Origin of the sequence: Streptomyces decoyicus (genome assembly GCF_019880305.1) — a bacterium.
In the GTDB taxonomy this organism is placed as follows: Bacteria; Actinomycetota; Actinomycetes; order Streptomycetales; family Streptomycetaceae; genus Streptomyces; species Streptomyces decoyicus.
In genome coordinates this window covers 5,034,329-5,091,999 of record NZ_CP082301.1, presented here as the reverse complement: position 1 = coordinate 5,091,999, position 57,671 = coordinate 5,034,329, and the positions used below count along the sequence as shown (strand labels likewise).

The following is a 57,671-nucleotide window of genomic DNA, read 5'->3' as shown; positions in this document are numbered from 1 at the left end:
GACGACCGGGCCCTCCCCGAGCACGACCTGCCAGACGTCCTCCGGCAGCCCGGCCTCGATGAGCTGCTCACGGGCCCACAGCGCGGTCAGCGCGGTCTCCGTGTCGGGCTTCATGACGACGGCGTTGCCCGCGACGAAGGCCGGCAGGGCGTCGCCCACGGACAGTTCGAAGGGGTAGTTCCAGGGGGCGATCTGCCCGACGACGCCCCGGGGCTGGCGGAGTTCGGTGACCTTGGTGAGGGTCGGTACGACGCCGGTGCGGGCCTTGGGCTTGAGGTAGGCGTGGGCCTTGCGGCCGTAGTGGCGGGCGGTGACGGTGACCGCCTGCACCTCCTCATGGGCGTGCAGCCGCGCCTTGCCGGTCTCCAGCTGGATCAGGTCGAGCACCTCGGCCTGGCGGCGCAGCACCAGGTCGTGGAAGCGGAGCAGGACCGCGGCGCGCTGCTTGACCGGGACCTTGGCCCAGCGCTCCTGGGCGGCACGGGCCCGCTCGAAGGCGGTGGCGACGTCCTCGGGGGTGGACTCCGGCAGGTCGGCCAGCTTCTCCCCGGTGAACGGGGTGTGGTTGGCGGTGCGGCCGCTGCCCACCACGCCGCGGGTGAGCCGGGCGGCGACCTCGGGGGTGACCACGTCCGCCGCCGTACGGGCGCCTGCCGGGGCGGGGGCGACCGGGTTGCCCTCGAGGGGCGCGCCGGGGGCCTCGTCGGTGGCGGTTGCTGCGGGGGCTGCGGGAGCCTCGGCGGGGGCCTCGTCGGCGGCGGTGGGCGCTGTTCCGGTGTCCTGCGAGTCCGTCATGTCGGCGAGCGTATTCCTCCCCGGACGCTTTGTGTACCCGGGAGTAATGAGTTTTCACGCCGTACGCACAATCGTGCCAGCGTTCGCTGGCCGCAAGGGTGCCGGCCTGGGACGACCGGGAGGCCGGGGTCAGGCCCCGGGCAGCCGGAACGCGTCGAGCGCGGTGTCGAAGTGCCGCTCGGCCTCGGTGCGCGAGCCGACCGGGGAGGAGATCCACACGTCGATCATCCTGCCGCCCTCGTCCCAGCTGAGGTCGTAGGTGTACCGGGGGCCCCCGTCCTGGGCACCGCCGTCCCAGACGAACTCCCAGCGCCCGGCCCGGAGTCCGTTGTGGGTGGTCTCGGTGACCTGCCCCTGACGGTAGCCGGGGTAGTGGACGGGCCCCTCCGCGTCCGCCGTACGCATCGCGCCCAGCGGCCCCTCCGGCACCCGCTTCTGCAGCTGGATGCCGATGCGGAACCGCTCGCCCTGGGAGGAGTAGTAGACGCGCTCGTTCTCGTACGAGCGCGTGAAGCCCTCCGGTACGGCGAGCACGAAGCCGGCCGGGTCGCTCACGAGGCGGTAGCCGGCCGGGACCTTGCCGGTGGCACCGGGGGACGGCGACGAGGTGGCCGGGGCGGTGGGCTTCGCCGTGCCGGGGCCGGTGGGCCGCGTGGGCCCGGCGTCCGAGGCCTGCTGGGAGCGGCTGGGCCGGCCACGCCCGTCGGGACCGTCGCCGGTCCCGCCCCCGTTCATCAGCAGGACGGCGATGCCCGCGCCCGCGCCGCCGATCAGCACCGCCGCGAGCGCCACCAGCAGGACGGTGCGGGTGCGGCCGGTGTGCGGGCGGGCGGCCGCGGCCAGCGCCCGGTCGTCGAGCGCCGCACGGATCGGCGCGGCCGGGCCGCGGCCACCCGCCCGTCTTCCCGGGTGCCCGGCGCCGCCTCCGTCGGACGCCCGAGCCGGGCCGGCGGGGAAAGGCGGCGTATCCGCGGTGAGGGGGCCCTCCCCGGGCGGGTGCTCGCCGGGCGGGTGTTCATGGGACGGGTGATGGTCGGGACGGTGTTCGTGGTGCGAGTGCTGGTCGGGGCGGGGTTCGTGGTGCGGGTGCTCGTTGGGCGGCTGCTCGCCGGGCAGGCCGCCGCCGGGTCCGTCGTACGGGGAGGCATGGGCGCCGGACCCGGGGTGGGGCGGAGCCGCCGGGTCGCCGGGGCGGGGCCCGCCCGGTGCCGGGGAGCCGCCCGGTGCCGGGGAGCCGCCCGGTGCCGGGGAGCCGCCCGGTGCCGGGGAGCCGCCCGGTGCCGGCGATTCGCCTGCTCCCGGCGGTCCGCCCGGTCTCGTCGAGCCGCCCGCTCCTGCCGGGCCGCCCGCTCCCGGCGATCCGGCCGCTCCCGGCGCTCCGCCGGACCCCTTCGGCCCCACCGGCCCACTCGTTCCCGCTTCCGCCCCCGCCACGGCCTCCGCGGCCTGCGCGGCCAGGCCCGTTGCCCCGCCGCCGAGACCGTGGCCCGGGAAGCGGCCGGGGCTGGGCCCGTGCCCGCCGTGCCCCCCGTGTCCGCCCGTTCCACGCTCCGGGGCGCGGCCCGACTGGAGATAGCCGCGCAGCAGCCGCTCCGTTTCGCCGGCCCCCAGGCGGCGCCCCGTGTCCCGCTCCAGCAACCCGTGCACGACGGCGTGCAACGGGCGGGCGGCCTCGGGGAGTTCGATCTCGTCGTACACGACGGCATGCAGCACGCCGCCCAACGAGTCGCGGCGGAACGGCGATTCGCCGCTGAGCGCCACACACAGCAGCACCCCGAGCGACCAGAGGTCGGCCTCGGGCCCGGCGCCGCGGCCGGCCATCCGCTCCGGCGCGGTGTATTCGGGTGAGCCGACGAAGCCGCCGGCGTCGGTCAGGGTCGTGACGCCGGGAACCTGGGCGATCCCGAAGTCGGTGAGCACGACGCGGCCGCTGTCCGACTCCATCAGGACGTTCGCGGGCTTGATGTCGCGGTGCAGCACCCCGAGGGCGTGCGCGGCGTGCAGCGCGCCCAGCAGCGCGACGCCGATCCGGGCCGCCTCGCGCGGGGCGACCGGCCCGCCGCTCTGGAGCCGGTCGGCCAGCGACGGGCCCTCCACCAGCTCCATCACGATCCACGGCCGGCCGTCCTGCTCGACGACGTCATGGACGACAATCACATTGGGGTGCTTGATCCGGGCGACCGTCCGTGCCTCGCGCATCGCCCGCTCGCGCTGCACCCGCGCTTCGGCCTCGGTCGTCCCCTCGTCCAAGTGCAGCTCCTTGACTGCCACTTGGCGGCCAAGGATCTCGTCGGTGGCGCGCCAGACCGTGCCCATTCCGCCGCGTCCCAGCCGTATTCCCAGGCGGTAGCGGCCCCCGATCAGCCGGCCCTCGCCCCCGATGATCCCCATGGCCCCATCTTGCCGCACCGGCCCCCCACCGGAAGGGCGCACCCCAGGGACCGGCCATGGTCGCCCGTGGCCTGACGCCGGTCCGGACCGCTGTGGTCCACTGCCCCCATGGAGGCAGTTGTTGCGAGCGTTGTGGCCGTCATCGGCACCCTGCTGGGTTCCGGCATCACCCACTTCTTCCAGAGCCGGGCGGCGGAGCGCAGTGAGCAGTTCGCCCGCGCGGAGCGGCTGCGGCAGGAGCGTATCGATGCGTACTGCGCCTACGCGGGGGCGCTGCTGGACTACCGGCGGGTCCTCGTCCACCGCTGGTTCGTGCTCCACGAGGAGGGCCGCTGCGACGAGGACTCCCCTGAGCTGCGCGAGGAGGTGTACAAGACCCGCTACACCGCCCAAGAAGCCATGTTCCGGGCGCAGATGGTGACCGACGACGCCGAGATACTGGAGCGCAGCGAGCAGGTGATGTCGGCGACGACCGAACTGCATTGGGCCCGCGACCAGGAGGCCCTCACCGCCCTGCGGGCCACCACCCGCCAGGGCATAAGGGACTTCATCGCGGCCACCGCCCGGCATGTGCACTGATCATCCGGAACCCGGGCCCCACGGACACACGTAACCCCACGACACACCTGACCACACGTCACACGTCCACCCCCGGTCACCTGACCGCACGTCACACGGCCCACCCGGCAAACCGACCACACGACACACGGGGTGGAACCTCCACCTGCTCCACCACCGTCCTTGACACAGTGAGGCTGTCGTACGGGAACGACCCGTAGGGCGGCTACGAGAGGCGGATCGGGGGTCGGTCGTGGTGATGCAGGACGGTGGAACGGTGGATGTCCGTCCGAGCCCCGCTCCGGGCCGGGCCGCCCCGGAGCACAGCGGCGCCTACCTCGCGACCGCTCTGTCCCTGGCCGTCTACTCCGGCGCGCTGACCGCCTGGACGGTCTACGGGATCCGCCAGGGGGACGGCAACGCCTGGGACTTCCTGGAGGGCATGTTCAACCCGGGCGCCTCCCTCGCGACCCAGACTCTCGGCCCGCACGAGTGGGCCTTCACCGTCGCGTGCCTGGTGATCGCCGGGCTGGCACTGGCCCAGCGGCGGGTGGCGCGCTCCGCCGCGCTGCTGTCCGGTTTCGTACTGCTCGCCGTCTCCCTGCGGGAAGGACTGGGCCTCTTCGACGCCGCCTACCGCGACCAGTACCGCCACGACCCGCTGGGCGGCTGGGCGCTCGCCACCCGCGGCCTGGGGCTGGTGGTGGCGCTGGTGGTGCTGCTCGCGATGTTCCCGGCCACCGAGCGGCGCCGCGGGGTGCACCCGAGCGCTCCGGGGGCGGCGGACGACCCGGAAGCGTGGTGGCGCCGCTCGTCCCGGATCTGCGGGGTGCTGTTCCTGCTGATGGGCCTGGCACGGATCGGCTGGGCCGTCCGCGATCTGACCGGGGAGGGCGCGGGCCACTATCTGCGCGCGGTGGTCGACGGTTCGGTCCTCGGCACGCTCCACCTGGCGGCGCCCACCGAGTTCACCACCGTCGGGTCGGTGCTCGTGCTCTTCGTCCTCGGCGTGCTGGCCTGCCGGGGGCGGCGGGAAGTGCGCGGTGCCCTCCTGGTGTTCGCGGCGCTGGAGCTGTATGTGACCGTGCGGATGGTCGTCTGGCTGACCGTGACGGACTTCTTCAACCGCTCCTTCGAGACCCCCGGGGGCGCCCTGTCGCTCGCCACGACGGCCTACGCCCTGGCGGCCATGACCTCGGTGGTCGTCCTGGCCGGCGGACGCGGCTTCGGCCCGTACGGCGGCATGCGGACGGAGGGGTTCCGGACGGCGGCGGTCGGGCGCAACGGGGGGTTGTAGGGAAGACGGCGTACCGCGCCGTGCGCGGACGTGGCGCGGTCGGCGGCTCGGGGTGGGTGCCGCGCTGCCGGACCACGCGCGGGTACCTGCTCGACGATCCGGCGGTGGACACGCGGTAGTTGCGGCTTTTGTCGGATCGGCTCAGCGCGGTGCCGTGGGATGCCGCACGGGTCCGCCCACTGCCGGGGCGCCCGCTCACGGAGCGATGAAAGCCCGGTTGACCAGGGGTTTTAAGGGCATGCCAGGACGGTTGCCGGACGTGCGGGGGAGATCCCCCTCCGAACCGCCCCCGCACGCGCGCAGCGGCCGCCGCGTGTGGGGGTCGCGGCGGCCGCCAATGTGAACTGCAACGCGTCCTGGGCTTGTGGCCTCTTCAGTGGTGCAGCATGAGAACCACTCTGCCCGTGGGGAGCTCCCCGCGGCATCCTCCAGAGGTCGCGGGCTCACCCCCGCCGCTCGGCGGGGGTGCGGGTCCGCCGCAGGGCGGTCCCGGGTGACAGGGAAACGGAACCGCGCGGCGCCGGGTGGTTCCGCGAGCTCGGGTGGGTGCGAAGGAGAAAGGGGCGGCCGGTGATCCGTGTCGCTGTGGTGGACGACGAGCGGCTGGTCAGATCCGGACTGCGGATGATTCTGGGGACCGCCCCGGACATCGAGATGGTCGCGGACTGTAGTGGGGCCGAGGCCGTGGAGACCGTGCTGCGGTGCGCGGCCGACGTCGTGCTGCTGGACATCCGGATGCCGGACGTGGACGGGCTGACCGTCCTGCGCCGGCTGCGCGCCGCACCGGAGCCGCCGACGGTGGCGATGCTGACCACCTTCGACGCCCAGGAGTATCTGACGGCGGCGCTGCGCGAGGGCGCGGCCGGGTTTCTGCTCAAGGACTCCGATCCGGAACAACTCGTACGGGCCGTACGGACGCTGGCGGAGGGTGGCAGTGTGCTCGATCCGGGGGTCACCCGCGCGGTGATCGGGGGCTATCTGACCGCCGAGGACCAAGCCGCCGCGAACCGGGCGGTGAGCGGGCTCACGCCGCGGGAGTCGCAGGTGCTGGCCCTGCTCGGGGAGGGCCTGGGCAACGCCCAGATTGCCGACCGGATGGGGCTCGCCCCCAGTACGGTCAAGGACCATGTGCGCGCCCTGCTGGGCAAATTGGGCGGGATCAACCGCATCCAGGCAGCGATCGTCGCCGACCGTGCCGGTCTGGTGACGGGCGATCCGCGGGGTGCGTGGTGAGAGGCGGGAGCGGCAGACGGGGCGGCGGCCCGCGGACGGCCGGCCGGGGGCCGGCGGCGCGCGGTACCGCGGTGTGGCAGGCCCTGGCGCGTGGGACGCTGGGGCGGCGGCTGCGCAAGGCCGCGCCGCTGGCGGTCCCGTTGCTGCTCGCGATCGCCGACGCGATGCTGGTCAACGGCGTCGAGTTCGACCTGGAAGTGGGCGTCTCGATGGTGGCCGCGGCGGCCCTGCTGATGCGCCGCCGCTTCCCGCTGCTGGTCTTCCTCTTCACCCTCCCCGGGCTCTACATCGGCTACATCTGGTTCGCGCCGATGATCGCGCTCTACACCCTGGCCGCCCGCCGGCCCGGCCGGGTCCGGCTCGGCATCTGTGCGCTGCTGCTGATCGCCGCGCACTTCTTCCCGTATCCGATCTCCGACCTCGAACTCACCGCGTACCGCGAGAACACCCTGGTGCTGATCGACGCGAGCGTCACCTCGGCCGCGCCCATCGCGCTGGGACTGCTGGTGCGCACCCGCCGGGAACTGGCCTCCCGCGTCGAGGACCTGACCCGCAGCCTGCGCCGTGAGGACCGGCTGCTCGCGGACCGGGTCAAGACCACCGAACGCGCCCGGCTCGCCCGCGAGATGCACGACGTGGTGGCCCATCAGGTCAGTCTGATCAGCCTTCAGGCGGGGGCGGTGCAGGTCAGCACGGACGACGCGGAGGCGCGTGCGGGTGCCAGGACCATCCGGGAGCTGTCCGTACGGACGCTGGAGGAACTGCGGCACATGGTGGGCGTGCTGCGGGCGGACGGCGGCGAGGCGGCGGAGGCCCGGGGCCTGGCGCCCCAGCCCGATCTGGAGGAGCTGCCGCGGCTGATCGAGATGAGCGCGCTGGATGTGACGTACGAGGGCGGTGTGGTGGCCGGCGGCGCGAGCGGGGCGAAGACGGTGGAGCGCGCGGCCTTCCGTACGGTCCAGGAGGCGCTCACCAACGTCCGCAAGCATGCACCGGGGGCACAGGTGCGGGTGCGGGTGGATCCGGTGGACGCGGTGCGGGGCGAGGGCTCGGACGGGGCGGAGGCGGCCGACGAGAACCGTGCGACGCACGGGCTGCGGGTGGAGATACGGAACGGGCCGCCGGACGCGACGGCGACGGTCCCTGCGCTTCCCGGGGGCGGGCACGGCCTGGTGGGGCTGCGCGAGCGCGCCCAGAGCCTCGGCGGGACGCTGGAGGCGCGGCGGACCTCCGACGGCGGCTTCGTCGTACGGGCGGAATTCCCGTACGGAGCGGGGTGAATCGGGCCGGCGCGGGCAGAGCGGATGAGCGGAAGGGCGCGAGTGCGGCAAAGGGGCCGCGTGAGCCGGAAGGCCCGTTGAGCCGGAAGGCCCGTGAGCGGAAGGCCGTGAGCCCGCAGGCCCGTGCGAGGCGAAGGGCTGCTCGTGTGAACAGGAGGGGGCGCGTCCCGGGAGGGACATCCCGGCGGGGGCGCGTCCCGGGAGGTGTCAGGCGGAGAGCGGTGCGGCCGCCTCGTCGACGGCGGTGCGCAGGTCCGGGTAGACCTCGAAGAGCCGCCGTACGCCCAGCGCGGCCAGCACACGGTTGACGTGCGAGCCGTCCACGGCGCCCTGCGCGGGCAGGATCAGCCGCAACCGCCCCTGACAGGAGCGCATCAGACGGCGGGCGGCGATCAGCACGCCGACACCGCTGGAATCGCAGAACCGCACCTCGGAGAGATCGAGTACCAGCGATCTCCGGCCGTCCGCCACCGCGTCGTGCACATGCTGGCGCACCGCCGGTGACGTGACCAGGTCCATCTCCCCGGACACTTGGAGTACGGCCCAGGGGCCCTTTTCGTCCTCTGCCACCTTCAACGACACGCGCTCGAAGCCTTTCGCTCGCTTTCGTACCGGATGAGCCGGACCGCATCCGGAATTCATCCTTCCCCGCTCGACTGCCCGGCCCCTCTCCCCTGAAACTCTTCCGAATCCTTGGCGCAACAGGCCGTCCGCCTAAGGCTATGCCCCGACACCCTCAGCTTTTCGCCGACATCCGGTCACACACGGATAACACATCGCCCTATACGGACACGAACGATCAGCATCGATCCGCTGCGATCGGGCATTATCGCCACAAAGCGAGGGCACCAAACCGTCAGGGCTTTACCATCCCCGTACCTCTCAGGGTTCGGTTTGCCGCAAAGGAGCGTGCGTTGTCGGACCCGCGCATTACATTCGTTGACACGGCGGATTCTGTGACGGCACCCACAGATCCGGGCAGGTGCGGGTGCAGGAGTGACGGCTGAGGTGTGAGCCCGGAGGTGACGGGCAGGGATGGGGATCCGATGGGACACGACGCCCCACCACGGTGGGACAGGCGGATGCAGCAGCGCCTCGCCCACGGCGAGGCGGCAGCGCTGGGCGAGCTCTACGACCGCTTCGCCTCTCTGGTGCACAGCCTCGCCTACCGCGTCCTGGACGACGAGGACGCCGCCGACCGCGTCACCCGCGAAGTGTTCGCCTACGTCTGGGAGCACCCGGATTCCTACGACCCCAAGCAGGGCCCGCTGCGCTCCTGGGTCGCCGGCGTCACCCGCCATCAGGCCGTCCAGCGGCTGCGGCAGACCGAGGCGGCCTCGGCGCGCGACTGCGGGGACGACGCCCCAGCGCCCGCCGAAATAGAGCAGAAGATCCGCGAGGCCTCCACCGCCGCCCGCGCCGACTTCATCGTCACGTCCATGCCCGCACCCCTGCGGGCAGCCCTGGAGCTGGCGTACTTCCAGCGCCGCGACTACCGCCAGACCGCCGCCGACCTCGGCGTCACGGAGGACGAGGCCCGACGCAGGCTCCGCCTGGGCCTCCAGCTGCTGTCCACCGCCCACAACCACCAGGCCCTGCCGCCCGCCCATCGCACCGCACCCACACCGCGCTCCGCCCCTGCGTCGCCTCATGCGCCCCATTCCCCGCATGCATCGCAGGCACCCCACAGCCCCCGCGGACCGCGCCCGCCGCACACCCAGCACACCGGCCCGGGGAACTCCGCGCCACCCGGCCCCGGCCGCGGACGGTCCCTGTGAACGGCCCGGACGAGTGGGACGGCCGCGAGCTGCCGGGCAGCCCCGGTGAACGGCCGCGGATACCCTCACCGCGCACCGCGGCCGAGGACCAAGGCCCGCTCCCCGACGCCCCGCCGGCCCCCGTCCGCGAAACGGTGGACGACACCGCCGGCGGCCCCCGCGCACCGGAAGCCGAGCACGTGACCGAGCCGCCCGCCCCCTTGCCGCTCCCCCTGCCGGCGCCCGCCCCGCCGCACCGCGTCCTCAAGTCGCTCCTCGGCGCCTGGGCGCTGTCGGCCTGCTCCGCCGAGGAGACGACCGCCGTCGAGGCGCATCTGACCGACTGCGCCTCCTGCGCGGACGAAGCGCTCCGGCTGCGCGACGCCGTCGGACTGCTGCACCCCGCCGACAGCCTCGACCTCGATCCGCTGCTGCGCTCCCGCGTGCTGGAGGGCTGTCTGGGCCGCCGGCCGGCCCGTATCCCGGTGCCCGAGTGGGCAACGCCGTACGACGCGGAGACCGCCAAACTGGACGCCCTGCTGCGGGACATGGGCGAGGCGGAGTGGCGTGCTCCGGTGCGGCTGCGCTGGTTCGAGGGTGAGCGGCCGGTCGAGCGGGAGACCACCGTCGGCGGTGTCATGGGGCATCTGATGGCGGTGGACGGCCTGGTGGCGACGGCGCTCGGGCTGCCCGACCCGCTGGGGACGGCCGCCCCGCCGGGCACACCGGACCCCCTCATCCGTACGGAAACGTTCTGGCGGACGCCGGACGAGGAGCACAGCCCGCTGGCCCTCCACGCACCATGGCGCGACCAGAGCCATGCGCTGATACGGCAGGTGTCGTTCGCCGGTGACAAGGTCGCCGAACTCGCCGTGCCCTACGGGGACTTCCAGCTCACGCTGCGCGACTCGTTCCTGGACCGCGCCTTCGAGTGCTGGGTGCATGCCGGCGATATCGCGGAAGCCGTGGACTATCCGTACCAGCCCCCGGCCGCCGGACATCTCCACCGGATGGTCGACCTCGCCGCCCGGCTGCTGCCCAGCGCGTTGGCCGACCGCCGACGAGCCGGGCTCGCCGCGCCGCCGCAGCGGCTGGTCGAGGCGGGAGCCCCGGGCCGTACGCTCCATCTGGAGGTCGAGGGCAACGGCGGCGGCCACTGGTACATAGCGCTGGATTCACCGGCCGCCCTCGGCACCCCAGACCGCACGGTCGCACATATCGCCCTGGACAGCGCCGAGTTCTGCCAGCTGGCCGCCGGCCATATCTCCCCCGAGGAGGCCGCCGCGGGCCAGCACGGCGAACGCGACGCGATCCGCGACGTCCTCTTCGCGACCGCGTCGCTGTCCCGCCTCTAGCCGCTCGCCACTAAGGGGCGGTCGAACACACCCCGTAGGGGGTCCGAGCGCCCCCTCGGGGCCACAACGTGCTGGATGGGGAGGGTATTCCGCGGTGGCGGAAAGGCGCGCCCCGGCGGAAAGGCGCGCTCAAGCGGAAAGCGCGCTCCGGCGGAAGGCGCGCTCCGGCGGAAGGCGCGCTCACGGGCAAAGGCGCGCTCGCGCTCAGGCGAAGACGACCGTCCGGCTGCCGTTGAGCAGCACCCGGCGCTCGCTGTGCCACTTGACCGCCCGTGCCAGCGCCTGGCACTCGACGTCCCGGCCGATCGCCACGAGCTGGTCGGGCGTGACCTCATGGCCGACGCGCTCGACCTCCTGCTCGATGATCGGGCCCTCGTCGAGGTCGGCGGTCACATAGTGCGCGGTGGCACCGATGAGCTTCACACCGCGGGCGTGCGCCTGGTGGTACGGCTTGGCGCCCTTGAAGCTCGGGAGGAAGGAGTGGTGGATGTTGATGATCCGGCCGGACAGCGCCTTGCACAGATCGTCGGAGAGCACCTGCATATAGCGGGCGAGCACCACCAGCTCGACGTTCTCCGCCTCCACCAGCTCCAGCAGCTGCGCCTCGGCCTGGGCCTTGGTGTCGCGGGTGACCGGAATGTGGCGGAAGGGGATGTCGTACGAGCCGACCAGCTCGGCGAAGTCCGTGTGGTTGGAGACCACGGCTGCGATCTCGACCGGCAGCGCGCCGATCCGGGAGCGGAAGAGCAGGTCGTTGAGGCAGTGCCCGAACTTGGACACCATCAGGATGATCCGCATCTTCTCGTCGGCCCGGTGGATCTGCCAGTCCATGCCGAACGAGTCGCCCACCGCCGCGAAGCTGGCCCGCAGCTTGTCGACGCTCACCGAGGTGTCCGCGCTGAAGTGGACCCGCATGAAGAACAGCCCGGTGTCGTGGTCGCCGAACTGCTGACTGTCCTCGATGTTGCAGCCGGTGATGAAGAGGTAGCTGGACACGGCGTGCACGATCCCCTGCTTGTCCGGGCAGGACAGGGTGAGGACGTACTGATCGTTCCGATCGTGCTGACCGGGCTGGGTGGGCTGCGACTCGCTCATGACCTCATAGGGTCGCACACCTGCCGAGCAGGTCAGGCCGGGGCATCCGCCTGACCGGTCATGATGGCCAGCACCTCCAGCGAGCGCGGCGCGGCATCGGGGTCCTCGCCGTCCGCGGCCGCCAGCTGCACATGGGCCTCACGGGCCGCGCGCACGGCCTCCGGCCAGCCCTGGTGCTCCATGTACGCGGTCACCGGGGCGTCCGCGCCGACCTGGTGCATGATCCGCAGCACGCGGAGTACGGCGGCATCGACGAGCTGGGCCTCCTGGGAGTCCCGGAAGATCGTGCCGACGTATTTCTCCGCGGACCAGTTGTCGAGCCAGGTGTCCTCGACGAGCCGGTAGACGGCGTCGGTGACATCTCCGTACCCGGGCAGGCCGGCCAGCCAGGCCTCCTGCTGGAAGGCGGGGTCGGAGAGCATGTGCAGCGCGGAGCGCACATTGCTGCGCCAGCGCCACCACGGCATGTCGTTGAGTGGCATACCGCCCATGGTGGTCGAGCGGCGGCCGCGACGGGAAGACTTCTCCGAACCTTGCACAGCAATCGATCGTACGTTCTTCACGGATGATCTCAAGCGGCCCCCTGGAGTTCACCTCTGCGTCACCATCCATTGCCTCGTCGTCACCAACGCGTTCCGGGCAGGACGGCAGGGTGCTGTGACATGACCGGACGGCGACGTTCCCTCCCCCGCCCCTTCTCCTCCGCTCCCGCGGTCGCGACCGCTTCGGCGGTGGTGTGCACGGCGGCCATCGCGTCTCTGCTCTCGGGCTGCGGCTCCCTCGCCGGAGCCTCGGAGGATTCCGGGGACAAGGCACCGATCACGGTGATGACCTGGGCCCCCGAAGACACCAAAGCGACCAATATGCCGGGAATGCCGGCCATGGCACAGGCCTACGCCCGCTGGGTCAACTCCCGGGGCGGCGTCCGGGGCCACCATCTGAAGGTGCTGACCTGCAACGAGCACAACGACTCGGTGACCGCGGCGCACTGCGCCCAGCGCGCGGTGGACGAGGGCGCGGTCGCCGTCGTCGGCTCGTACAGCCAGTTCGGCCGCTCGTTCATGTCGCCGCTGGAGGTCAAGGGCATCCCCTTCATCGGCGGCTACGGCGCCTCGGACGAGGAGTTCGAGAGCCCGCTGTCCTACCCCGTCAACGGCGGTCAGGCCTCCCTGCTGGCCGGCAACGGCCGCCAGCTGGCGCGCGACTGCAAGCGCGTCGCGCTGGTCCGGCCGGACACCATCCAGGGCGACCAGATGCCGTCCCTGCTCAACTCCGGTCTGGAGAGCGGCCATCGGCACCCGGCCAAGGACATCAAGGCTCCGGAGGACGGCACCGACTACGCGTCCGAGGTGAACCACGCGCTGGACGGTGTGGGCGCCGACCCGGTCGTCTACGGCACGGCGGCGGCCGGCGGAAAGGCGCCCGGCTCCTGTGTGACCGCCTCGCTCGGCGACCACACGGACGCGTTCTTCGACTCGTTCCGGCGGCTCCAGGAGGACAGCCCCAAGGTGCAGGTGGCCTCCGTCCTGGGCAGCGTCGGCCAGTCGCTGCTGAACCGTACGGGCGGCAGGTACGGGCCGCTGGAGGACGCGGACATCACCGGCTGGTACCCGGTCGCCCATGATCCGCGCTGGGATCCGATGCGCAAGGTCATCAACGACTTCGCCTTCGGCGACAACCGCATCGACCCGGCCGACCAGGGCGTCCAGACGACCTGGATCGCCTATACCGTCCTGCGCTCCCTGATCGGCCAGCTCGACGACGCCGGTGTCGGGGACGTCACCCCGCACGCCCTCCAGAGGACCCTGGACCGCGGTGACCACGCCATCGACACCGGCGGGCTGACCCCGAAGCTGCGCTGGCGGGACGACGACATGCTCGCCGTCCAGGACTTCCCGCGCATCGTGAACGGGATGGTGACCTACCAGGTCGTCAGGGACGGCGAGTTGACCGCCGCCAAGGACGGCTTCGTGAACGTCACCAGGACGCTGGAGCGGCGGCGCACGGACAGCTGAGCGGGAGGGCGGGGCGAGGCCGGGCGGCCCGGTGGCGGCGTGCGGCGCGGCCCGGTGGCGGGCGGCCCGGTGGCGCCCGCCCCGGCCGTTGCTCAGAGCTGTTCGGGGCGGCGCTCCGTCAGCCCGTACTTCTGGGCGAGAGGGTTCCAGATCTGTGCCGCCTGCTTCTTGGCCGTGGTGGCCTGGCCGCTGGCCGCGTTGCCCTGGGCGGTCTGCCTGCTCAGCCGGGCCTTGCCCTTGTGGCAGCCCTTCTTGCTGCCGACCTGGCCGGCCCAGGCCGCGTAATGGTTGTCCGCGGCCGCCGAGGACTGCCAGGCCTTGGTCAGCGCGGCGGTCAGCCGGTCATGGTTCGGAATCTTGTCGACGGGCAGCTGCTGGAGCCGCTTCACCAGGTCGTTGCGCTGGCCGGCCGCGGCCCGCAGGTCCTTGGCCGCGCCGCCGAGGTTGCTACAGGACTTGATGCTGTTGACGGCGCCGATCACCGAGGAACGGCTGTTGTTGCTGTCGCCCAGCAGCGCCTCCAGGCCCTTGGCCTGGGCCTCGGCCGGGTCGGCGGACGGCTTGGGCTTCTCCGGGTCCTTGGCCGCCTTCGTCGTGCCGGCTCCGGAGTCCTCCTTCTTGGCGGTGTCCTCGCCGCTCCCGCCGCTCAGCGCCCAGCCGAGGCCGAGACCGGCCCCCGCGAGCGCCACGATGACGATGCCGACGATCGCGATCGGGGCGAGCCGGCGGCGGCGCCCGCCACCGTCGTCGTCGTACGAGGCCTGCTGGTCGTAGCCGCCGCCGGGCGGGAACTGCTGGCCGGCGCCCTGGCCCTGGTGGCCGTACGGGGGCCGGCCCGGGTCCTCGAAGCGCGGCAGCTGTGCGGTGGAGTCCGGGGCGCCGGTCTGTCCGGGCGTGCCGGGACCGTCGCGGAAGAGGCCGTCGAACTCGGCGGGGGTGGGACGGTCGCCGGGCGCACCGGGGCGCACGCCGTACGGCGCACCGGGCGGCGGGGGCGGCGCACCGGCGCCCACCGGCGGGATGAGCTGGGTGGCTTCGGCGTCGCCCGCGCCCGGGGCGCCGGGCATCGGCTGCGACTGCGGCATCGGCTGGCCCTGGCCCTGGCCCTGGCCCTGGCCCTGGCCCTGGGGCCTTTGCCCGTTCGGCTTGATCGCGCGCAGCATCGTGGTGGATTCGTCGCGCGTCTCGGGGCGTGTGGACGCCTCGGGCGGCAGCGGCGCGGCACCGGGGCCGCCGGGCTGGGCACCGACGGGGGGAATGAGCGCGGTGGCCTCCGCGTCGCCCGCGGCGGGCGGCAGCGGCGCACCGGTCTGCGGGGTCGCCCGCACCAGCTCTCCGGACGGGCTCTGGGGCTGCTGCCCGTACTGCTGCTGGGCCTGCTGGCCGTACGGCTGCTGCGGGGGCTGCTGGCCGGAGCCGTACTGGCCCTCGGGCGGCAGTGCGCCGGGCGCACCCTGGCCGTGCCGGGCGCCGTTCGGTACGCCGTGCGGCATGAGCGCGGTCGCCTCGGCGGCCGAGTCGGCCGGGGGCAGCGGCCCGCCCGGCTGCTGGGGCGCCTGCTGCGGCATCGAGGGCGGCAGGGGCGGTGCCGGCGGCGGCCCCTGGGGCGGCCCCGGGAAGCCCTGGCCGCCCTGCGGCTGCGGCGGCATGGGGGCCTGGGGGTGCTGCGCCTGCGCCTGAGCCGGGACGTAACCCTGCTGAGGGCCTTGGCCGTACGCCTGCTGCTGGTCGCCGTAGCCCTGCTGCGGGCCTTGGCCGTACGCCTGCTGCTGGTCCTGGCCGTAGCCCTGCTGCGGGGCGGACGGCCGGCCCTGGGCGGGCGCCGCTCCGTACGGCTGCGGGGCGGCGGCCTGCCGGTCCGGGCCCCAGGGCTGGCCCCACGGCTGGCCGGCCGGCGGTGCGGCCTGCTGGTCGGGCACCCACGGCTCACCGTTGGCGGGCAGCACAATGCCCTCTCGCGCGGGACCGGCCGCAGAATTCTGCGGGTCGTGACCCTGTCCGCTCTGCGTCACCGTGACTCCTACCAACATGCAGACCTACGGAATCGTCGGCTGCACGCTACCGGGTCGCAGCAACGTTCGACCACGTCGCCTGGTCACCACCCCCGCCCGCCCCGGGAACGCCGCGGGCGGGCGCCCGCCCGCCGGCCCGCCCGGCGCCGTACGACAAACCCGACGCCGCATGACAAAGCAGCCCCCTTGCCGTCTCCGCCCCGCCGGCGCCCCGTCGGCGCCCCGTCCCAGGCGCGGCGCAGACATGGTGCAGGCCCGTCGAGGCGTTGTTCAGGCCGCCGTGGCCCGCAGCTCCAGCCGGGCGCTGAATTCCCGCACCACCGGTTCGTCCCTGAAGGGCTCCAAACGCAGCTGGAAGTCCTCCAGATACTCCGCACCGCGGTCCGAACGCAGCCCGCTCAGCAGCTGCACCGCCTGGGTGCCCGTATGGCAGGCCTGCTCCACCTCCCGCTGCTGCGCCTGGGCGCCGGCCAGCAGCAGCAGACCGATGGCCCGCCGCCGCGCCCGGCCTTCCGGGTGCCCGTCCAGCGCCTCCTGCGCGCACTGCCCGGCGGGCCCCGGCTGCCCCAGGTCCCGGTGGCAGTGGGCGAGTTCATCGGCCAGATAGGCCTGGTCGAAGTGGGCGATCCAGACCGGGTCGTCGCCCGCGTCGGCGGCAGCGTCGGCGCGCTCCATCGCGGCGGCGGCCCGGCCGGCCACGACCTGGAAGGCCCGGCCGTCGCCCATCAGGGCATGTCCGCGCGCCTCCGCCGCGCAGAACATCGCCTCCGCCCGCGGGGTGACATGGCCGCGGGCGCCTTCCTGGGCCGCGCGCGCGAGTTGGGCGATCTCCCGGGGATTGCCGAGCGAGGCGGCCAGATGGCTCATGCTCGCGGCCAGGACATAGCCGCCGTAGCCGCGGTCACCGGCCGCCTGCGCCAGCCGCAGCGCCTGGATGTAGTAGCGCTGGGCGAGGCCGGGCTGACCGGTGTCGACGGCCATGTAGCCGCCCAGTTCCGTCAACCGCGCGACGGCGGCGAAGAGTTCCCGTCCGACGGACTCGCGGTACGAACCGGCCAGCAGGCCCGACACCACGCTGTTGAGGTAGTGCACGACGACCGGCCTGACATGCCCGGCGCCGAAGCGGTGGTCGAGTTCGCTGAGCGCCGTGGTCATGGCGCGTACCGCCTCGACGTCCGAGATCCCGACCCGGGCACCGGCGTTCCGCGCGACCTGGCTGTCCGCGCCGGTGATCAGCCAGTCGCGGCTGGGCTCGACCAGCGCCGAGGCGGCGACCGTGGAACCACTGAGGAAGTCGCGCCGCCCGACATCGCTGCGCCACAGCTCACAGACCTGCTCGATCGCCCCGAGGACGGTCGGTGAGAACTGGAGCCCCACCCCGGACGCGAGGTTCTTGCCGTCGGCCATCCCGATCTCGTCGATGGTGACCGTGCGCCCCAGCTTGCGGCCCAGCGCCTCGGCGATGACGGCCGGAGCGCGGCCGCGCGGTTGCTGGCCGCGCAGCCACCTGGCCACCGAGGTCTTGTCGTAGCGGAGGTCGAGACCGTGTTCCGCACCGCACATGTTGACGCGGCGGGCGAGCCCCGCGTTGGAGCAGGCGGCTTCCTGGATCAGCGCCTGGAGCCGTTCATTGGGCTGCCGTGCGACGAGTGGCCTGGCGGCCATGCTTGTACCCCCTGTGTACTGCTGCGCGTTCACCGGCGAACGCCGTTCCTCGTGATCGATTCCCCGTGAATATGCCGGATATCCGAGAGATCCGGGATATGCGCGATAGGAGAGATCGGAGCGATACGCACTTTGCAGCGGATGCTCAGTTCTGAGCGTTTTGGGCCCTGTCCGGAGCATCCTCGGTGCGCTGCGCTCGTTCACGAGTAGGGAGGTGCGCGGTGCCGTGCACAGCTCGCGGCGCCGCCGTGCCGGGCTCCCCGGGTGCACTTCGGTCTGCCGCCGGGCGGCCTCTCCGCCCGTCACGCAGGTGGCTACCCGCTCCTCGGGCCCCGCCCGCATATGCGCCCCCACCGGTGCACCCATGCGCCCCACGTGCGAGAACGATGCGCCGGGGGGTCAGCCATTTGGCCGTAACCCTTGGTGACACCGGGAGTTGTCCTCTGCGTGGAAGAGACCATCCAAGTCACAGGAGCCTCGCAGATCCCCAAGCAGCGCGGCGAGCAGATGCTGGACACTGCGGTGCGTTACGCGGAAGAACGGCATTGGGACGTGTTCCCCGGCGCATGGCTGGAGCACGACGGCGAGACGCCGCGCTGCTCGTGCGGTGCCGGCGACTGCGCAGCGCCCGGCGCGCACCCCACCGCCCCCGGCTGGGCCGGACAGGCCAGCGGCAGCGCCACCGCCGTCCGCCGGATGTGGAGCAAGCAGCCGCGGGCCTCGATCCTGTTGCCGACGGGCCGGACGTTCGAGGCGCTGGATGTCCCGGAGACCGCAGGCTGCCTGGCCCTGGCCCGTATGGAGCGGATGGCCCTGCCGCTCGGCCCGGTGACCCGCACCCCCGACCGCCGGATGCTCTTCCTCGTCCTGCCCGGCGGCTCGGTGAAGGTCCCGAATCTCGTACGGAGCCTGGGCTGGGCGCCGGCCGCGCTCGATCTGGTCTGCCGCGGCGAGGGCGAGTACATCGCCGCACCGCCGACCCGGGTGGGGGCGCACGGCTCGGTGCAGTGGGCGCGCCGCCCCACCCCCGCCAACCGCTGGCTGCCGGACGCCGAGGAGCTGATCAGCCCGCTCGCGTACGCCTGCGCACGGGACGCGGTCGCGGTCCGCCGCCGCTGACCCCGGACCGGCCCGCTCCCCTTGTCCCCGGCGGCGTCCGCCACCCGGACGCCGCCGATAGCCGCCCGTATCGTGGGGTGCCGGACGGGGGCCAGGACGGCCCCTGCGGGGACGTCGAAGGGCAGGACCGGTGGCGAACGAGCCGGAACACATCGATCAGCGGGCCGAATCGGCACCGCCGCAGCACACCACGGCTGCCTCTCCGGGCGGGCCGGCCGCTGCCCCCGGGGGCGGCGTGGCCGTCCCGCCCGCCGTACGCGTCCAGGGTCTGTGGAAGAAGTTCGGCGAGCAGATCGCCGTCAACGGCATCGACCTGACGCTGCCGGCCGGCCGCTTCATCGGGCTCGTCGGCCCCAACGGCGCCGGCAAGACCACCACCCTCTCCATGGTGACGGGCCTGCTGCGGCCGGACGCCGGGGTGGTCGAGATCGGCGGGCACGACGTCTGGCAGGACCCGGTGGCCGTCAAGTCGCGTATCGGGGTGCTGCCCGAGGGGCTGCGGCTCTTCGAGCGGCTGTCCGGCCGTGAACTCCTCGGCTACATAGGCCGGTTGCGCGGCCTGCCGGGCGACGAGGTCGACAAGCGGGCCGGACAGCTGCTGGACGTGCTCGATCTGGCGGGCGCACAGAACAAGCTGGTGGTGGACTACTCCACCGGTATGCGCAAGAAGATCGGGCTGGCGGCGGCGCTGCTGCACAACCCCGAGATCCTCTTCCTCGACGAGCCCTTCGAGGGCGTCGACCCGGTCTCGGCGCAGACCATCCGCGGCGTGCTGGAGCGCTACACCGCCTCCGGGGCGACCGTGATCTTCTCCAGCCATGTGATGGAGCTGGTCGAGTCGCTGTGCGACTGGGTCGCGGTGATCGCCGCCGGGCGGATCCGTGCGGACGGCCCGCTCGCGGAGGTGCGCGGCGCGGCGCCCTCGCTCCAGGACGCGTTCCTCGAACTCGTCGGCGCCCGGGAGCGCGGCGCGGGGCAGAACCTGGACTGGCTGGGCGGTGGCGGCGCCCGATGAGCACCGAATCCGCCGTGGCGGCCGCCCGCCCCGCCGCCGCACCCTCCCTGACCGGTGTCTTCGTCCGGTTGAAGCTGTCGCTGCTGCGCAACGGGCTGCGTCAGTCCACCGGGCGCACGCTGGCGTACATCGGGTCCGTCATCGTCGGCCTGCTGTTCACCGCCGGTGTCGTGCTGGGGCTGATCGCGCTGCGCGGTGCCCCGCATGCCGGTGCGCTGGTCGTGCTGCTCACCGGGATCCTCACCCTGGGCTGGGCGGTGATGCCGCTGTTCTTCCCCACGGGCGACGAGACGCTCGATCCGACCCGGCTGGTCATGCTGCCGCTGCGGCCGCGGCCCCTGATCGTCTCGCTGCTGGTGGCCTCGCTCGTCGGCATCGGCCCGGTCGTCACCCTCGCGCTGGTGACCGGCTCGGTGATCGCGGTCGCGGACGGAGCGGCCGCCGCGGTCGTGGGCGTGGTGGCCGTCGTCCTGGTGGTGCTGGTGTGCGTGTCACTGGCGCGCGCGGTCGCCACCGCCTCGGTGCGGCTGCTGACCAGCCGCCGCGGCCGTGATCTCGCCGTGCTGAGCGGCCTGTTCATCGCCATCGGCGCGCAGGGCGTCAATATCGCCGCGCAGAAGCTGGGCCGGCCGGACGGACTGTCCGTACTGGAGCCGCTGGGCACGGTGCTGCGCTGGGTGCCGCCGGCCTCGGCGGTCAGCGCCGTCGAGGACGCCGGACACGGGGCGTGGGGGCGGGCGCTGGCCGGCCTGGCGCTGACGGCGCTGGCGCTGGTCCTGCTGCTGTGGTGGTGGCAGCGCACGCTGACCACCCTGATGACGTCCCCGGACTCCTCCACCCTCCAGGCGGTGGAGAAGGACAGCGCGCGCCGGGCCGGCAGCGGGGAGCGGGGGCTCGCGCGGCTGCTGCCGGACGGGCGGACCGGCACGGTCATGCTCCGTACGCTGCGCTACGCCTGGCGCGACCCCAAGTCGAAGATGGGGTGGGCGACCTCGATCGGCGTCGGCCTGCTGCTGCCGGTCGTCTCGGCCGTACAGGACAACGGCAGCATCTACATGTCGTTCTCGGCAGCCGCGCTGCTCGGCACGCAGATGTACAACCAGTTCGGGCAGGACACCTCGGCGTTCTGGATGGTCGCCTCGACGATCTCCACCCCACGGGACGCCTATCAGGAGCTGCGGGCGCGCGCCTTCGCGCTGGTGCTGGTGGCCGTCCCCTACGTCACGCTGGTGGTCGCCGGCACCGCCGCCGTCATCGGGCCGTGGTCGGACTTCGTGGAGGTCTACGGGCTCTCGCTGGCCGTGCTGGGTGCGCTGCTCGCGACCGGGGCGCTGTCGTCGGCACTCTTCCCGTACTCGATCCCCTCGGAGAGCAACAAGAACGTCGCGCCGGGACAGGGCGCGATCGCGTGGTTCAGCCTCTTCGGCGGGGTGCTGGTGGGCGCTGTGCTGTGCTCGCCGCTGCTGGGCCTGACCATCTGGCTGCATGTCGCGGGTCTGCACCATCTGTTGTGGGTGCTGCTGCCGGCCGGTGCGGTCTACGGCGCGGGGATCGCGGAGCTGGGGCTGCGGGTCGCGGCGCCCCGCGTGACGCGGCGGCTGCCGGAGATTCTGGCAGCGGTCAGCAAGGGCTGAGGGCCCCGGGCGGGGCAGGACCGGCCGGTTGAAGGGCCGGGGCTGCCCCGCCGCGAAGTCCTCCACCGGCTGCACCGGCCGCCCGCACCGTGGCGGGGGCGGTGGCGTCATTGCCCGCGGCCCGGGGGCGCGGGCTCTCAGCTGGGCACCGTGGCCGTTCGGAGAAAGGGTTCGATGGCGGCGCACCATGCGTCGGGCTGTTCCCACGGCAGCAGATGCCCGGCGTCCGGGATTTCGGCGTAGGCGCCGCGGGGCAGCACCCGGACCATCTCCTGGGCCTCGGCGCGGCCCAGTTCGGCATCGAGGCCGCGGACGACGAGGGTGGGGCACGACACCTGGGCGAGCTCTTCCCAATGGGCGTCATGCACCCAGGTCTCGCGGGCCGTGAGCATCTGCCGGCGGGAGAAGACGGGGCGCCAGCCGTCGGCGCGCTCGGCCATCACCTCGGCAAAGAACTCGCCGCGGGTGGGTCTGGGCCGCTCCAGGGTCGGGTCGTCCTCGCCGAACCACTTACGGACATCCGCGAGGGTGGCGAACGGCAGCGGCCAGGACCGGAACCACTCGGTCCACTCATGCTGGGAGGCCGCCCCGAGCGCCGAGGCCCGCATATCGCAGATGACCAGCGCACTGACCAGATCCGGTCTTCGGGCCGCTAACTGCCACGCCGTCAGGGCGCCCATGGCATGCCCGACAAGGGCGACCGGGGCGAGACCGAGCTGCTCGATGGCCGCGATGGCGTCATCGACATAGGCCTCGCGGTCGTACGGCCCCTCGGAGGGCTTCTCGCTGCGGCCGTGGCCCCGCTGATCCAGCGCGACGGGGCGGTGGCGTGCGCTCAAGCGGCGCGCGGTGGCCGCCCAGTGCGAGGCGCGGCCCATCAGGCCGTGGAGGAGGAGTGCACCCGGCCGCTGCTCGCTCTCCTCCAGCCCGCCGCCGATCTTGGGCGGGTCGGTGAATTCCCAGGCGGCGAGGCGTACACCGCCCATCCCTGTCACATCGATGCGCTGAACCATGTGCCCTGGCACCCCCAATCGTCCCTTGAGCAGCTCCACACTATCGAACCCCTATTCGAACGCGCCGTTCCGGCGCGCAATACCCCTCGTTCGAGTGACCTCACTCAGGGATTGGCCGCGGCCGCCACGGGGAGACATCTGCCGGGAGGCGGGCCCTACCGGGAAGGGGGCCCGTGGGGGAAGACCCTGGGAGCTCGGGGCTCCGGGTCTTGGGTGGGGGACATGGGGAGGCAGGGCCCCGGCTGCTCGCAGCGCCGGGGCCCTGACTGTCTCCGTATTGCATGGATGCATCCGAGCCCCCTCCCTGGCCAGGACAGGCCGATGCATGGCCATGCGTCAGCGTGACACGAGCCCGGCCGTATCGCACGGATTCGCACAAGTCCGTTCAACCGGAAAGAACTTGCCGAACCCGCTGAGGGCGCGTCGGCGCAGCTCAGCGGGCTCACGGGGGAGGTCGGGACGAAAGTGCGGAAAAGAAAGAGGCTGAAACTGATTTCAGCGCTTGGCGACAAACACGTGGGAGGCGATCTCGGAGTCCAGCTCGGCGGCCTCGCCGCTGCTGCCGACCAGCACCCCGGCCGGCGACTCCGTCACGCTCACCACCGCGCCCGGCTGCACACCGGCCCGCCGGAGGGTGTACATCAGCTGGGCGTCCGCCTGGATCGGCTCGCCGATCCGGCGCACCACGGCGGTCTTGCCGTCGGCCCCGGCATCCAGGTCCATCAGGCTCACCATGCCGGCGTCCAGGAACGGGTCGACCTCGGACTTCTCGCCGAGCTCCGCCAGCCCCGGGATGGGGTTGCCGTACGGCGACTCCGTGGGATGCCGCAGCAGTTCCAGGACGCGGCGCTCGACCGCCTCGCTCATCACATGCTCCCAGCGGCACGCCTCGGCGTGCACCTGCTCCCATTCGAGCCCGATGACGTCGACGAGCAGACACTCGGCGAGGCGGTGCTTGCGCATCACCCGCGTCGCCAGCCGCCGGCCCTCCTCCGTCAGCTCCAGGTGCCGGTCACCCGCGACCGTCAGCAGTCCGTCTCGCTCCATGCGCGCCACCGTCTGGCTCACCGTCGGGCCGCTCTGTTCGAGCCGCTCCGCGATGCGGGCGCGCATGGGCACCACACCCTCCTCTTCCAGCTCGAGGACGGTGCGGAGATACATCTCCGTGGTGTCGATCAGTCCGGACATGCGTGCCCCTCGATGTGTGGTGCGGTGGCCCTGGACTCAATTCTGACGCATCTCACCGACAACGGTGCCGCCTCGTCCGTGCAGCGGACCCTCACGGTCGTATTGACAGGGCACTGGTCCAGACCGCAACGTGATCCGCGCCACTGATCAGATACGACGAGATCCGATCCGACGTGATCCGACGAGAGGGGCCCGCGGCCATGGCTGAGAGCGACCGGAGCGACCGGCTGGCCGGGAAGTACTTCGACGCCGCGATCGACCTGCTGCGGCAGGTCCGCGACGAAGAGGGCGACCGGATCACCGCGGCCGGGCGGCTGATCGCGGACACCGTTGCGGCGGGCGGCCGGGTCTTCTCCTTCGGCGCCGGGCACTCCTCGCTCCCCGCGCAGGACACCGTCTACCGGGCGGGCGGTCTGGCGATCATGAATCTGCTGTCCGTCCCGGGCGTGGTCGGCGTGGATGTACGGCCCGCGACGCTCGGCAGCGCGCTGGAGCGGGTCGACGGGCTGGCGGGGGCCGTCCTGGACACCAGCCCGCTGGAGGCGGGCGATGTGCTGGTGATCATCTCGCTCTCCGGGCGGAACGCACTGCCCGTCGAAATGGCGATGAACGCCCGCGCCCTCGGCATCAAGGTCATCGGCGTGACGTCGGTGGCCTACGCGGACGCGACCAAGTCCCGGCATGTCTCCGGCAGCTTCCTCAAGGACCACTGCGACCTGGTGCTGGACAGCAGGATCACGGTGGGCGACGCGGAGTTGACGCTGCCGGGCATCGACGCGCCGTTCGCCCCCGCCTCCACGGTCGTCACCAGCGCGATCATGCAGGCCATGGTGGCGACGGCCGCGGGCACACTCACCGAACGGGGCATCGACCCGCCGCTGCTGCGCTCCGGGAACGTGGACGGCGGGCACGACTGGAACGCCCGGGTGATGAGCGAGTACGCGGACCGGATCTTCTACCGGCAGTGAGCGGGCGGGCCCCCCGGAGCGGCCGGGTCTCCCCCGGAGCGGACGGCTCCTCATCCGGCAGTGAGCGGGCGGTCCGCTCAGAGCGACGCCGCGCCCGCGAGGTCCAGGGCCGTGGCGATCCGGGCCGCGACCTCCTCCGCGTAGTCCGCGTCCGCGCGGTCGAAGGGACGGCGCGCGGGCGCCCGCAGAAACGTGGCGACACCGAGGGTGCGGCCGCGGCTGCGCAGCACCACGCACAGACCGTGCACGGTGCCGTCCGGCCAGTTGCGGGCGGCCGCCCAGCCTGCGGGCGAGGCGGGACCGGCACTGGTACGCACCGAACCGCGCCGCTCGTACGCCTGGAACGCCGGATGGCCCGGCACGTACGGCGCGGGAATGCCGTTCGCCGACAGCGTCTCCGAGGGGCCGGGCGAACCGGCCGGGGAGGCCAGTGTGCGCACCAGCCGGGGCGTGCCCCGCCGGGCGCGCCGGCCACGGTCCGCGCCGGTGGCGCCGGACGGCGGTGCGGCGCCGCCCGCCGCGCCCGCCCCCTCGGAGACGCCGGACGTTCCGGACGCCTCGGACTCCTCGCCCCCCGTGTCGTACGCGTCGGCGGGCACCTCCACCTCGTCGTACGCGTCGTACGCATCGCCCTCGGCGAGGGCACCGTACGGCCGCGGCGCAGGTGGCACGGCGAGGTCGACCAGGCCGTGGTCGGCGAAGCCCGCCAGGGCGAAGTCGAGGTGGACCGCGGCGGCTTCGGCCGGGTCCGGGCACTCCGCGGCCGCCCGGCCGGCGCGGTGCAGCTGATGGGCGCGGAAGCGCAGCAGCGAGCCCTCCGTTTCGGCCCGCTTGGCGTCCGTGACGTCCTGGAAGAGCCAGGCCACGCCCAGCGGCACCGGCTCCTCCGCCAACGGGGAGGACAGCCGGACGAAACCGCTGCGCCAGCACCGGCGCGGCAGCTCGGCCTCCTCGGAGCGCAGCGTCACCCACAGGTCGGCGACGGCCTGCGGCGCGCCCTCGGCGAGGACGTGCTGGAGGGCGCACTCCAGCTCCTCGACGCCCTGCGCCAGCAGCTCGCCCAGGGGGCGCCCCAGCAGGGCCGTGCGCCCCACGCCCAGGGCACGGGCGGCATGCGCATTGACGACGGCGGGCCGCAGATCGGCGTCGATCAGCACCACGCCCCAGGACGCGTCCTCGAACAGCGCCTCGCTGAGCGCGATGGACCGCTCCAGGTCCATCTGGGTGTGCACCTCGCTGAAGGCGCAGTACACGCCCGCGACCCGGCCGCCGGGGGCGCGGACCGCGGAGGACTGGGTGCGGACGAGGATGCGGTGGCCGTCCTTGGTCAGCAGGGCGAACTCATGGACCTGACGGCCCGGGGAGCGCATGGCGGCCGCGAGCGCGGCCTCGATCGCGTCGGCGTCCTCCTTGCGGACCGCCCAGCCCGCCAGGCCCGTACGGCCGACGGCTTCGGTGGTGGTCCAGCCCAGGATGCGTTCGGCTTCCTGGTTCCAGTGCGTGACCGTGCCGTCCGCGGCGAAGGCGACCAGGGCGGCGTCCATGCCGTCCAGGAGGGCTGCCAGCAGACCGGAGTCATCGGTCTCGTCGGCGGAGCAGCGCGCCGCCGACGAGGCAGAAGAAGCTGACGAAGCAGTCACTGGCACCCCTTACGAACGCGGCCGCACGTGCTCCACCTGGGAACATTCAACTGGAACGTGACACACCCCACAGCCGATTCGCGGAAATCGTTGCTAACGGGAAATTCCCTTGTGTGCGGCCGGACGGCTTCCTAATGTGTGGAGCACACGAGAAGGGAGGTGGTTCGGCCAATGATTTCGCACCGGACGCGTGAGGTGGCTGCGGGCTAGCGGCCCGTCGCTTCACCCGAAGTGCAGCGCCGGACCAGCGCATACTGCAGATGCGCAGCCGGCCAATCCCAAGCAGTCACCCGACCCGCGGGCTGCCGGTTCGTCCGACCGGCCCTCTGCGCCACCGAGCGCGGAGGAAGCAGCCCGCGGGTCGTCTGCGTTTGCGCCCCACGGGCAGCCGCAAAAGGCGAGGGCGCGCCGTCAGGCGGCGGGCCCGCGTCAGGGCGCCAGGCGCTCCACCCTCCAGGACCCGTCCTCGCGCAGATACCGCAGCCGGTCGTGCAGCCGGTTGAGGCGGCCCTGCCAGAATTCGATCGTCCCGGCGGCGATCCGGTAGCCGCCCCAGTGCGGCGGCGCCGGCACCTGCTCGCCCTCCGGGTAGCGGGCCGCCAATTCCTCGTAGGCGCGCTCCAGTTCGTCGCGCGAGGCGACCGGCGCGGACTGGTCGCTGGCCCAGGCACCCAGCTGGGAGCCGTGCGGGCGGGTACGGAAGTAGGCGGCGGTCTCGTCCCGGCCGATGCGTTCCGCGGTGCCGGTCACCACGACCTGACGGGCGAGCGGGTGCCAGGGGAACAGCAGCGACACGGCCGGATTTTCGGCCAGTTCACGACCCTTCCGGCTGTTGTAGTTGGTGAAGAACACGAAGCCGCGGTCGTCGAACGCCTTCAGGAGGACGGTCCGTGAGCTCGGCCGGCCGGCGGCGTCCGCCGTCGAGACGACCATGGCGTTCGGCTCGTGCAGACCGGCCACGGTCGCGTCCTTGAACCAGCGCGCGAACTGGTCGTACGGGCTGGCGGCGAGGTCGGACTCGACGAGTCCCTCGGCGCGGTAATGCGCACGCATGGAGGAGGGATCGGGGGTCTCGGCATGAGGCGCGTCGGCGGGGTGCACGGCCTCATCTTGCAACATCCAGTCCGGCGCGGTCAGCCGGGAGGGGCGGAAGTCTGCCCCTCGTCGACCAGCCGTAACCCTCCCGTCGGCAGATCGACCATTGTGCCGAGTCTCACGCCTCCCCGCAGGTGGGAGACCCGCCAGAATGAGGGGGCGGAGCACTGTGGCCTCCGGACAGGGAGAGCTATCGTGTCCGTCCGGCCTGAAGGACGCACCACTTTGAACCTGCTTGCCCACGGTCCGACCCACTGCGGGCAAGACCGTCGCGTGACCCACGCCCTGGCGGGGCATCACCGGCGTGACCGGTACGGACCGCGAGCTGCCCGGCAGCCGCGTAACCGCACCGGGACCGCACCGCACACCTGAGACCCGACCGCACGGCAGCCGGTCACGGACCGTTTGCCGTCCCCATCTTGAGGAGCTGCCTGATGTCCGACTTCGTACCCGGACTCGAGGGAATCATCGCGTTCGAGACGGAGATCGCCGAACCGGATAAGGAGGGCGGCTCGCTCCGCTATCGCGGGGTCGACATCGAGGATCTCGTCGGGAAGGTGTCCTTCGGAAATGTCTGGGGGCTGCTGGTCGACGGGGCGTTCAATCCTGGTCTGCCGCCCGCCGAGCCGTTCCCGATTCCGGTGCACTCCGGCGACATCCGGGTCGATGTGCAGTCGGCGCTCGCCATGCTCGCGCCCGTATGGGGCCTGAAGCCGCTGCTGGACATCGACGAGGCGACGGCCCGTGACAACCTTGCCCGGGCCGCGGTCATGGCCCTGTCGTACGTGGCGCAGTCGGCGCGCGGGCCGGGCCTGCCGATGGTGCCGCAGAAGGAGATCGACACGGCGGAGACCGTCGTGGAGCGCTTCATGAAGCGCTGGCGCGGGGAGCCCGACCCCCAGCACGTCAAGGCCGTCGACGCCTACTGGACCTCGGCCGCCGAGCACGGCATGAACCCCTCCACCTTCACCGCCCGGTCCATCGCCTCCACGGGCGCGGATGTGGCGGCCGCGCTGTCCGGCGCGGTCGGTGCGATGTCCGGTCCGCTGCACGGCGGTGCGCCCTCCCGCGTCCTCGGCATGATCGAGGAGATCGAGCGGTCCGGCGACGCGTCCGCGTATGTCCGGCAGGCGCTGGACAAGGGCGAGCGGCTGATGGGCTTCGGCCACCGCGTCTACCGCGCCGAGGACCCGCGGGCGCGGGTGCTGCGACGGACCGCCAAGGAGCTGGGCGCCCCGCGCTTCGAGGTCGCCGAGGCGCTGGAGAAGGCCGCGCTGGACGAGCTGCGCAGCCGCCGCCCCGACCGGGTGCTGGCCACCAACGTCGAGTTCTGGGCGGCCATCGTCCTGGACTTCGCCGAGGTCCCGGCGCACATGTTCACCTCGATGTTCACCTGCGCCCGCACGGCCGGCTGGAGCGCGCACATCCTGGAACAGAAGCGGACGGGCCGACTGGTCCGGCCGTCGGCCCGGTACGTGGGGCCTGCGGCGCGGGGCCCACAGTCGATCGCGGGCTACGAGGGCCTCGCCGCTCGCTGAGCGCTTAGCTTGCGTCCCCCACGTTTTCGGCTTTCCCGCCGTGGTGGTTGTTCGCCGTTGCGCGTCCGCTGCGCTTAGCTTGCGTCCCACGTTTTTGGCTGTCCCGCCGTGGTGGTTTTGCCGCCGTTGCGCCTGCGGCGGGCGGGGGCCGCTGCGCGGGGCTGTGGGTGCGGTGACGGACCTCCGGGGCCGGTGTGTGGGACTGCTTCGCTTTACGTCCCACACACCGGCCCCTCCGGCCCGTCCCCTCCCGTGAGTGGAGAAAGTAAAAGTGGGGTGGGGGCGGGCCACCGGCGTGGCCGTTTCCATGTGATCCACGAGCAGCACCGGACCACCTACGAGCACCCCCACCAGCCTTCCCCCATCCCCCAACGGGAGGGGACGCGCCGCAGGACGAAGTCCGGAGGAGCGGCACCGCACCCAACAGCCCCGCGCAGCGACCCCGGCCCGCCGCAGGCGCAACGGCGGGCGCACCGCGCAGCGGGCGGCAAACGGCGGACAACGACCACGGCGGGACAGCCAAAAACGTGGGAAGGCCGCTACGCGGCAGAACCGCTGAGCTGAGAGTCGATGATCTTGGCCCACTGTTCGACGACCCGGTCACGCCGGGCCGAGTCATCGGTCAGCAGATTGGCGAGCCCCAGGCCCCGGGCCATGTCCAGCAGTCCCTGGACCGTCTCCCGGACGCCGGGCACCGCCTCGTCGGCGTCGAGCAGCGCCACCGCCGTACGGTGGGCCTCCCGGCCGACGCGGGCCTCCAGGGCGGTGACCCGGTCACGCAGCTGGTCCTCGTCGGAGGCGGCCACCCACAGGTGCAGCGCGGCGCGGAACAGCGGGCCCGTATAGAGGCCGACGAGCTCCTCGACGATGATCCAGGTGCGGGCGACGGAACCGGCCGGCGGCAGGTTGTGGGCGACCGCCTTGACCGCGCCCTGGCGCTTCTCCGCGACATGTTCGACGGCCGCCGTGAAGAGGTCCTCGCGGGTGCGGAAGTGGTGCTGGGCGGCGCCCCGGGAGACCCCGGCCCGCTCGGCGACCACGGAGACCGTGCTGCCGCTCCAGCCGCGCTCCGCCAGGCAGGAGACGGCGGCCTCCAGCAGTTTGAGGCGGGTGGCGCGGCTGCGTTCCTGCTGGGGCTCTTTGGGGCCGCGGGCGGGGGTCAGCGCGCCCATGCCGGGGCCCGCCGTTCCAGGAAGGCGGTCATGCCCTCGCGGGCCTCGGCGGAGCCGAACAGCCGGGCGGACTGTTCGGCGAGCGCCTCGGTGTCGCGGTCGAAGGCGGCCAGCACCTGGGCGGTGACCAGCTTCTTCGACTCGGCCAGGCCTTGTGGGGAGCCCTTGCGCAGCCCGTCCAGTACGGGGGCGAGGCCGGTGTCGACGTCGTCGGCCGCAAGCGTGACCAGGCCGATCCTGGCCGCCTCCGCCGGGCCGAACTTCTCGCCGGTCAGGTAGTAGCGGGCCGCGGCGCGGGGGTCGAGCCGCGGCAGCAGCGGCAGCGAGATGACGGCGGGGGCGAGGCCGAGGCGGGCCTCGGTGAACGCGAAGGTGGTGTCCGGACCGGCCACGGAGATGTCGCAGGCGCCGAGCAGGCCGAGGCCCCCGGCGCGGACGTGGCCGGTGACCCGGGCGACGACGGGTTTGGGCAGCTCCACGAGGGCGCGCAGCAGCCGGGCCAGGCCCAGCGGGCCGTCCTTCGCCGTGCCCGAGGTGGCCTCGGAGAGGTCCGCACCGGCGCAGAACGTGCCGCCGGTGTGGGTGAGCACGACGGCGCGGGTGGCGTCGTCGGCCGCGGCGGCCGCGAGTGCCTGGTGCAGTTCGGCGACCAGGCGGGCGGACAGGGCGTTGCGGTTGTGCGGGGAGTCCAGGGTGAGGGTGGTGATGCCGTGTTCGTGGGAACGCGGCACAAGGGGTGTCGCGGGTGCGTCGGTCATCGGGCCGTCGAACTCCTTTCCCTGGCGCGCAGTTCGCGCCGCAGGATCTTTCCGGTGGTGGCGCGCGGCACGCTGTCCAGGAATTCCACGCGGCGCACTTTCTTGTACGGGGCGACCTGTCCGGCAACGTACGCGATGACCTCGTCCTCGCTCAGGCGGGCCCCCCGCTGCCGGACCACGAACGCCTTGGGCACCTCGTTGCCGTCCGCGTCCACGACACCGATGACCGCCGCGTCGGCGATCGCGTCGTGCCCGAGCAGCAGCGCTTCGAGATCGGCGGGGGCGACCTGGTAGCCCTTGTATTTGATCAACTCCTTGACGCGGTCGACGACATACAGCCAGCCGTCGTCGTCCGCCCGGCCGATGTCGCCGGTGTGCAGCCAGCCGTCGGGGTCGATCATCGCGTCGGTATCGGCGGGCCGCCCCAGATACCCCTTCATGACCTGCGGGCCGCGGATGAGGATCTCGCCGCTCTCCCCCGGCGCCACGTCCTCGCCGGTCTCCAGGGACACCAGGCGCATCTCAGTGTTGGGGATCAGCTTGCCGACGGCGCCCGGCGGCGGGTCCGGGGCGTCGAGGGGGACGCAATGGGTGCCCGGGGACAGCTCGGTCATCCCGTAGGCCTGGAGCACCGGCGGCAGGCCGAGCCGCCGGGAGCAGGCCGCGGCCAGCTCGGCGTCCAGGGGCGCCGCGGCGGAGACGATGTAGCGCAGTGTGGAGAGGTCGTAGTCGGCGACCAGGGGGTGTTTGGCGAGGGCGAGGACGATCGGGGGTGCCACGTAGACGGCGGTGATGCGGTGCTTCTCGATCGCGGCGAGGAACTGCCGCAGGTCGAAGCGGGGCAGCACCACGACGGTGGCGCCGTTGCGCAGCGGGGCGTTCATCAGGGCGGTCAGCCCGTAGATGTGGAAGAAGGGCAGCACGGCCAGCACCCGGTCGTCGGGGCCGTTGGTGACGAGCGGGGTGAGCTGGGCGAGGTTGGTGGCGATGCTGCGGTGGGTGAGCATCACGCCCTTGGGGGTGCCGGTGGTGCCGGAGGAGTAGGGCAGTACAGCCACGTCCTCGGCCGGATCGAGGGTGACGGACGGTTCCGGGTCGGTGCAGGCGAGAAGGTCCTGTACGCAGCGGTGGCCCTCGGCCCGGTCGCAGACGAGGATCTCGGCGATCCCCTCGCCGGCCTGCTGTGCGGCGGCGCGTGCGGTGTCCAGCAGCGCCGATACCGTCACGATCCAGCGGGCGCCGGAGTCCTGGAGCTGTTTGGCGAACTCGCCCTCGGTGGCGAGCGGATGGACGGTGGTGACCGCTGCCCCGCAGCGCGAGGCGGCGTAGAACACGACGGGGAAGAGGACGCTGTTCGGGCTGTGCAGGGCCAGGACGTCGCCCTTGCGGACGCCGGCCGCCGTGAGGGCGGCGGCGAGGCGGCGGCTGGAGTGGTCCAGCCGGTCGTAGCCGAGGGTGGTGCCGTCGAGGCCGTCGATCAGGGCGGGCCGGTCGCCGTACTCCGCCGCCCGGCCGAGGACGGCCTCGTGGATCGGGAGTTCTACGGGCGCGACGTCGGCGTACTCGCTGTGGAACACGTGGAGCACCATGCCTGGGCCTTTCCCTTCGACGGTGGGTGCGGCGGGGCGGTGCGGGGCCGGCGGGCGGTGCGGGGCCGTCCGGCCGGCCGGACAGCCACCGGCCGGCATGGGCAGCATGGCGTGCTCAGTACGACTTGGGGAGCCCCAGCGACTGGTGCGAGACAAAGTTGAGGATCATCTCGCGGCTGACCGGCGCGATCCTCGCCACCCGGGCGGCGGTGATCATCGAGGCGAGGCCGTACTCCTGGGTGAGGCCGTTGCCGCCGAGGGTGTGGACGGCCTGGTCGACGGCGTGGACCGCGGCCTCGGCCGCCGCGTACTTGGCCATGTTGGCGGCCTCGCCCGCGCCCATGTCGTCGCCCGCGTCGTAGAGATGGGCCGCCTTCTGCATCATCAAGCGGGCCAGTTCCAGCTCGATATGGGCCTGGGCCAGCGGATGGGCGAGGGCCTGGTGGGCGCCGATGGGCTCCTTCCACACCTGGCGGGTACGGGCGTAGTCGAGGGCCCGGCCGAGCGCGTAGCGGCCCATCCCCAGGGCGAACGCGGCGGTCATGATCCGCTCCGGGTTGAGCCCCGCGAAGAGCTGGAGGAGTCCGGCGTCCTCGTCGCCGACCAGTGCCTCGGCGGGCAGCCGGACCTCGTCCAGGGTCAGCTCGAACTGCTTCTCCGGGGCGGCGAGTTCCATCGCTATCGGGCTGCGGCCGAAGCCGGGGGTGTCGCGCGGGACGATGAACAGGCAGGGCTTGAGGCGGCCGGTGCGGGCGTCCTCGGTGCGGCCGACGATCAGGGTCGCATCGGCGATGTCGACGCCCGAGATGAACACCTTGCGGCCGTTGAGGACCCAGTCGCCGCCGTCCTTGCGGGCGGTGGTCGTGATGCGGTGCGAGTTGGAACCGGCGTCCGGTTCGGTGATGCCGAAGGCCATCTTGCGGGAGCCGTCGGCGAGGCCCGGGAGCCAGGCCCGCTTCTGCTCCTCGGTGCCGAACCGGGCGATGACCGTGCCGCAGATGGCGGGCGAGACGACCAGCATCAGCAGCGGACAGCCGGCCGCCCCCAGCTCCTCCAGCACCATGGAGAGTTCGACGATGCCGCCGCCTCCGCCGCCGTACTCCTCGGGGAGGTTGACGCCGAGGTAGCCGAGTTCGGCGGCCTCCGCCCAGAGTTCGTCGGTGTGTGCGCCCTCGGCCACGACGCGGGCGAAGTATTCGCGGCCGTAGCGCTTGCCGAGCGCGGCGACGGCGTCGCGCAGGGCGCGGTGTTCCTCGGTCTCGATCACAGGGTTGCTCATGGCAGACACGGCTCCTTGTGTGCGGTGGGTGAGGTGCGGGTGGTGCGCGTACGGAGGAGACCGGGGCCGGGCCGGGATCAGCCGGCGTCCGCCACGGTCTCCCCGGCCACGGTCTCCCCGGCCGCGGCCGTCTCGGCCACGACGGCCAGCAGGGCCCCCACCTCGACCTGCTGCCCCGGGCCGACGGGCAGGGCGGTGAGGGTGCCGGCGGCCGGTGCGGTGATCTTGTGTTCCATCTTCATCGCCTCCAGCCACAGCAACGGCTGCCCCGCCGCCACCCGGGCGCCCTCACTGAGGCCCTCCGCGATCCGGGCGACCGTGCCGGGCATCGGCGCCAGCAGCGAGCCGGGCTCCGTACGGGCGGTGGGGTCGGGGAAGCGGGGCAGTGCGGTGAACGCGTGGGAGGCGGGTGCGGTGCCGCCCCCGCCGGGCGTGGGGGGCGCGTCGACATGGACGCGGTCGCCGTAGCGGGCGACCGCGAACTGCCGCCGCAGCCCGTCGACTTCGAGCACCACCTGGTCCGGCCCGAGAGCGAGCAGCCGCACGCCGGGGAAGCCCTCGGCCGACAGACCGTCCCGGCCGAGCCGGTAGCGGATCGCGTACTCGGCGCCGGCACAGGCGTAGGTCTTGACCTGTGGCCCGGAGGGGACGTTGCGGAAGCCGCCGAAGCGGGAGCGGCCGTGGGCGTCGGCGAGGGCCGCGGCGAGCGCGAAGACACCCGCCCCGTCGGCGGGGGCCGCGGTCAGCGCGGGGAGGTTGCGGTCGTAGAAGCCGGTGTCCAGCGCGCCGGGGTCGGTGAACTCCGGGTGGCGCAGGGACCGTACGAGCAGCTCGCGGTTGGTGACGGGGCCGTGGATGCGGGCCCGCTCCAGGGCGCCCGCCAGCTTCCGTACGGCCTCGTCCCGGCTCGGCGCCCAGGCGAGGACCTTGGCCAGCATCGGGTCGTAGTGGACGCCGATGGTGTCGCCGTCGGTCACACCGGAATCCAGCCGGACGCCGTCGGGCAGCGCCAGCCGGTGCAGGGTGCCGGTCTGCGGCTGCCAGGCGGCCGCCGGGTCCTCCGCGTACAGCCGCGCCTCGACGGCGTGACCGTGCGGCCGCGGCGGTTCGGCGTCCAGGGGGCGGCCCTCGGCGACGGTCAGCTGGAGGGCGACCAGATCGAGGCCGAAGACCGCCTCGGTGACCGGGTGCTCGACCTGGAGGCGGGTGTTCATCTCCAGGAAGTACGCCCGGCCGTCCGCGGAGACCAGGAACTCCACGGTGCCCGCGCCGCGGTAGCCGATGGCGCGGGCGGCCTGCTCCGCGGCCCGGTGGAGGGTGGTGCGCAGCTCGTCGGAGAGCCCGGGGGCCGGGGCCTCCTCGATGACCTTCTGGTGGCGGCGCTGGAGGGAGCAGTCGCGGGTGCCGAGCGTCCAGACCGTCCCCTGGGCGTCGGCGAGGATCTGCACCTCGACATGGCGCCCGCCCACGACATACGGCTCGACGAACACCTCCCCGTCCCCGAACGCGGCGGCCGCCTCGGCCGCGGCCGCCTTCAACTCGCCTTCCAAAGCGGCTAGTTCACCGACCACCCGCATACCGCGGCCGCCACCGCCCGCCGCCGCCTTCACCAGCAGCGGCAGATCGGCCTCGGTGGCCCGCCCGGGGTCGACGGGGGCCAGCAGCGGCACCCCGGCCCCCGCCATCAGCTCCTTGGCCCGCGTCTTGGACGCCATGGCCTCGATGGCGGCGGGCGGCGGACCGATCCAGGCCAGGCCCGCTTCGGCCACCGCCGCGGCGAAGGCGGCGTTCTCGGAGAGGAAGCCGTAGCCGGGATGGACCGCGTCGGCTCCGGCGGCCCGCGCGGCCCGCACCAGCAGATCGCCGCGCAGATAGGTGTCGGCCGGGGCGTCGCCAGGGAGCCGTACGGCGGTGTCCGCCTCGCGGACGTGCGGTGCGCCCGCATCCGCGTCCGAGTGCACGGCGACAGTGGAGATGCCCAGCTCACGGCACGTGCGGAAGACCCGCCGGGCTATTTCGCCGCGGTTGGCGACAAGTACGGAACGGATCACTTCTGCCTCACATCCGGAAGATGCCGAAGCCGCCCCGTGCGCCCTCGACCGGGGCGTTGTGGAGGGCGGACAGGCACAGGCCGAGGACGGTTCGGGTGTCGCGCGGGTCGATGACGCCGTCGTCGTAGAGGCGCCCCGACAGGAACATCGGCAGCGACTCCGACTCGATCTGCTGCTCGACCATGGCGCGCAGCCCGGCGTCCGCCTCGTCGTCGTACGGCTGCCCCTTGGCGGCGGCCGAGGCACGGGCGACGATCGAGAGCACCCCGGCCAGCTGCTGCGGCCCCATGACGGCGGACTTGGCGCTCGGCCAGGCGAACAGGAAACGGGGGTCGAAGGCGCGGCCGCACATGCCGTAGTGCCCGGCACCGTAGGAGGCCCCCATGAGGACGGACAGGTGCGGGACCTTCGAGTTCGACACCGCGTTGATCATCATCGCGCCGTGTTTGATGATGCCGCCCTGCTCGTACTCCTTGCCGACCATGTAGCCGGTGGTGTTGTGGAGGAAGAGCAGCGGGATGTCGCGCTGGTTGGCCAGCTGGATGAACTGTGCGGCCTTCTGGGACTCCTCGCTGAAGAGCACGCCCTGGGCGTTGGCGAGGATGCCGACCGGGTAGCCGTGCAGCTCGGCCCAGCCGGTCGCCAGGCTCGGCCCGTAGAGCGGTTTGAACTCGTCGAAGTCCGAGCCGTCCACGATCCGGGCGATGACCTCGCGCGGATCGAACGGTGCCTTGAGGTCGCCGGGGACGATGCCGAGCAGTTCGTCCTCGTCGTACTCCGGCGGCGCGGCCGGGCCCGGATCGGGCTGTTGTGTCTTGCGCCAGTTGAGGCGGGCGACCACTCGCCGGGCCTGGCGCAGCGCGTCCGGCTCGTCCACCGCGAAGTAGTCCGCGAGCCCGGAGGTGCGGGCGTGCATCTCGGCGCCGCCCAGCGACTCGTCGTCGCTCTCCTCGCCGGTCGCCATCTTCACCAGGGGCGGGCCGCCCAGGAACACCTTCGCGCGCTCCTTGACCATGATCACGTGGTCGGACATCCCGGGGACGTACGCGCCGCCCGCGGTCGAGTTGCCGAAGACCACGGCGACGGTCGGGATGCCGGACGCGGACAGCCGGGTGAGGTCCTTGAACAGCGCCCCGCCCGGGATGAAGATCTCCTTCTGGCTGGGCAGGTCGGCGCCGCCGGACTCGACCAGCGAGATCACCGGCAGCCGGTTGGCGAAGGCGATCTCATTGGCCCGCAGCGCCTTCTTCAGCGTCCAGGGGTTGCTGGCGCCGCCGCGCACCGTCGGGTCGTTGGCGGTGACCAGGCACTCCACGCCCGCGACCGTGCCGATGCCGGTGACGAGCGAGGCACCCACCTGGTAGTCGCTGCCCCAGGCCGCGAGCGGCGACAGCTCCAGGAACGGCGTATCGGGGTCGAGGAGCAGCTCGATCCGCTCCCGGGCGAGCAGCTTGCCGCGCCCCCGGTGCCGGGCGACGTACTTCTCCCCGCCGCCCGCGGTCGCCTTGGCATGTTCGGCCTCGACCTCCGCGAGCTTCACGAGCATCGCCTCACGACGCTCCGCGTACTCGGCACCCGCCGGGTCGAGCCCGGTTGCGAGCACGGTCACCACAACACCTCCGGTATGTCCATGTGCCGCGCGCGCAGCCACTCCCCCACGGCCTTGGCCTGCGGATCGAACCGGGTCCGGGCCGCGACGCCCTCGCCGAGCAGCCCGTCGACGACGAAGTTGAGCGCGCGCAGATTCGGCAGTACGTGCCGGTCGACGGGCAGACCGGCGGTCTCCGGCAGCAGTTGGCGGAACCGCTCGACGGTCAGCTCGTGCGCCAGCCACCGCCAGGCCTGGTCGGTACGGGCCCACACCCCGACGTTCGCCGAGCCGCCCTTGTCGCCGCTGCGGGCGCCGGCGACCCGGCCGAGCGGCCCGCGCCGGGTGGCGCCCGCGGGCAGCGGCTCGGGGAGCGACGGATCGGGCAGCCTGTCCAACTCCCGCGTCTCTCCAGGCGGTTGGCTGCTGATCCGGGTGCCGTCCGCCAGTACGGCCAGATGCGGCACCTCGGCCGCGTCCACCGCCACCGCCTCGAAGACCCCGTAGGGGGTGCCCTTACCGGGCGGCGCGGTGACATGGAAGCCGGGGTAGCTGGCCAGTGCCAGTTCGATCGCGGCGCCGCTGACCACCCGCCCCACCGCATCCTGGTCGGCGTCCCGCACCACCAGCCGCAGCAGCGCGCTCGCCTCCTCCTGGACGTCCGCGTCGTCCCGGTCGGTGCGGGCCAGCGTCCAGCGCACCTCGGCGGGCCGGTTCCCCGCCGCGTCGAAGGCCGCCTCCATCTGCCGGCGGACCAGCACGGCCTTGGCCGTCACCTCCAGCCCGGTCAGGACGAAGGTGACCTCGTTGCGCCAGCCGCCGAGCCTGGTCAGCCCGGTCTTGAGGGTCGGCGGCGGCGCCTCGCCGCGCACCCCGTCGATCCGGACCCGGTCCGGCCCGTCCTCCGTCAGCCGCACGGTGTCCAGCCGCGCCGTCACATCCGGCCCGGCGTAGCGGGCGCCGGACGTCTCGTACAGCAGCTGGGCGGTGACCGTGCCGGTGGTGACCGCGCCACCGGTGCCCGGGTGCTTGGTGATCACCGAGCTGCCGTCGGCGGCGATCTCGGCGAGCGGGAAGCCGGGCCGCAGCAGGTCATGGGCGCCGAAGAAGGAGTAGTTGCCGCCGGTGGCCTGGGTGCCGCATTCGAGGACATGCCCGGCGACCACCGCCCCGGCCAGCTGGTCCAGATCCTGTGGCCGCCAGCCGAAGTGCGCCTGGGCCGCGCCACTGACCAGCGCGGCATCGGTGACCCGTCCGGTCACCACCATATCGGCACCGGCCCGCAGACACGCCGCGATCCCCGCGCCGCCCAGGTAGGCATTGGCGGTCAGCACGCCTTCGCCCCACCCCCCGCGTGCCAGCAGGTCATCGCCTTCCACATGCGCCACACGGACGGACACCCCGGCCTTGTCCGCCAACTCGCGTACGGCCTCGGCGAGCCCGGCCGGATTCAGCCCGCCCGCGTTGGTGACGATCCGCACCCCGCGCTCGACGGCCAGCCCGAGCCCGTCCTCCAGCTGCCGCAGAAAGGTCTTGGCGTAGCCGCGGGTGGGGTCCTTCAGACGGTCCCGGCCGAGGATCAGCATGGTCAGCTCGGCGAGATAGTCGCCGGTCAGGACGTCCAGGGGGCCGCCGGTGAGCATCTCGCGCAGCGCATCGAAGCGGTCGCCGTAGAAGCCGGAGGCGTTGCCGATGCGGAGGGTGGCGGGGTCGGAGCCTATGAGGCGTGGGGGTGCGGTGCTGTCGATGGGGTGTGGGGGTTGGGTGCTGTCGATGGGGTGTGTGGCGCGTGCAGGTCTGCCGATGGGGTGTGTGGCGCGTACGGGGCTGCCGTCGCTCACGAGGCGGCGCCCTTCCCCGACGGTTCACGGCCCTTCCCCGGCGGGCCCGCGAAGGCCTGGGCGATCCCCAGCCACCGGTCCGCTTCCGCCCCTTCCGCCCGCAGGGACGGCAGGTCGGCGCGGTGCGCCCGCTGGGTCACCAGCAGGCAGAACTCCAGCGCCTCGCCGGTCACCCGCTGCGCGGCGTCCGGCGGCCCGTACTCCCACACCGTGCCGTCAGGCGCCCGCAGCTCCACCCGGAACTCCTCGTCTGGCGGGGCGAGTTGATGCGTCGCATAGGCGAAGTTGCGGGTCCGTACGCCGATCCGGGCGATATGCCGCAGCCGGGCGGTGGGGGGCCGGACGACACCCAGCGCATCGGCGACGTCCTGCCCGTGCGCCCAGGTCTCCATCAGCCGCGCGGTGGCCATCGACGCCACGCTCATCGGCGGGCCGTACCAGGGCAGTTTCTCGCCCGTCGGGCGTGCGGCGAGCGCCCGCAGCAGCTCTTCGCGGCCGTCGCGCCACCCGGCGAGCAGTTCGGCGGGCGGCACCTTCGCCCCTGCCTCGGCGGCCTCGTCGACGAAGGTCAGAGGTGAGGCGAGCGCCTCCTGCGCGGCCCGCAGGAACCCCTCCGGGTCGGTGGCCGAGAGCAGCGCCTGCCGGTCGGTCCAGGCCAGATGGGCGATCTGATGGGTGACGGTCCAGCCCTCGGCGGGCGTGGGGGCCGCCCAGCGCTCGGCCGGCAGCCCGGCGACCAGCGCGTCCAGTTCCTCGCTCTCCGCCTTGAGATCCGCCAGTACGGCGCCCGGATCGGACACGCGACACTCCCCTCATCGGCCCCATGTGGCCGACGGCCAGGGCAGGTTGACAGGTGCTGTGGTGCGGTACGGGTCCGAGAGTGGCAGCGCGGCAAGAAACAATCAAGCACGCCTGCATGATTTTCTGTTCCGCCGACGCCTTTGCGACATGCCCGCTGACGGGATGCCGCCGAGGGCCGGTCGAGTGCGCCAGGCGGCGGCGCGCCCCGTCTACCGGCGAGCGTGCGTCACCGCCTGGCGGCGAGGATGCGTCAGCGTCTAGGCGCTACTTCCCCCTCACCCCGGCCGACCAGGCGTTCCTTGCGAAGTTCCGCCGGGCCCAGAACGTATTCGGCGCCGCCGTCCAACTCAGCGCCTTGCCCTGGCTCGGCTTCGCTCCAACGACCACGTCCCCTACGCCCTGCCCGCGGCGGTCAGCCGCCTGGCGAGACAACTCGGACTCGCGGTCGGCGACCTGGCGGGGTCCCCCCGGCAAAACGCCCTGGCCGCGGCGCTCAAGGAGTACGGGGCGGTCCGGAGGACGATCTACGCGGCGAAGTCCTGTCCGATCCGTCGTGCCGGTGCAAGATCGCCGGCCGGCTGAACAAGGGCGAGTCCATCCACTCCCCGCGCCGCCGACCCCACTACGCCCGGGGAGGCAAGGTCACCCGCCGCCAGCCCGATCAGCAGAACGAGCAGGTGGCGGCGCCTGACCGTCACGACCAACGCGGTGATCTGCTGACACACGGAGTACGTGGGCACGTCGGCTACGACCGCGTACTCGCCCAGCTCGACGAGTACGGCCACCGGCCCCTGCGCACCGCCGCCGACGCGGCCCGTCCCGCCTGAGCGGTCCGGGGAACCATGGTGCGGGGGCGCATTTCCTCTGCTGCACGAAGTCACCGAGAAAACTACGAATTGGCGGGCCGTCAGCCGATCGGTGGGCATGCTGTAGGGAGAAGGGGAGGGCGGTATGACGCGGGGACGGAAGATTGCGATCGTTGTGCTGGCGGCGGCGGGAGTGGTCTCCACGCCGCTGATCTGGCTGCTGGGCAGTCCCGGTGCGGGCGATCTGGCCGGGGCCTCCATTCAGGCCGCCGTCGGTATCGCGGCCCTGGTCTGGGCGCTGTTCCAGCCCCCGGGAGATCGCGCAGAGGATACGGCCATCCGGACCGGGCCGACGCGCGCGAGCGGCGGAGGCAGGGCCACCGCAGGAATCAGGCGCCCCCAGGGCCGTGGCAGCGGATCAGCCAAGGCGGAGGACACCGGGAACGCCACCGCAACCGGCGACGGCAGCAGCGCCACCAGCGGCATCGACTACACCTGATCGGCCCGGTCACAGCGCAGGCGGCAAGGACGAGGGAAGCGACGATCCCATGAGCCGAGAAGACGCGCGCCGGCACGGCCCCGACTACGCCGGCCCACACATCACGGTGACCGGCACCGGGGACGCGACGGCCACTTCCGGAGGCATGGCGGTGACCGGATACCGCGGCCCCGCCCCGGGAGCCGGCCGCGCTCCCTGCTCCCCGGCACACGTGTCCCACACTGGACAGGCGAACGCCGCCACAGGCGGAATCGCCAACACCGGTTACATCGGCGCGCTGACCATGCAGCAGCGTGGCCCCCAGGAACCGGCCGACTGGCCCCACCAGGTAGGCGTCATCCCGCCCGCGGCACGGTCCTTCCTGCACCGTGCCGAGGCCGAGCGCCTACGGACGAGGGTCGACGGCGGCGGCACCGCCGTGCTGACCCAGCTGCTGACCGGCATGGGCGGGGTGGGCAAGACCCAGCTCGCCGCCGACTACGCCCGCACCGCCTGGGACGACTCCGGCGAAACGGGCGGCCTGGACGTCCTGGTCTGGGTCACCGCGAGCGCCCGCTCCCCCATCGTGACCGGATATGCCCAGGCCGGCATCGAGCTGTGCCGGGCCGACCCCAACGACCCCGAACATGCAGCGCGGACGTTCCTGGCCTGGCTGACCCCGAAGGCCGGAGCGAAGCCATGCCGGTGGCTGATCGTCCTGGACGACGTCACCGACCCCGCCGACCTGCGCGACCTGTGGCCCCCCGCCAGCCCTCACGGCCGCACCCTGGTCACCACCCGCCGTCGGGACGCCGCCCTCGACCCAGACGGCCGCCACACCCTCACGATCGGCCTGTTCACCAGGGACGAAGCCCTCACCTACCTCACCACCTCCCTGACCGGCCGCGACGAACCCACCGACGAGCTCACCGCCCTGGCCCGAGACCTCGGATACCTGCCCCTGGCACTCGCCCAGGCCACCGCCTACCTCATCGACACCGGCGAGACCGTGGCCGCCTACCGCAGCCTGCTGGCCGACCGAACCACCACACTCAGCGCCATCGCCCCTGGCGCCTTGCCCGACAACCAAGCTCTCCCCCTGGACGCCGCCTGGTCCCTGTCCATCGACCGCGCAGACACCCTCCGCCCCGCCGGCCTGGCCCGCCCCATGCTCCGGCTCGCCTCCATGCTGAACCCCAACGGCATCCCGCACACCGTTCTGACCAGCGAGCCCGTCCTGGCCTACCTCACCGCGCACCGCACCCCGACCGGTGAGGACCCTGTCGGGGAACAGGCCCCGGTCTCCCCCCGGGACGCGGTGCACGCCCTGCGAGCCCTGCACCGGCTCAGCCTCATCGACCACACCCCCGACATTCCGCACCAGGCCGTCCGCGTCCACCAGCTCATCCAGCGCGCCACCCGCGACACCCTCACCCCCCACCAGCACGATCAGCTCGCGCGTACAGCCGCCGACGCCCTCATGGCCGCCTGGCCCGACATCGAACGCGACACCAGCCTCGTCCAGACCCTGCGCGCCAACACCACCGCCCTCACCGGCCACGCCGAAGACGCCTTGTACCAATCCGACAGTGTCCATGGGGTGCTCATCTACGCCGGCTACAGCCTGGGCCATACCGGCCAAGTTGCTGTCGCCATCGAGCATTTCCACCGGATGGCCAGTGTGGCCCACGGCCGCCTGGGTACGGACCACCCCATCACCCTCACCATCCGGGGTGAACTCTTCCGCTTTCGGGGTGAGGCGGGGGATGCCGCCGGGGCCGCCACTGCCTTCGCCGAACTGCTGGAGGACGTGGTGCGCGTGCTCGGCGATGACCACGCCTTCACCCTCGCCACCCGGCACCATCTCGCCCGCGTCCGGGGTGAGATGGGGGATGCCGCCGGGGCCGCCACTGCCTTCGCCGAACTGCTGGAGGACATGGTGCGCGTGCTCGGCGATGACCACGCCTTCACCCTCGCCACCCGGCACCATCTCGCCCACTTTCAGGGCGATATGGGCGATACCGCCGGGGCTGCCACTGCCTACGCCGAACTGCTGGAGCAAAAGGTCCGAGTGTTGGGCCCAGACCACCCCGACACCCTCACCACCCGGGGCGAACTCGCCCGCATTCGCGGACAGGCGGAGGATGCCGCCGGAGCCGCGGCCGCCTTCGCCGAACTGCTGGAGCACATGGTGCGAGTGTTGGGCCCGGACCACCCCGACACCCTCACCACCCGGGGCAATGTCCTTCACTTTCGGGGTGAGGTGGGGGATGCGGCCGGGACTGCCACTGCCTTCGCCGAACTACTGGAGCACATGGTGCGAGTGTTGGGCCCAGACCACCCCGCCACCCTCACCACCCGGCACAATCTCGCCTTCTGGCGGGGGGAGGCGGGGGAGGCGACCGGAGCCGCGGACGCCTACGTCGAGCTTCTCGCCGACCGGGTGCGCGTGCTCGGCGACGACCACCCCGCCACCCTCACCACCCGGGGCAATATCGCCTTCTGGCGGGGAAGGGCGGGGGATGCGGCCGGAGCCGCCGACGCCTTCGCCGAGCTTCTCGCCGACCGGGTGCGCGTGCAGGGCGATGACCACCCCGACACCCTCGACACCCGGCGCTATGTCGCCCGCTGGCGGGGGAAGGCGGGGGATGCGGCCGCAGCCGCGGCCGCCTACGCCGAGCTGCTGGAGCACATAGTGCCAGTGCTCGGCGATGACCATCCCGACACCCTCACCACCCGGGGCAATATCGCCTATTGGCGGGGGGAGTCAGGGGATGCGGCCGGAGCCGCGGACGCCTTCGCCGAGCTTCTCGCCGACCGGGTGCGCGTGCAGGGCGATGACCATCCCAACACCCTCACCACGCGGCACAATCTCGCCTACTGCCGGGGAAGGGCGGGGGATGCGGCCGGAGCCGCGGACGCCTACGCCGAGCTTCTCGCCGACCGGGTGCGCGTGCAGGGCGATGACCACCCCGACACCCTCGACACCCGGCGCTATGTCGCCTACTGGCGGGGGAAGGCGGGGGATGCGGCCGGAGCCGCGGCCGCCTACGCCGAGCTGCTGGAGCACATAGTGCCGGGTGCCGGGCGATGACCATCTCGACACCCGGCCCTATGCCGCCGACTGGCGGGGGACGCGGCCGTTCAGGAATCGACCGGCGACACCCTCGTCGTCGTCCCGTCGCTGGACCGGCTCGGCCGCTCCGTCCAAGACCTCATCGCGATCGTGTCCGGCCTGCGCAAGCGCGGCGTCGGCCGATTGGTGCCCTGGACGATGAGTTCTCGGATGGACGGCCGCTGAACTGGGAAAGCAGCCGCTCGGCGTTGTTTTTTCGGCGAGATCCACCGGGACCCGCCCTCAGTGCGAACCCGCCGTCGCGCTCCGTACCGCCCCCACGCTCGCGACCACGACCAGCCCGATGGCCAGGATCTCTGCCCAGCCCAGTGCCTGGTGCAGTACGAGGAAGCCGGCGGTGGCCGCGGCGGCCGGCTCCAGGCTCATCATCACGGCGAAGCCGGAGGCCGGGAGCTTGCGCAGGGCGAGGAGTTCCAGGGTGTAGGGCATGACGGATGACATCAGGGCGACCGCGGCGCCCAGCCCCAGCGTGACCGGGTCGAGCAGGGCGCTGCCCGCGCTGACGATGCCGAACGGCAGGCTCAGCAGCGCCGCGACGGTCATCGCCAGCGCCAGCCCGTCCGCCTGCGGGAAGCGCTGCCCCGTACGGGCGGAGAGCAGGATGTAGGCAGCCCACAGGCCACCGGCCGCCAGCGCGAACGCCGCCCCGGTGAGGTTGAGGCCGTCGAACCCCTCGCGCCCCAGCAGCATCACGCCACCCAGCGCCAGCGCCGCCCACACCAGACTCAGCAGCCTGCGTGAGGTCGCCACCGACAGGATCAGCGGCCCGAGGAACTCCAAGGTGACCGCGGCGCCCAGCGGAATGCGGTCGATCGCCTGGTAGAAGAGCGAGTTCATACCGGCCAGCGCGACGCCGAAGGCGAGCACCGTGGCCCAGTCGCCCCGCGAGTGGCCCCGCAGTCTGGGACGGCAGACGATCAGCAGCACCAACGAGGCGACGACCAGCCGCAGCGTGACCACGCCCAGCGCACCGGCCCGCGGGAACAGCAGCACCGCCACCGACGAGCCGAATTGCAGCGAGACGATCCCGCCGATGACCAGCGCCACCGACACGATCCGCCCGCGCGCACCCGCCGGCCCGGGGGTCCCGGCCTGGGCCTCGGCCGTCAGCACCTCGGGCGAGGGCGGGACGGGATGCGGAATCCCCCCGTCACCGGCCGGCACGGTCTGGACGGGAGGGGCAGGGATACGGCCATCGGGGCTCTCGGGCGAAGCGTTCACGCCACCACGCTACGGGGCCTTCTTCCGGTCCGTGAAATGCCTTTTCTACTGTTGTTATGCTCCGCACGCATGAGCATCGAGCTGCGTCATTTCCGTTGCTTTCTCGCCATCGCCGACACCCTGAGCATCACCCGCGCCGCCGACCGCCTGCATCTGACCCAGCCGGCCGTCTCCCGCACCCTGCGCCAGCTGGAACAGGAAATGGGCGTCCGCCTCGTCGACCGCTCCACCCACCACCTCGCGCTCACCCCCGACGGCGTCTCCTTCCGCGACCAGGCCGCGATCGCGGTGACCGCCTTCGACCGGGCACTCGGCCACGCACACCACACCGCCTGGCCCCTGCGCCTGGGCCACGCCTGGTCGGCCGCCGGTACGGACACCACCGCCCTGCTGCGCCGCTGGCACGAGGAGCACCCGGAAACCCCGCTCGAACTCCTCCGCATCGACGACCGCACGGCCGGCCTCGCCCGCGGCGACGTGGACGCCGCCCTGCTGCGCGGCGAGGTCCGCGCCCCCGGCCTGATCACCGAGCAGCTCACCACCGAGCCCAGGGTCGCCGGCCTCCCCGCCGACGACCCGCTCGCCCACCGCCCCGCCCTCTCCCTCACCGAGCTGACCGACCGCACCATCGCCCTCAACACCGTCTCCGGCACCACCTCCCTCGACCTGTGGCCCGCCTCGGCCCGCCCCTCCTCGACGATCACCATCGGCAACACCGACGACTGGCTCGCCGCCATCACCGGCGGCCGGGCCGTGGGCGTCACCACCTCCGCCACCGCCGAAATGCACCCCCACCCGTCGATGGCCTACGTCCCCCTGACCGACGCCCCGGCCGTCCCGGTGGTCATCGCCTGGCGCGACAGCCCCGGCCATCCCCGTATCCCGGACCTGATCGCGCTGGCCCACGAAGTCATGGGGAGAGGGGCGGGCGGAGCACCACCGCGCACCCGCTGAGCGAAGACGTCACTCGCTGCGCCCCCTGAAGCGGTGCGTGCGGTGTACGCCTGTGCGCGTGTGCGTGGTGCGCTGGTGTACGCATGTAGGTGATGTGCCGGTGTGCGTGGTGCGTGCTCCCCCGGCGGGCGGGGTCCGGTGTGGGATGCAGGTGCCGCCTCCGCTCCATAAGCTCGTAGGAGGGAACGCTCACCGACGGGAGGAGAGGCCCACCCGGTTCCGCTCGGCGTCACGCCGGATGCCGGGCCGGTTGCTCAGCCAGCATCGCTCCTGACGCCCCTGACGTGGAGTCCTTCATGACCACACCGCGGGACCTGTTGTTCGTTGCCATGGACGTGGAGTCCAGTCGCACTGTGGAGCGCGGCGACCTGTCGCTCGCGCTCGCCGGAGCCGAGCTGATCGACCTCCTGGAGGCGCAAGCCGTCAGCCTGGACGGCGAGCGCATCGTGCCGGGCTACCGGCCGTCCGTGGCGGATCGCCTCATGGCCGAAGCCGCGTCGTCGCTCGAGCAACAACCGCCGTACGAGTCGGTCGGCGAGTGGCTGTGGCGCCGGGGCCGCGGCCTGGCCACGGCCTATCTCGCCGCCCTCGAGGCGGAAGGGCAGCTCACTCCGCCCCGCCGCCGCTGGATGCGCTTCCGGACCGGCGAGTTGACCCTGGCCGATACGCCCGCTCGCCGCGAGGCGGCGAACCGCTGGACCTCGGACGAACCCGTCCTCGCCTCCCTTGTGACGGCCCTCGGGCTCCGTGGCGAGCGGACGGACGACCCTCCGGATGTGGCCGACGAGGCGGTGGCAACCGTGCTCGCCGCCGTCCATGACGCGGTGCGTGAGCTGGAGTTCGAACGCCAACGGCGGGCCATCGACGAGGAGGCCTTCAGCAATATCTGGCGCGGCCCGGACGGATGAAGCAAGCCCGGCAGTCGCTCTGTTCCTCATGACACCCTGACCGTGAGGCCCTGACCGTGAAGCCCCGACCGTGAAGCCCTGACCATGACGCCCCGACGCGGCGCGGACCCGGCCCTTCTGGCGGATCGAAGGGCCGGGCCCGGCTCAGGCCGTGTTGCCTATTCCACCCAGATGTAGAGGGCGTACCGGTTGTTGCCGCCCCTCGGGGTGCAGTAGGCCGGGCCGGCGTAGGACGCCGCCAGCGAGTAGCACGCCGACTCGGAGTACGTGCCGTCGTACTTCCAGTGCCCGGCCGCGATCGGCGTCGTCGCGGTCTGGGCGGGCGCGGGAGCCGCCTGTGCGGTGGCGGCGCCCGCCAGCACGGTGGCCCCGACAGCTATTCCGGTGAGCAGCAGACGTACGCGCATGGTGTTCTCCTTGGCTCGGTTGATGTGGACGAACTTCCAGAGCCTTGCTGAGCTGCGGAGTGGTGACCCGGGACCGCGGCGTTGTGCAGTGCCGCGGGGCGGGCTCACCGGGTTCGTCAACGGCTCAGGGGCCTGAACGAGGACGGCGCTGACGGTGTTGCACGGAGCGTGCCGGTCCTGCCGCGCCGTCTTGAGGAACTGCACCAAGCCTGCGTGATCCTGCTTCGTGGTCGCGCCACCCGGCTTCGTTCCCGCAGCACTCAGCTTTGCCGCAGCCGGCTGAGCGCGGCAAGCACTCATGCTGTCCCGGACAGCCCGGCGGCGTTTCGCCTGGTCACCAAGACGGCAAGGGGCGCTGTCCGGTGGGCCGGACAGCGCCCCGTTGCCCTTCTTCGACCGGTGCGCTACCTCTGAGCGGATGGATGACGATTTCCTGCACCCCGCCGACTTACGCGACGCCGAGGAGTTCATGGCGGCGTTGCGGGCGCTCAAGGCCCGTTCCGGACTGACTCTTCGGCAGTTGGAGAGCCGGGCGGCGGACCGCGGCGACGTTCTGCCGCGAAGCACCGTCGCCGACATCCTCCGCAAACAGACCCTGCCACGCCCCGATCTGGTGGCCGCTTTGGTGCGCGCCTGCGGCGAACAGGACCGGTTGGCGGAGTGGACGAGAGCCTGGAAACGCCTTGCCTGCGAGGGGCCGGTCGCCGATACGGGCCCGACCGATACCGGCCCGACCCATACCGGCCCGACCGGCACCGGCCCGACCGGCACCGACCCCCACACCGACACCGTTACCCGCACCGGCACCGGCACCGGCACCGACGGCGATACCGACAACGGCAGCGGCAGCGGCAGTGACGGCACCCCGTCCCACGGGCGGCAGACATCCCAGCCGGTTGCCGGGTCCGCCCTCGCGCCTCACGTCGGGCAGGCAGCGAAATCAGGGCTGCGGACACGGCCCTTGGTCCTGGTGGCTGCTGCGTTGGTGGTGGTGGTGGGCGCCGCCGCGACGGGCCTCCTGCTGGCCGGTGATCTGACGTCGTCACGATCCCGCGCGGCGGATGCCGCCCGCGCTCGGCTTCCAGAGATCCTTGCCGTGAAGTCCGCTGGGAGCTGGGCCCGTATCCGCCCCGTGCGGCCGGCCGGGCTCTGCCTGACGGCAGGGCATGAGCGTTCCGGACGATACCGTTCCGAGGTGGCGGTCCAGCGGCCGTGTACCGAGCCGGGTCCGCGCACGTTCCTCCAGCCCGCCCCCGGCGACCTGACCGCCATCAAGTGGGAACACCCGGTGGACAAGGGCATGGGATGCCTCACCATCCTTGACAGCGGCCCGGCCCAAGGGCTCGTGGAGCCGCAGGAGAACTGCCAGACCGACAAGGACGCCCAGCTCTTCCGGATCGAGCGCTACAGCCCCACCACCCAGGGCTTCCGTCTGCGGCGTGCACAGACCGACCTGTGCCTGGGCATCCGCGACGGTGCGACCGAAGCCGGAGCCGAGGCCGTCCAAGAGCCCTGCGGTGCCGAGCCGGCCCAGCGTTTCCTCATCGATCTGATTCCGCAGACCAACGGCCCGGACTGATGGGCGCCGTCAGGACAGACCTCCGAGACAACCACGCCCACGCCCTACCTCTCGTCGTCGGCATCCGCCGTCCCCGCCGTGGGCGGCCCCTCAGCCGGCCCGGGGCCTTGGGCGTCGTCCGGGGCTGTCGTGGGCCTCTCGCCGCGCTCACGCGCCAGTTCCTCGGCCAGCCGGTCGGAGTGCAGCCGCATTTCCGCTTCCGCCTTGAGGTCAAAATTCCGCACGTTGCCCCCAGAACCTCACGGCGCCCCTGACTCCGGCGCGGCGCTCGGACGGGCTGTCCTCCCGCGCCGCCCGCACAGGCCCGCCGGTTGACTTCTCACCTGCTCTTTCAGTTCTGTCAGTGTTCCCGCCGCGCCTGCCCTCACCCCACCGACGCCGTCACGGAAGCGGCCTGCGGATGCACGCACTCCTGTCCGCCGAGGCCGGTTACGCACCGGTGCGTGACCCCCGGCGTGCACCTCGCGGCGCGCACCGGCCCCGTACACCCTGGTGTGCCTTCCCACTACGCGCCCAAGGACCCCGGCTCCCCCTCCTCCCCCTCCTCCCCCAACGCCTCCGCCAGCACCTCCGCCAGGTGCCGGCCCGGCCGGTCGCCCAGCTGGTCGAGCTGGGTGCGGCAGGAGAAACCGTCCGCGAGAATCTCCGTCCCCTCGGTGGAATCCCTTACGGCAGGCAGGAGTTGATCCTCGGCGCAGGCCACCGAGACCTCGTAGTGGCCGCGCTCGAAGCCGAAGTTGCCGGCCAGGCCGCAGCAGCCGCCGGTCAGCCGGCCGGTGAGGCCGGCACGTTCGCGCAGACGGCGGTCGGCCGCGTCGCCGAGGACCGCGTGCTGGTGGCAGTGGGTCTGGCCGGCAACGGGGCGGTCGATGCGCGGGGGCTGCCAGTCGGGGGCCAGCTCTTCCAGTGCTTGCGCGAAGGTCCGTACGGAGTGGGCCAGTTGGGCGGCGCGGGGGTCGTCCGGGAGGAGTTCGGGGAGGTCCGTGCGCAGGGCGGCGGCGCAGCTCGGTTCGAGGACGACCAGGGGGTGGCCGTCCCGCAGCAGCGGGCTCAGGATCTCGACCGTGCGGCGCATCACCGCGCGGGCCCGGTCGAGCTGACCGGTGGAGACATAGGTCAGGCCGCAGCACAGGGGGCGGTGGCGGCGCGGCAGCGGAGGGGCCCCGGCCGGGCGCAGGGGCGCGGTCGGCGGCAGGAGGGGGCGCAGTCCGGCGGCTTCCAGGACCGTGACGGCGGACCGCCCGACCTCCGGGGAGAGGTGATTGGTGAAGGTGTCGGGCCAGAGGATGACCGTGCGGCCGGACGGGGGTTCGGGGGCTGCTTCGGAAGGTGCCCCGTGAGCCGCCGTCTTCCGGCGGCGCCACCACCAGCGGGTGAAGGTCTCGGTGGCCAGTTCGGGGATCGGGCGCTCGGGCGCGATCCCGCCGAGGCGTTTGCCGACGGCGGCCAGCGGCGTACGGGCGAGGACGTTGAGGGCGGGTACGGCGGGGGCCGCGGCGTGCAGCCACTGGGGGAGGCGGCCCATCGAGTAGTGCGCGGCGGGGCGCCGCCGGCCCGCGTAGTGGTGGTGCAGGAACTCCGCCTTGTAGGTGGCCATGTCGACCCCTACGGGGCAGTCGCTGCGACAGCCCTTGCAGGACAGACAGAGGTCGAGGGCGTCACGTACCTCCGGCGACTGCCAGCCGTCCGTGATCACCTCACCGGCCAGCATCTCGTGCAGCAGACGGGCCCGGCCGCGGGTGGAGTGCTGCTCCTCACCGGTGGCGCGGAAGGACGGGCACATGACGTCCGCCGAGCCCGGACCGGTCGCGGCATTACGGCACTTGGCGACGCCGACACAGCGCCGTACGGCCGCGGAGAAGTCGCCGTTGTCGTGCGGGTAGCCGAACTCGACCGGGACCGGGCGCTCGGGCAGCACCTCGAAGCGGAGGTTCTCGTCGAGCCGGGCGGGGCGGACGAGCATGCCGGGGTTGAGCCCCGCGGCCGGGTCCCAGAGCGACTTGAAGCGTTCGAAGAGGCCGACGAGCTCGGGGCCGTACATCTTCGGGAGCAGTTCGGCGCGGGCCTGGCCGTCGCCGTGCTCGCCGGAGAGCGATCCGCCGTGCGCCACCACCAGTTCGCCCAGGTCGTAGGAGAACTCCCGGAAGCGGCGGATGCCGGGCGCGGTCAGCAGGTCGAAGTCGATACGGACGTGGATGCAGCCGTCGCCGAAGTGCCCGTAGGGCGTGCCGCGCAGACCGTGCTGGGTCAGCAGGGCGCGGAAGTCCCGCAGATACGGGCCGAGCCTGGCGGGTGGTACGGCGCAGTCCTCCCAGCCTGGCCAGGCCTCGGAGCCGTCGGGCAGCCGGGTGGCGGTGCCGGAGGCGTCCTCGCGGATCCGCCACAGGGTGCGCTGGTCGGCCGGGTCGGTGACGAGGGTGTGGTCGGTGGCGCCGTCCGCGGCCGCCGCCCGGCAGAGCGCCTCGGCCCGCGCCGCCGCTTCACCGCGGCTCGCGCCGCCCATCTCCACGAACAGCCAGGCGCCGCCCTTGGGCAGTCCGGCCGCGTCGCCCACCAGGTCGGCGGCCATCCCCTCGACGGTCATCGGGCGGTGGGGCAGCAGCGTGTGGGCGGCCTCGGCCGCCGCGCTCTCGTCGGGGTAGCCGAGGACGGCGAGGGCCCGCGCCGCCGGAGTCTCCACCAGCCGTACGGTCGCCTCGGTCAGTACGCCGAGGGTGCCCTCGCTGCCGGTGAGGGCACGGGCGAGGTCGGTGCCCGCTTCCGGCAGCAGCGCGTCCAGCGCGTAGCCGGAGATCCGGCGGGGGAGGTCGGGGTAGCCGGTGCGCAGCAGCGCCAACTCCCCGTCGACCAGGGCCTTGACGCCGTCCCGCAGCCGCGGGGGCAGTCCGGTCGGGGCGCCGGTGGGGTCCGTACCGCGGCCGGCCCGCACCTGCTCGCCGCCGTACGTCAGCAGCTCCAGCTCGCGGACGCTGTCGGCGGTGGTGCCCCAGACCACCGAGTGCGAGCCGCAGGAGTTGTTGCCGATCATGCCGCCGAGGGTGCAGCGGCTGTGGGTGGACGGGTCGGGGCCGAAGGTCAGTCCATGCGCTCCGGCCGCCGCCCGCAGGTCGTCCAGGACGACGCCGGGCTGGACGACGGCGGTGCGGGCGGCGGCGTCCAGCGACACGATGCGCCGCATGTGCCGGGTGAAGTCCAGCACCACGCCGACGCCGGTCGCCTGCCCGGCGATACTGGTCCCGCCGCCGCGCGGCACCACCGGCACGCCGTGCTCCCGGCACACCCGCAGCGCCGCCGCGACGTCCTCGGCGTCCTTGGGCGCGACCACCGCTCTGGGCACCCGCCGGTAATTGGACGCGTCCATCGTCATCAGTGCCCGGTCGGCCGCGGCGAACGAGACCTCCCCCCGTACCGCGGCCGCCAACTCCTCCGCCAGGTTCCGCTTCTCCGTCTCCGTGCGATCAGCCATGTCTCCAGCCTGCCCACTGGGGCGGGTTCATGGGGCATCGGCAGGCCGGTGAGTTGCGGAGGTCGGCGGAGCCGGGCGGGGACGGTGGCGACGGCGGCCGGTGCGCGGTTCCGCCGCGGACGGTGGTGACAGCGGCCGGTGTGCGATTCAGCCGCAGACGGTGGTGACAGCAGCCGGTGTGCGATTCAGCCGCGGACGGTGGTGACGGCGGACGGTGTGCGGTCGGCCGTGGCGGCCCCGGACGGGTGGAAGCGGAAGACGTTCTCCGGGTCGTGGTGGGCCTTGAGCCCGGCCAGTCGCCGGTGCTCGTCGGCGTCGTGCACACTGCGCGCCACCTCCGCGGCGTCCGGCCGCTCCCCGTGCGAGCCGAAGAGGAAGTTCACGCTGCGGCCGATCCGCCAGGGCGCGACGGCCGCCAGCGCCTCGGCGTGCAGCGCCCGTACGGCCGCGAGGGCGGCGCCGGGCCCCTCGGAGGCAGCCTCACCGGAGCCGCGCCCGTCGGCACCGCGCCCGCGGGCACCGGTCCCGCCGTCACCGGGCCCGTCGGCACCGAGGTCGTCGGCGCCGCGATCGTCTCCCGTATCGGCACCGAGGCCATCGCCCGCCTCGGCTCCGGGCAGCGGCGACAGCAGCCGCAGCGCGAACCGGGCGTCCCGGTGGCCGACGGAACCGGCCACCTCCTCCGGCCCGCCCCGCTTCGCCATCGCACCCCCGAGATGGTTGAGCTGGAGTACGCACATCGTCGGCGCGTCCGGCCCGGTCAACACGGCCACCCGGTGCAGCGCGTCCACGTCCAGCCCGCTGAGCAGCGCATTGTCACCGTCGTAGGCGTGCGGATCGCTCGGGTCCCGGTGGATGGTGTGCGAGTCGGCGTACGGCATCTCGCGCAGCTCGTCGCTCACCCGCGGCCCCACCGCCCGCAGCGGCGCCACCAGCCGCTCGCCCTCCTCGGCGCTCCCCGTGTAGGCGATCCGGATCTGTGCGAGATAGCGGCCGCGCAGCGGCTCGGGCAGCTGCGCGAGGTCCGGGTAGGCGATCAGCGCGAGCGACGACGTCAGCTCGTCCGGCACGGTCTCGGTCCAGCGCAGATACGCCGCCAGCGCCTCGTCGATCCGCTCGCCGCCGAACACCAGCTGCCCGCCGTACAACCGGGCCACCGGCACCAGCCCGAACTCCATCGCGGTCACCACCCCGAGGCCGTGGCCGCCGCCGAGGAGCGCCCGGAACAGCTCGGGATCGCTGTCCGCCGTGACGTGCAGCTGCCGCGCGTCGGCGGTGACGAGGTCGACGGACCGCACCTGGTCGGCGGCGAAGCCATAGGTACGGGCCAGCACCCCGACACCGCCCCCGAGGGTGTACGAGATGACGCCGACGCCCGGGGAGGAGCCGTTGAGCGGCGCGAGGCCGTGCGGGGCCGCTGCCTCGACGACCTGTCCCCAGACGACGCCCGCCTCGGCCCGCGCACTACCGGCCGCCGCGTCCACCCGTACCCCGGCCATCCGCCGCGTACTGATCAGCAGCCCGCCGTCGGCGGCCGCGGACAGCCCGTGCCCGGTGGCCTGTACGGCGACCGGCAGCCCCTGGGCGCGGGCGAAGCGCACCGCGGCGACGACGTCCCCGGCACACTCCGCCCCGACGATCACGTCCGGCCGGTGCCGGTACGCCCGTTGGAATCCGGACCGCTCGGCGTCATATCCCTCGCCGCCGGGGACGAGGACCGGGCCCCGGGTCTGCCGTACGAGCTCGGCGAGGGCGGAGGGGGTGGCAGGCGTGGCGGGAGCGGCGGGAGCGGCGGGAGCGGCGGGGATCGGCGTCGCGCCCGTACGTCCGCCGGGGCCGCCGGGGCCGCCGGAGCCGCCGGGACGGGTCCCAGGGAGCTGACGAGGGTCCTGGGTGGGATGAGCGTGACGGGTGGGATGGGTGGGATGAGTGGCATGGGTGTGACGGCTCTGGCGGGTGTGCGGGGTGCGGTCGTTGCTCTCCATGCCGCGCACTCTGCTGCGATAACTTGACACCCGCCGTCATGTATAAATGCGCCCGTGAAAGCGGACCGGCTCCTCTCGATCCTCCTGCTCCTCCAGACCCGCGGCCGGGTGCCGGCCGGGGAGCTCGCCGAACGGCTGGAGGTCTCCACCCGGACCGTCTACCGCGACATCGAGTCGCTGTCGGCGTCCGGGGTGCCGGTCTATGCCGAACGCGGCCGGCACGGCGGAATCGCGCTGCTGCCCGGCTTCCGTACGGACGTCACGGGCCTGACCACCGACGAGGCACGCGCCCTGTTCATCCTCGCCGCGCAGGGCGCACACTCCGCCCTCGGTCTGGACGAGGCGCTCGGCTCGGCGCTGCGCAAGGTGATGGCCGCGCTGCCCGCCCCGCACCGTCCCGCCGCGGAGCTGGCCGGCAGCCGCATCCTGGTCGATCCGGACCGGTGGATGGGCGGCCCCCGCCCCGCCGTGGACCTCGACGTCCTTCACACGGCCGTCTTCACCGACCTCCGGCTCCGTATCCGCTACCGGCACAGCGGCGAGACCCGGCTGCGGACCTACACCGTCGACCCGTACGGGCTCGTGGCCAAGGCCGGTACCTGGTACCTCGTCGCGGACCGGCGCGGCAGACCGCAGCTCTTCCGGGCCGACCGGGTGGCGTCGGCCACCCTCACCGACGCCCCGGTACGCCGCCGCGCGGGCGTGGCGCTCGCGCAGGTCTGGCAGCAGCTGCGGCGCGAGGTGGAGGACCGGCCCGCGGACGTACGGGTCACCGCCCGGATCCGCCGCGACCGGCTCGACCTGGCCGTACGGATCCTCGGCGGGGCCCTGACCGGGCCACCCCGTACGGGTGACGACGAGTGCGCCGGAGACGGCGAGGACGCCGGGAACGAGGCCGGCGCGGGGGACGACGTGGGCACACGTGACGAGGCCGGCCCCGAGGACAGCAAGAGCACCGGAAACGACTGGGCCACCCTCGATCTGGCCTACCCGGTCCTCCCCGCCGTCCGGCAACTGCTCCAGTTCGGCGACTCCCTCGAAGTGCTCGACCCGCCCGAGGCCCGACAGGTGATGGCCGAGGCCGCCGCCGCCCTCACCGCCGTCTACACGGCACCCGCCCCGTCCGCGTGAGCTGGTGGCACTCCGACCCGGCCGTCCACCGTACGGGCGGCTGACGTCTCACCCGCTGGACGCGCCGCCGAGCCCCGCAGCGCGACGGATTAGGCTTCCCCCGTGGCTGATATCCAGATTCCCGCTGACATCAAGCCCGCCGACGGACGCTTCGGCGCGGGCCCCTCCAAGGTGCGTACGGAGGCGCTCGGCGCCCTCGCCGCCACCGGTAGCTCCCTTCTCGGCACGTCCCACCGCCAGGCCCCGGTCAAGAACCTGGTCGGCAAGGTGCGCGACGGCGTACGTGACCTCTTCCAGCTCCCCGAGGGCTACGAGGTCGTCCTCGGCAACGGCGGCTCCACCGCGTTCTGGGACATCGCGACGCACGGCCTGATCGAGCGCAAGTCCCAGCACCTCAGCTTCGGTGAGTTCTCCTCGAAGTTCGCCAAGGCCGCCAAGCTGGCGCCGTGGCTGGACGAGCCCACCGTCATCTCCGCCGACCCGGGCAGCCACCCTGACCCGCAGGCGGAGCAGGGCGTGGACGTCTACGGCTTCACCCACAACGAGACCTCGACCGGCGTCGCCGCCCCCATCAAGCGGGTCGCGGGCGCCGACGAGGGCGCGCTGGTGCTGGTCGACGCCACCTCCGGCGCCGGCGGGCTGCCCGTGGACATCGCCGAGACCGACGTCTACTACTTCGCCCCGCAGAAGTCGTTCGCCTCGGACGGCGGTCTGTGGCTCGCGGCCTTCTCCCCCGCCGCCCTGGAGCGCGCCCGCGCCATCCACGCGTCCGGCCGCCACATCCCGGAGTTCTTCTCGCTGCCCACGGCGATCGACAACTCCCTCAAGAACCAGACGTACAACACCCCCGCGCTGTCCACCCTCTTCCTGCTCAACGAGCAGCTGGAGTGGATCAACGGCCAGGGCGGCCTGGACTGGGCGGTCCGCCGCACCGCCACCTCCTCGCGCACCCTCTACGGCTGGGCCGAGGACTCCAAGTACGCCACCCCGTTCGTCACCGACCCGGCCAAGCGCTCGCAGGTCATCGGCACCATCGACTTCGCCGACGACATCGACGCCGCGGCCGTCGCCAAGGCCCTGCGCGCCAACGGCATCGTCGACACCGAGCCCTACCGCAAGCTCGGCCGCAACCAGCTGCGGATCGCGATGTTCCCGGCGATCGACCCGACGGACGTCGAGGCACTGACGGCCTGCATCGACCACGTGATCGGCAAGCTGTAACGGCCTGACGGACCACGCATCACGCACCACCACAGGCCCCGGCGGGCGACCGCCGGGGCCTGTGTGTTGCCGGCCCGGTGCGCGCTAGCGGTTCAGCCGCTGGAAGCGCCGTACCGCCAGCGGCAGGAAGACCGCCGTGAGGACGAGCGGCCACAGCACCGCCATCAGCACCGCATGTGCCTCGACCCAACTGCCGCCCGTGGTGGCCGGGTTGCCGAAGAGGGTGCGGATGGCGCCGGCCGTCGAGGAGACCGGGTTCCACCTCGCGATCATGCCCAGCCAGTCCGGCATCATCGACGGCGGTGTGAAGACGCTGGAGATCATGCCGAAGGGGAAGGCGAGGGCGTAGAGCCCGCCGGCCGTTTCCTGGTTGGGCACCAGGAGGCCGAGGAAGACACCGATCCAGGTGAGCGCGAAGCGCAGAAGCAGCAGCAGTCCGAAGGCGGCCAGGGTGGCGGCCGGACTGCCGTGGGAGCGCCAGCCGACGATCATGGCGATCACGGCCAGCGCCGCGAGGTCGATGCTCGCGCTGATCACATCGGAGACCCCGCGCCCGCTGACCACGGCCGAGGGCGCCATCGGCATGGAGCGGAAGCGGTCGGTGACACCACGGTCCCGGTCGATGACGACGATCAGC

General features: G+C 72.9%; 45 protein-coding genes and 1 pseudogene (2 of these 46 running past the window's edge). 21 read left to right on the top strand and 25 right to left on the bottom strand.

The features are described from left to right. Together K7C20_RS22505 and K7C20_RS22500 are read right to left on the bottom strand one after the other, a co-directional pair. A protein-coding gene (locus tag K7C20_RS22505; protein ID WP_053209231.1) for a succinic semialdehyde dehydrogenase crosses the window boundary here: on the bottom strand, nt 1–795 show its start. It extends 903 nt beyond the left edge of the window; only the first 795 of its 1,698 coding nucleotides appear in the window; it begins with the start codon at nt 793–795; its stop codon lies beyond the left edge, outside the window. A 129-nt stretch (nt 796–924) separates the two neighbouring features. Beyond that, nucleotides 925–3,186 carry a serine/threonine-protein kinase gene (locus tag K7C20_RS22500; RefSeq protein WP_053209232.1) on the bottom strand — a complete coding sequence of 754 codons (2,262 nt, stop codon included), beginning with the start codon at nt 3,184–3,186 and terminating at the stop codon, nt 925–927. 108 nt (nt 3,187–3,294) lie between these two features. Between K7C20_RS22500 and K7C20_RS22495 the strand changes: the two genes are divergently transcribed. The 4 genes from K7C20_RS22495 to K7C20_RS22480 all read left to right on the top strand — a co-directional run bounded on the left by K7C20_RS22495 (nt 3,295) and on the right by K7C20_RS22480 (nt 7,554). Next, nucleotides 3,295–3,765 (top strand): hypothetical protein, encoded by a 471-nt coding sequence (locus K7C20_RS22495; protein WP_030087364.1) that lies wholly within the window; start codon nt 3,295–3,297, stop codon nt 3,763–3,765. A 256-nt stretch (nt 3,766–4,021) separates the two neighbouring features. Beyond that, nucleotides 4,022–5,041: a hypothetical protein gene (locus K7C20_RS22490; protein WP_245171156.1), complete on the top strand. Its 1,020-nt coding sequence runs from the start codon at nt 4,022–4,024 to the stop codon at nt 5,039–5,041. A 570-nt stretch (nt 5,042–5,611) separates the two neighbouring features. After that, nucleotides 5,612–6,274: a response regulator gene (locus tag K7C20_RS22485; protein ID WP_030087368.1), complete on the top strand. Its 663-nt coding sequence runs from the start codon at nt 5,612–5,614 to the stop codon at nt 6,272–6,274. Continuing rightward, nucleotides 6,271–7,554 carry a sensor histidine kinase gene (locus K7C20_RS22480; protein WP_409351316.1) on the top strand — a complete coding sequence of 428 codons (1,284 nt, stop codon included), beginning with the start codon at nt 6,271–6,273 and terminating at the stop codon, nt 7,552–7,554. Before K7C20_RS22485 ends, K7C20_RS22480 begins: the two co-directional genes overlap by 4 nt. 207 nt (nt 7,555–7,761) lie before the next feature. Here K7C20_RS22480 and K7C20_RS22475 read toward each other — a convergent pair whose 3' ends face one another. Further along, entirely contained in the window at nt 7,762–8,136 is a 375-nt protein-coding gene (locus K7C20_RS22475; protein WP_030087372.1) for an STAS domain-containing protein, read from the bottom strand. A 464-nt stretch (nt 8,137–8,600) separates the two neighbouring features. Here K7C20_RS22475 and K7C20_RS22470 point away from each other — a divergent pair. Both K7C20_RS22470 and K7C20_RS22465 read left to right on the top strand, forming a co-directional pair. After that, nucleotides 8,601–9,173, top strand: a pseudogene (locus K7C20_RS22470) (sigma-70 family RNA polymerase sigma factor); the annotation flags it as partial. Nucleotides 9,174–9,328: 155 nt separating this feature from the next. Further along, a complete protein-coding gene (locus K7C20_RS22465; protein ID WP_053209233.1) occupies nt 9,329–10,666 on the top strand; it encodes a zf-HC2 domain-containing protein in 1,338 nt (445 codons plus the stop codon). A gap of 204 nt (nt 10,667–10,870) precedes the next feature. Here the strand turns inward: K7C20_RS22465 and purU are convergent, their stop codons facing one another. Beyond that, complete coding sequence (gene purU / locus K7C20_RS22460; RefSeq protein WP_030087380.1) at nt 10,871–11,761, bottom strand: formyltetrahydrofolate deformylase; 891 nt, start codon at nt 11,759–11,761, stop codon at nt 10,871–10,873. Nucleotides 11,762–11,793: 32 nt separating this feature from the next. Beyond that, complete coding sequence (locus K7C20_RS22455) at nt 11,794–12,306, bottom strand: SCO4402 family protein (protein WP_078953191.1); 513 nt, start codon at nt 12,304–12,306, stop codon at nt 11,794–11,796. 117 nt (nt 12,307–12,423) lie between these two features. Between K7C20_RS22455 and K7C20_RS22450 the strand changes: the two genes are divergently transcribed. After that, the gene (locus K7C20_RS22450; protein WP_030087384.1) at nt 12,424–13,776 is read left to right on the top strand and encodes an ABC transporter substrate-binding protein; all 1,353 of its coding nucleotides are present in this window, start codon (nt 12,424–12,426) and stop codon (nt 13,774–13,776) included. A 92-nt stretch (nt 13,777–13,868) separates the two neighbouring features. On the opposite strand, the gene K7C20_RS22445 is transcribed toward K7C20_RS22450, so the two are convergent. Both K7C20_RS22445 and K7C20_RS22440 read right to left on the bottom strand, forming a co-directional pair. Next, the gene (locus K7C20_RS22445) at nt 13,869–15,788 is read right to left on the bottom strand and encodes a hypothetical protein (RefSeq protein WP_342452571.1); all 1,920 of its coding nucleotides are present in this window, start codon (nt 15,786–15,788) and stop codon (nt 13,869–13,871) included. A gap of 270 nt (nt 15,789–16,058) precedes the next feature. Continuing rightward, complete coding sequence (locus tag K7C20_RS22440; protein ID WP_053209235.1) at nt 16,059–17,453, bottom strand: hypothetical protein; 1,395 nt, start codon at nt 17,451–17,453, stop codon at nt 16,059–16,061. Nucleotides 17,454–17,900: 447 nt separating this feature from the next. Between K7C20_RS22440 and K7C20_RS22435 the strand changes: the two genes are divergently transcribed. From K7C20_RS22435 to K7C20_RS22425, 3 genes are all read left to right on the top strand, one after another. Next, complete coding sequence (locus K7C20_RS22435) at nt 17,901–18,572, top strand: bifunctional DNA primase/polymerase (RefSeq protein ID WP_053209236.1); 672 nt, start codon at nt 17,901–17,903, stop codon at nt 18,570–18,572. 130 nt (nt 18,573–18,702) lie between these two features. After that, nucleotides 18,703–19,587 carry an ABC transporter ATP-binding protein gene (locus K7C20_RS22430; protein WP_053209237.1) on the top strand — a complete coding sequence of 295 codons (885 nt, stop codon included), beginning with the start codon at nt 18,703–18,705 and terminating at the stop codon, nt 19,585–19,587. After that, nucleotides 19,584–21,221, top strand: coding sequence for a hypothetical protein (locus tag K7C20_RS22425; protein WP_053209238.1), 1,638 nt, complete (start codon nt 19,584–19,586; stop codon nt 21,219–21,221). The genes K7C20_RS22430 and K7C20_RS22425 overlap by 4 nt, the downstream gene beginning before the upstream one ends. A gap of 137 nt (nt 21,222–21,358) precedes the next feature. Here K7C20_RS22425 and K7C20_RS22420 read toward each other — a convergent pair whose 3' ends face one another. Continuing rightward, nucleotides 21,359–22,234, bottom strand: a complete 876-nt coding sequence (locus K7C20_RS22420; RefSeq protein ID WP_030087395.1) for an alpha/beta fold hydrolase — start codon at nt 22,232–22,234, stop codon at nt 21,359–21,361. Between the two features lie 495 nt (nt 22,235–22,729). Further along, a complete protein-coding gene (locus K7C20_RS22415) occupies nt 22,730–23,422 on the bottom strand; it encodes a metal-dependent transcriptional regulator (RefSeq protein ID WP_030087397.1) in 693 nt (230 codons plus the stop codon). A gap of 200 nt (nt 23,423–23,622) precedes the next feature. On the opposite strand from K7C20_RS22415, the gene K7C20_RS22410 reads away from it, so the two are divergent. Continuing rightward, a complete protein-coding gene (locus tag K7C20_RS22410; RefSeq protein WP_030087400.1) occupies nt 23,623–24,390 on the top strand; it encodes an SIS domain-containing protein in 768 nt (255 codons plus the stop codon). Between the two features lie 77 nt (nt 24,391–24,467). Here the strand turns inward: K7C20_RS22410 and K7C20_RS22405 are convergent, their stop codons facing one another. Together K7C20_RS22405 and pdxH are read right to left on the bottom strand one after the other, a co-directional pair. After that, nucleotides 24,468–26,030 (bottom strand): PAS domain-containing protein, encoded by a 1,563-nt coding sequence (locus K7C20_RS22405; RefSeq protein ID WP_048830170.1) that lies wholly within the window; start codon nt 26,028–26,030, stop codon nt 24,468–24,470. Nucleotides 26,031–26,459: 429 nt separating this feature from the next. Further along, a complete protein-coding gene (pdxH, locus tag K7C20_RS22400; protein WP_053209248.1) occupies nt 26,460–27,083 on the bottom strand; it encodes a pyridoxamine 5'-phosphate oxidase in 624 nt (207 codons plus the stop codon). 476 nt (nt 27,084–27,559) lie between these two features. On the opposite strand from pdxH, the gene K7C20_RS22395 reads away from it, so the two are divergent. Next, nucleotides 27,560–28,663: a citrate synthase 2 gene (locus tag K7C20_RS22395; RefSeq protein ID WP_030087406.1), complete on the top strand. Its 1,104-nt coding sequence runs from the start codon at nt 27,560–27,562 to the stop codon at nt 28,661–28,663. A gap of 539 nt (nt 28,664–29,202) precedes the next feature. Here the strand turns inward: K7C20_RS22395 and K7C20_RS22390 are convergent. The 8 genes from K7C20_RS22390 to K7C20_RS22355 all read right to left on the bottom strand — a co-directional run bounded on the left by K7C20_RS22390 (nt 29,203) and on the right by K7C20_RS22355 (nt 39,741). Then, complete coding sequence (locus tag K7C20_RS22390) at nt 29,203–29,835, bottom strand: TetR/AcrR family transcriptional regulator (RefSeq protein ID WP_030087408.1); 633 nt, start codon at nt 29,833–29,835, stop codon at nt 29,203–29,205. Then, on the bottom strand, nt 29,823–30,593 hold the full coding sequence (locus K7C20_RS22385) for an enoyl-CoA hydratase family protein (RefSeq protein ID WP_053209239.1): 771 nt from the start codon (nt 30,591–30,593) through the stop codon (nt 29,823–29,825). Before K7C20_RS22385 ends, K7C20_RS22390 begins: the two co-directional genes overlap by 13 nt. Next, entirely contained in the window at nt 30,590–32,182 is a 1,593-nt protein-coding gene (locus K7C20_RS22380) for a 4-coumarate--CoA ligase family protein (protein ID WP_053209240.1), read from the bottom strand. Before K7C20_RS22380 ends, K7C20_RS22385 begins: the two co-directional genes overlap by 4 nt. A 115-nt stretch (nt 32,183–32,297) precedes the next feature. After that, entirely contained in the window at nt 32,298–33,461 is a 1,164-nt protein-coding gene (locus tag K7C20_RS22375) for an acyl-CoA dehydrogenase family protein (protein ID WP_030087414.1), read from the bottom strand. Between the two features lie 77 nt (nt 33,462–33,538). Next, nucleotides 33,539–35,512, bottom strand: a complete 1,974-nt coding sequence (locus tag K7C20_RS22370) for an acetyl/propionyl/methylcrotonyl-CoA carboxylase subunit alpha (RefSeq protein ID WP_053209241.1) — start codon at nt 35,510–35,512, stop codon at nt 33,539–33,541. 7 nt (nt 35,513–35,519) lie between these two features. Next, nucleotides 35,520–37,121: an acyl-CoA carboxylase subunit beta gene (locus tag K7C20_RS22365; RefSeq protein ID WP_030087422.1), complete on the bottom strand. Its 1,602-nt coding sequence runs from the start codon at nt 37,119–37,121 to the stop codon at nt 35,520–35,522. Next, complete coding sequence (locus tag K7C20_RS22360; RefSeq protein ID WP_053209249.1) at nt 37,118–38,821, bottom strand: acyclic terpene utilization AtuA family protein; 1,704 nt, start codon at nt 38,819–38,821, stop codon at nt 37,118–37,120. The genes K7C20_RS22365 and K7C20_RS22360 overlap by 4 nt, the downstream gene beginning before the upstream one ends. Before the next feature lie 116 nt (nt 38,822–38,937). Further along, nucleotides 38,938–39,741, bottom strand: coding sequence for a TIGR03084 family metal-binding protein (locus K7C20_RS22355; protein WP_030087428.1), 804 nt, complete (start codon nt 39,739–39,741; stop codon nt 38,938–38,940). Between the two features lie 678 nt (nt 39,742–40,419). On the opposite strand from K7C20_RS22355, the gene K7C20_RS22350 reads away from it, so the two are divergent. From K7C20_RS22350 to K7C20_RS39490, 4 genes are all read left to right on the top strand, one after another. Continuing rightward, complete coding sequence (locus tag K7C20_RS22350) at nt 40,420–40,569, top strand: hypothetical protein (RefSeq protein WP_160328715.1); 150 nt, start codon at nt 40,420–40,422, stop codon at nt 40,567–40,569. Nucleotides 40,570–40,693: 124 nt separating this feature from the next. Then, complete coding sequence (locus K7C20_RS22345) at nt 40,694–41,047, top strand: hypothetical protein (protein WP_030087433.1); 354 nt, start codon at nt 40,694–40,696, stop codon at nt 41,045–41,047. 49 nt (nt 41,048–41,096) lie between these two features. After that, a complete protein-coding gene (locus K7C20_RS22340) occupies nt 41,097–44,120 on the top strand; it encodes a tetratricopeptide repeat protein (RefSeq protein WP_245171161.1) in 3,024 nt (1,007 codons plus the stop codon). Between the two features lie 30 nt (nt 44,121–44,150). Next, nucleotides 44,151–44,327: a recombinase family protein gene (locus K7C20_RS39490; RefSeq protein ID WP_409351351.1), complete on the top strand. Its 177-nt coding sequence runs from the start codon at nt 44,151–44,153 to the stop codon at nt 44,325–44,327. Between the two features lie 57 nt (nt 44,328–44,384). Here K7C20_RS39490 and K7C20_RS22330 read toward each other — a convergent pair whose 3' ends face one another. Further along, nucleotides 44,385–45,272 (bottom strand): EamA family transporter, encoded by an 888-nt coding sequence (locus K7C20_RS22330; protein ID WP_409351350.1) that lies wholly within the window; start codon nt 45,270–45,272, stop codon nt 44,385–44,387. 180 nt (nt 45,273–45,452) lie between these two features. On the opposite strand from K7C20_RS22330, the gene K7C20_RS22325 reads away from it, so the two are divergent. Both K7C20_RS22325 and K7C20_RS22320 read left to right on the top strand, forming a co-directional pair. Continuing rightward, nucleotides 45,453–46,337, top strand: a complete 885-nt coding sequence (locus tag K7C20_RS22325; protein WP_053209242.1) for a LysR family transcriptional regulator — start codon at nt 45,453–45,455, stop codon at nt 46,335–46,337. A 296-nt stretch (nt 46,338–46,633) separates the two neighbouring features. After that, nucleotides 46,634–47,245: a GOLPH3/VPS74 family protein gene (locus tag K7C20_RS22320; protein WP_030086325.1), complete on the top strand. Its 612-nt coding sequence runs from the start codon at nt 46,634–46,636 to the stop codon at nt 47,243–47,245. 158 nt (nt 47,246–47,403) lie between these two features. Here the strand turns inward: K7C20_RS22320 and K7C20_RS22315 are convergent, their stop codons facing one another. Then, nucleotides 47,404–47,652, bottom strand: coding sequence for a hypothetical protein (locus tag K7C20_RS22315; RefSeq protein ID WP_030086327.1), 249 nt, complete (start codon nt 47,650–47,652; stop codon nt 47,404–47,406). Between the two features lie 418 nt (nt 47,653–48,070). Between K7C20_RS22315 and K7C20_RS22310 the strand changes: the two genes are divergently transcribed. Next, nucleotides 48,071–49,231, top strand: a complete 1,161-nt coding sequence (locus tag K7C20_RS22310) for a helix-turn-helix domain-containing protein (RefSeq protein ID WP_048830032.1) — start codon at nt 48,071–48,073, stop codon at nt 49,229–49,231. Between the two features lie 44 nt (nt 49,232–49,275). On the opposite strand, the gene K7C20_RS22305 is transcribed toward K7C20_RS22310, so the two are convergent. The 3 genes from K7C20_RS22305 to K7C20_RS22295 all read right to left on the bottom strand — a co-directional run bounded on the left by K7C20_RS22305 (nt 49,276) and on the right by K7C20_RS22295 (nt 54,682). Then, entirely contained in the window at nt 49,276–49,455 is a 180-nt protein-coding gene (locus tag K7C20_RS22305) for a hypothetical protein (RefSeq protein WP_150127223.1), read from the bottom strand. A gap of 281 nt (nt 49,456–49,736) precedes the next feature. Further along, a complete protein-coding gene (locus K7C20_RS22300; protein WP_053209243.1) occupies nt 49,737–52,697 on the bottom strand; it encodes an FAD-binding and (Fe-S)-binding domain-containing protein in 2,961 nt (986 codons plus the stop codon). Between the two features lie 185 nt (nt 52,698–52,882). Beyond that, the gene (locus tag K7C20_RS22295) at nt 52,883–54,682 is read right to left on the bottom strand and encodes an FAD-dependent oxidoreductase (protein ID WP_342452572.1); all 1,800 of its coding nucleotides are present in this window, start codon (nt 54,680–54,682) and stop codon (nt 52,883–52,885) included. A 54-nt stretch (nt 54,683–54,736) separates the two neighbouring features. Here K7C20_RS22295 and K7C20_RS22290 point away from each other — a divergent pair, with 54 nt between their 5' ends. Both K7C20_RS22290 and serC read left to right on the top strand, forming a co-directional pair. Beyond that, nucleotides 54,737–55,813: a helix-turn-helix transcriptional regulator gene (locus K7C20_RS22290; RefSeq protein ID WP_030086340.1), complete on the top strand. Its 1,077-nt coding sequence runs from the start codon at nt 54,737–54,739 to the stop codon at nt 55,811–55,813. 102 nt (nt 55,814–55,915) lie between these two features. After that, on the top strand, nt 55,916–57,034 hold the full coding sequence (gene serC / locus K7C20_RS22285; protein ID WP_030086342.1) for a phosphoserine transaminase: 1,119 nt from the start codon (nt 55,916–55,918) through the stop codon (nt 57,032–57,034). An 84-nt stretch (nt 57,035–57,118) separates the two neighbouring features. On the opposite strand, the gene K7C20_RS22280 is transcribed toward serC, so the two are convergent. Next, on the bottom strand, nt 57,119–57,671 hold the 3' portion of the coding sequence (locus K7C20_RS22280) for an ABC transporter permease (RefSeq protein WP_053209244.1). It continues 311 nt past the right edge of the window; only the last 553 of its 864 coding nucleotides appear in the window; its start codon lies beyond the right edge, outside the window; its stop codon occupies nt 57,119–57,121.

What these genes read in the sequence shown, in the direction of transcription:
- K7C20_RS22500 (WP_053209232.1), bottom strand. Translation starts at nt 3,186, where the DNA reads ATGGGGATCATCGGGGGCGAGGGCCGGCTGATCGGGGGCCGCTACCGC.
- K7C20_RS22495 (WP_030087364.1), top strand. Translation starts at nt 3,295, where the DNA reads ATGGAGGCAGTTGTTGCGAGCGTTGTGGCCGTCATCGGCACCCTGCTG.
- purU (WP_030087380.1), bottom strand. Translation starts at nt 11,761, where the DNA reads ATGAGCGAGTCGCAGCCCACCCAGCCCGGTCAGCACGATCGGAACGAT.
- K7C20_RS22450 (WP_030087384.1), top strand. Translation starts at nt 12,424, where the DNA reads ATGACCGGACGGCGACGTTCCCTCCCCCGCCCCTTCTCCTCCGCTCCC.
- K7C20_RS22440 (WP_053209235.1), bottom strand. Translation starts at nt 17,453, where the DNA reads ATGGCCGCCAGGCCACTCGTCGCACGGCAGCCCAATGAACGGCTCCAG.
- K7C20_RS22425 (WP_053209238.1), top strand. Translation starts at nt 19,584, where the DNA reads ATGAGCACCGAATCCGCCGTGGCGGCCGCCCGCCCCGCCGCCGCACCC.
- K7C20_RS22420 (WP_030087395.1), bottom strand. Translation starts at nt 22,234, where the DNA reads ATGGTTCAGCGCATCGATGTGACAGGGATGGGCGGTGTACGCCTCGCC.
- K7C20_RS22415 (WP_030087397.1), bottom strand. Translation starts at nt 23,422, where the DNA reads ATGTCCGGACTGATCGACACCACGGAGATGTATCTCCGCACCGTCCTC.
- K7C20_RS22410 (WP_030087400.1), top strand. Translation starts at nt 23,623, where the DNA reads ATGGCTGAGAGCGACCGGAGCGACCGGCTGGCCGGGAAGTACTTCGAC.
- pdxH (WP_053209248.1), bottom strand. Translation starts at nt 27,083, where the DNA reads ATGCGTGCGCATTACCGCGCCGAGGGACTCGTCGAGTCCGACCTCGCC.
- K7C20_RS22395 (WP_030087406.1), top strand. Translation starts at nt 27,560, where the DNA reads ATGTCCGACTTCGTACCCGGACTCGAGGGAATCATCGCGTTCGAGACG.
- K7C20_RS22390 (WP_030087408.1), bottom strand. Translation starts at nt 29,835, where the DNA reads ATGGGCGCGCTGACCCCCGCCCGCGGCCCCAAAGAGCCCCAGCAGGAA.
- K7C20_RS22385 (WP_053209239.1), bottom strand. Translation starts at nt 30,593, where the DNA reads ATGACCGACGCACCCGCGACACCCCTTGTGCCGCGTTCCCACGAACAC.
- K7C20_RS22380 (WP_053209240.1), bottom strand. Translation starts at nt 32,182, where the DNA reads ATGGTGCTCCACGTGTTCCACAGCGAGTACGCCGACGTCGCGCCCGTA.
- K7C20_RS22375 (WP_030087414.1), bottom strand. Translation starts at nt 33,461, where the DNA reads ATGAGCAACCCTGTGATCGAGACCGAGGAACACCGCGCCCTGCGCGAC.
- K7C20_RS22345 (WP_030087433.1), top strand. Translation starts at nt 40,694, where the DNA reads ATGACGCGGGGACGGAAGATTGCGATCGTTGTGCTGGCGGCGGCGGGA.
- K7C20_RS22340 (WP_245171161.1), top strand. Translation starts at nt 41,097, where the DNA reads ATGAGCCGAGAAGACGCGCGCCGGCACGGCCCCGACTACGCCGGCCCA.
- K7C20_RS22325 (WP_053209242.1), top strand. Translation starts at nt 45,453, where the DNA reads ATGAGCATCGAGCTGCGTCATTTCCGTTGCTTTCTCGCCATCGCCGAC.
- K7C20_RS22320 (WP_030086325.1), top strand. Translation starts at nt 46,634, where the DNA reads ATGACCACACCGCGGGACCTGTTGTTCGTTGCCATGGACGTGGAGTCC.
- K7C20_RS22315 (WP_030086327.1), bottom strand. Translation starts at nt 47,652, where the DNA reads ATGCGCGTACGTCTGCTGCTCACCGGAATAGCTGTCGGGGCCACCGTG.
- K7C20_RS22310 (WP_048830032.1), top strand. Translation starts at nt 48,071, where the DNA reads ATGGATGACGATTTCCTGCACCCCGCCGACTTACGCGACGCCGAGGAG.
- K7C20_RS22300 (WP_053209243.1), bottom strand. Translation starts at nt 52,697, where the DNA reads ATGGCTGATCGCACGGAGACGGAGAAGCGGAACCTGGCGGAGGAGTTG.
- K7C20_RS22295 (WP_342452572.1), bottom strand. Translation starts at nt 54,682, where the DNA reads ATGGAGAGCAACGACCGCACCCCGCACACCCGCCAGAGCCGTCACACC.